Origin of the sequence: Hymenobacter sp. (assembly GCF_036388155.1) — a bacterium.
In the GTDB taxonomy this organism is placed as follows: domain Bacteria; phylum Bacteroidota; class Bacteroidia; order Cytophagales; family Hymenobacteraceae; genus Hymenobacter.
On sequence record NZ_DASVSI010000005.1, the window covers coordinates 1 to 42,774 of the forward strand.

Genomic DNA, 42,774 nt, shown 5'->3' on the forward strand with positions numbered 1-42,774 from the left:
ACATTTCGCGTGTGGTAGTAATTAGTTTTCCGAGGCGAGATGTCTCGGCTGCGCTCGACATGACCGGGTTTACCTTTTTCATAACCGTCCCACCGCCTTGCTTCAATCCAAACTTCCCGACGTTGGCGTCAGCATTTTCACCCAAATGACCCTGCTGGCCCAGGAAACGGGCGCCATCAACCTGGCCCAGGGCTTCCCGGACTACGACCCGCCGCAGGAGCTGCTGGAGGCGCTGGCCCGCCACGCCCGCACCCCGGGCCACCACCAATACGCGCCCATGCCGGGGCTGCCGCGCCTGCGCGAGGCCATTGCCGCCCAAGTGGCCCGCCTCCACGCCGACGCGCCGGCCCCGGACCCGGCCACGGAAATCACCGTCACGGCCGGGGCCACCGAGGCCTTGTATGCGGTGTTGGCCGCTGTGGTGCGCCCCGGCGACGAAGTGCTGGTGTTCGAGCCGGCCTATGATTTGTACGGCCCCGCCATTCGGCTGCAGGGCGGGGTGCCGCGCTACGTGCGCCTGCCCGCGCCGCACTTCCGGCCCGACTGGGACGCGGTGCGCCGGGTGGTGTCGCCCCGCACCCGCCTGGTGATGGTGAACACGCCCCACAACCCCAGCGGGGCGGTTTTCACGGCCGAAGACTGGCACGAGCTATCGAAGCTGCTGGCCGGCACCGATGCCCTCGTGCTCAGCGACGAAGTGTACGAGCACCTCGTGTTCGACGGCGCGCCGCGCATGAGCGCCCGCCAACACCCCGAGTTGCGCGAGCGCAGCTTCGTACTCTCTTCCTTCGGTAAAACTTACCACGCCACCGGCTGGAAAGTGGGGTATTGCATTGCGCCGCCCGCCCTGACCACCGAAGTGCGCCGCGTGCACCAGTTCCTCACCTTCGCCGTGAGCACGCCCACCCAGCACGCCCTGGCCGACGCCCTCGAAACCGACACCACTGATGCGCACGCCCGCGGCTTGGCCTCCTTTTACCAGGAGAAGCGCGACCAGTTCCGGGCCCTGCTCGACGGGGCCGGCTGGGAGCTGCTCCCCGTGCCCGGCGGCTATTTCCAGCTGGCCCGCTACGACGCTTTCTCCCCCGCCAGCGACCTGGCCTTTGCCCAGTACCTGGCCCGCGACAAAGGCGTGGCCGTGGTGCCCGTGTCGGCCTTCTACCACGACGGGTTCGACGACGGCCTGATTCGGTTTTGCTTTGCCAAGGAAGCCGCCACGCTGGAAGCTGCCGCGGCCAGATTGCGGTAGACGGAGCCTTACTTCTGAAGAAGAAAACCGTCATGCAGCGCATAAGAAAACCGTCATGCAGCGCGCAGCGAAGAATCTCGCGTGATTCAACTAATTAGTGGTGGCGGGCGAGATGCTTCGCTGCGCGCTGCATGACGTTCTTGCAACGAAGCTGTTGAGAAAGTCGGCTCTGCCCGGTCCGACGCCCTAGGCGTCGGACCGGTTGTTGCCTGGGCCGCCTCCCCGTCACCTTTCAACGACAACCGGTCGGACGCCTAGGGCGTCGGACCGGCAAACGACTCACTTCCTAAACGACTTCAATAATAGCCGGAGCATTTCTGCGATTCAATAGACCATTCTCACATGGCTGACCTTACTGTTTCCTTTGTTCAAACCGCCCTGCACTGGCACGATGCCGCGGCCAACCGCGGCTCGCTCGACATCGCCCTGGCTGGCCTCACCGCGCCTACCGACCTGATTGTGCTGCCCGAGATGTTCACCACTGGTTTCAGCATGGCGGCGCCGGAGCTGGCCGAACCCATGGACGGCCCCACCGTGGCCTGGCTGCGCGCCCACGCCGCCGCCCACAACGCCGTGGTCACGGGCAGCGTCATCATCGAGGAAAACGGCGCGTACTACAACCGCCTGCTCTGGGTGCGGCCCGACGGCTCGTTGAGTTACTACGACAAGCGCCACCTCTTCACCCTGGCCGGCGAGCAGCACACCTACACGCCCGGCACGGCCCATTTGGTGGAGGAATGGCGCGGCTGGCGCATTTGCCCGCTGGTGTGCTACGACTTGCGCTTTCCCGTGTGGAGCCGCAACCAGCCCGTGGCGCCCTACGACCTGCTGCTCTACGTGGCCAACTGGCCCGCCGTGCGCCGCACCGCCTGGAGCACCCTGCTGCGCGCCCGCGCCATCGAGAACGTGGCCTGCGCCTTGGGCGTGAATCGCATTGGCCAGGACGGCCTGGGCCACGACTATTCGGGCGATTCAGCGCTGATTGATGCCAAAGGCAACTATCTGGTAGAAGCCGAAAGCGAAAGCGGCGTTTTCACCCACACCCTATCGCGGACGGAGCTGGACGAGTTTCGAGCCAAGTTTACCGCGCTCAATGACGGCGACGCTTTTGAACTGCGTTAAGCCGCTGTAAAGTAGTGCGCTGAATTTATATAGCTGGCGCTTAGTACTCCGTTACACGCATGACAAACGGCGCGAACTTCGCTGAGAGTCAACAACGCAAGGAAATGCCCAATCAAACTACACACAGGTATTTTTCCGGCCAGCAGAACCGGAAAACCGTTGCTTCTGGCCTGTTGGTGGTTATAGTATTTGTGATGCTCTCACATTCTACCTGCTTCGCCCAGAACCACCGCTTTCCGTTGAGTATATCGCCTAGCGTGCGAGTAAGAAGCACAATAATGAATTTTTTTAATTTTAAACCGATACGTTACAACATATACATTCCTTACGATTACGAACGTAATTTTCAAACCATTTCGATAGGGCCTAAAGTGTCATTAGGCCGTGATTTGGCCGTTAGCTATACTCCGCTTGTCCGGTACGGATACGCTTATACCGTGCTAGAAAGGCAAACTGCTGGTGTTTATTTCGATATCATTGAAAAGAAAGGCTTTATTCTGGACCAACAGTTTTGGCTGACTAAGCAACTACACCATCGCACTCCGCGCTGGTATAAGCCCGTTGAGCTTGCCGCAGGATGGGGAATCGTCAACACCGGAGCGAGATTCTACATAAATAACGGACCAGTTAATCAGTTCGTCCGAGTGGAAACGAACACAGCCGACGTGGCCGTCTCGTTTGGGTCTGCTAATCAGAAGTGGAAGTACACCTTTGCTCCTAGTACTTATACGGGGGCATTGCCGATAATCGAATAGATAAGATGATTACTTATTCTTTCACGGTAGACTACAAATTATTTCCGTTGAAACATAAGGCGCAGAAATCCGACCCTAAGTAGCCGCAGTTGCTGACTTCCAAATCGGAGCCCTAACGGCTCAATCAAGTTGTCATTACAAGCGCTGCAAAGCGAGCAGAAGTCAACGGCGCTATTCCCTCGTCCTTAGTGGCCAGCTTTCTAGCTGTGAAAAAGCCCCGGCTCTGGCGTGAGTCGGGACTTTTTGTTGCGTTGGTCACGGCCTTAGGCTGGTCGCACGGAGAGGAAGGATTGCTTCGCGGTGCTCGCAATGACAGGCGGCGCAGCAACCTCTCTACTGCACCAGCAGGCGCTTCACGGCGGCGGAACCGTCGGTTCCCTCGGCTCGCACCACGTACACGCCGGCGGCCAGGCCGGCCAGGTTCAGGGCGTGGCGGCGCAGGGCTGGGGTGGCGGCCAGCACCACCCGGCCGGTGAGGTCCAGCAGGGTTACTCGGGTGAGAGCAGCGGTTTCAACCGTCGCGGTGGCAGTGGCGGGATTGGGGTACACGTTCAACGCCAATGCTTTGGCGGCTTCGGGGCGGATGGCCGTGACCGTGCGGTTGCGGGTGCCGTAGCTGAGCACGCCGCCGGCCTGGGTGCCCACCAGCAGCTCGGGAGCGCCGTCGCCGTTGAGGTCGGGCGCCGACAAGGCGTAGTGCGAGTACAGGTCCCGGCCCAGCCGCGTGGCCTCGTACTGGCTGGTCAGGGGGTTGTAGAGCAAGTCGGTGCGCTCGGAGAAGATGCTGCCAATTTGAGAGCGGTAGTTGGCGTAAAAGCGCAGTTGGCCAGTGGCTTCGGCCAGCAGCAAATCGGGGCGGCCGTCGCCGTCGAAGTCAGCCACCACGGGGCTCACGTTGTAGGGACGAATGCCCGTGGATTCGCGAATGCGCCCGAAATCGTTGTCTACCAGCACGAAGGCGCTGTCCAGCGGGCCGCGGGCGCGGTTGCGGAAATAGCGCAGGCTCATGCCGGGCTCGCGGGTTTCGTTGGTGCCGATGAGCAAGTCCACGTACCCGTCGTTGTCCACGTCGGTGAAGCAGGGCATGTCGCCGCGGGCGTAGGGCAGCACGCCCGAGGTGGGCGGGTACGACGCGGGCGGCGAGGTAGTAGTCGGCCCCTGCGCCTTGAAACTCACGGCCGCAGCCGCATTGAACGCCACGGGCTGCCCCGCCGTGGCGGTGTTCAGGATGTAGTACAGGATGTTGGCGCCCCGGTCCCAGGCGCTATAGGCCAGGTCGAGCGCGCCGTCGCGGTTCAGGTCGACCAGGACCGGCTTGAGGCCTTCGAGGCGCTGAGCGGCCAGGCCCAGGTAGTCGTCGGTGACGAAGCTGAAAATGGGCTGGCTGCTGGTGCCCACGTTGCGGAAATACGTCAGGCTGGCGCGGTACACGTTGTTCACGCGGTCGGCGTGGTTGCCCAGCAGCAGGTCGGGGCGGCCGTCGCCGTCGATGTCGCCGAACGTGGGGGCAGCGCCCTCGCTCACGTCCAGCATGTCGTTTTGCAAGAAGCCGCCCGGGCGGTAAACCAAGGCTGGCGCCCCCGTGGCGGCCGTGTTTTCCAGCAGCTGCACCGAGTTGCGCATGCTCACTTGGTCGGCGAGGTTGTTGAGCATGTTGGGCGCCACCACCACATCGGGCCGGCCGTCGAAGTTGGCGTCAAACGAATAAGCCGCCGGGAAAACCGGCACCCGCACCGGCGCGGCCGCCGATGGGAAACTGGCCGAAACGCCGGCCTGCGTCACCACCGGCGCGGTGGTGGTGCCTTGGTTGAGCAGGCGCGTGAGCTCGGGGCAGTTGTCGCGGCCATCAATCAGGTCCTGGTCGCCGTCGCCGTCCAGGTCGAGCAGCAGGAGGCTGTGGCCGCCCGTGTGCGTGGTTTTGGCCGTGAAGCACGGCTGGCCGTTGAACATGAACGAGGCACAGCTGCCACACGAAACTATGTTGGCCCAATTGTCGGTGGTACGAGTAAAATCGAGGCCGCCGCACGCGGCACTGGTGTTGATGTATTGCTCGATATAGGTAGCAGCGATGAAATCATAGGACATGATGTCAAGCTTGCCATCGCCGTTCACGTCCTGGATGGCGGGCAGGTTGTAGCCCCCAATGGTGAGGTTGGATGTACCCGAAAACGTCCCCCCAAACCGAATCTGATTGGTGGTGAGCTGAAAGCTGGGGCGGCCATTGGCCAGCACGTTGCGGAACACCCGGATTTCGCCGCTGTTGACGTAGGTGAAGAGGTCGGCGCGGCCGTCGCAGTCGTAGTCCCGCAGCAGGGCCCAGCTCTGCAGGTCGGCCGGAAAGAGGCTTTCGTACTCCGGCGTGTAGCTCCAGCGGCGGCCGGCGGCCGTGCCCGGCGCGGCCACGCTCAGGAAGGTGTAGCAGCGGCTGCTTTCGTGGTCGAAGGCGAACAGGTCCTGCTGGCCGTCATTATTCAGGTCGATGGAGCTGAACTGCGGTGTGTTGAACCCGCCGGCCCAGGCGTTGCGGAGGGTATCGGTGCCCTGCACCACTTTGCCGGCCGGGCGGTATTCAAATCCAAACCCAGCCCCCGACTGCGCGTTAGCCGTAACCGAAAACGCCAGCAGGGCCAGCAAGAGAGCGTAAGTACGAAGCATAAGCGCGAAGCAGGAAAAACGGTGGAAGCTGGACGATGAAAGTAGTAACAAAAATCACGCCCACCTTTGTAACAAATTACACCGCGTTTCCGCTTCCCGTTCAATTACATGCTGCTTTACTCCCACTATCTGGCGGCCAGCGGCCTCGTCAGTACCGATTCGCGCCAGCCCCAGCCCGGTACATTGTTCTTTGCCCTGAACGGTCCCAGCTTCCGGGGGGCTGCTTTTGCGTCGCAGGCTTTGGAAAAAGGCGCCCGCCACGCCGTGGTAGACGACGCCGACCTCGCGGCCACCGACCCCTCCCGCTACACCTTCGCGCCCGACCCGCTCCTGGCCCTACAGGAACTGGCCCAGCACCACCGCCAGCAATTCAGCATTCCGGTGCTGGCCGTGACGGGCTCGAACGGCAAAACCACCACCAAGGAGCTGCTCACGGCCGTGCTGGCCCAGCAGTTTCGGGTGCTGGCCACCATTGGCAACCTCAACAACCACATCGGAGTGCCGCTCACCCTGCTGCGCCTGCGGGCTGGCGAACATGATTTCGCGGTGATTGAAATGGGCGCCAACCACCAGGGCGAAATTGCGGCCTATTGCCAGTGGGCCCAACCCACGCACGGCCTCATCACCAACATTGGCAAAGCCCACCTCGAAGGGTTTGGCGGGCCCGAGGGCGTGGCCAAAGGCAAAGGCGAATTGTTTGATTACCTGGCCCGCACGGGCGGCACGGCTTTCGTCAATACCCTCGACGCGCGCCTGCCCGACCTGTCGGCCCCGGTGCCCACCCGCCTCACCTACCCCGGCCCAACCGACACCTACCCCGCCACGCTCCTCGCCGCCGACCCAGCGGTGGCCCTGCGACTGGCCGACAACACCGACGTGGCCGCCCAACTGACCGGCGACTACAACTTTCCAAACTTGGCCGCCGCCGCCGCCGTGGGCCTGCACTTCGGCATCCCACCCGAAAAAGTAGCCACGGCCCTAGCGCAATACAACCCGCAAAACAACCGCTCGCAACTGGTGCGCACCGCTGCCGGCAATGAGCTCGTTCTAGATGCGTACAACGCCAACCCTAGCAGCATGGCCGCGGCCTTGCGCAGCTTTGCTGCACGGCCCACGGCGCCCGGCCACTCCAAACTGGTATTACTCGGCGACATGTTTGAGCTAGGCGACGACAGCGCCGCCGAACACCGCCAGCTCGGCCAGCTGCTGGCCGAATTGCAGCTGCCCGAAGTGCTGCTGGTAGGACCGGAGATGGCCAAAGCAGCGGCAGCGGCTGGCCACGTTCAGCATTTCCCCACCAAAGCCGAAGCCGCCGACTGGCTACGTCAGCACCCTGTGCGCAACCGGCAGGTGCTGGTGAAGGGCAGCCGCGGCATGGCCCTGGAGACGCTGGTGGAGCTTTTGTAAAAGAGTAACCACGGAAAAGGCGAGAGTTAAAACCATTTTGGTCTTAGCTCTCGCCTTTTTCGTGGTTACTCTTTTTCTAAAATGGGCTGTCCAGATTGGCCAGCGTAGGCAGCACGGCGTCTTTAGGCGAAATGAGGGCGTCGGCAACGCCCCAATCGATGCCCAAGGCTGGGTCATTCCACAGAAGTCCGCCTTCGGAAGATGGGGCGTAGTAGTTCGAGCACTTGTACAGAAACAGGGTTTCCTCTTCAAGGGCCACAAAGCCGTGGGCAAAGCCACTGGGCACGAACAGAATATTGCCTTGGGCGGCGCTCAGCTCCACTTTGGCGTGCTGGCCGTAGGTGGGCGAGTCGCGGCGAATGTCGACCACCACATCGAGTACTCGGCCTTGGGCTACCCGCACCAGCTTGGCTTGAGCGTGCGGCGGGCGCTGGAAATGCAGGCCGCGCAATACACCCGGCTGGGATTTTGACTGGTTGTCCTGCACCCAATCGAGGTCGGCGGGCAGGCCCATTTCCTGCATGAGGCGGGCGCTGTAGGTTTCGTAGAACAAGCCCCGCGGGTCGCCAAACAGACGAGGAATGAATTCGAGAAGGCCCGGCAGGGCGTGTTGTTGTACTTGCATCGGAGGCAAAGGTAGGGTCAGGTGCCGCGTGGCGCTAGCTCAACAAGACAAAATTCAGGCTTAGAGGCGCACTTCGTTCACGGCCGTTATGTACTTATCCAGCACCAGCTTTTCGTCGAATTTGGTTTCGGCAAGCTGGCGGCTGGCCTGGGCCATGCGCTGCAGCTCGGCATCGGGCAGGCGCAGCACCTGGAGCATTTTGGCGGCCAAATCGGGGCCGCTGCGCACCTGACAGAGGTAGCCGTTGAGGCCGTCGACCACGGTTTCGCGGCAGCCGGGCACGTCGGTAGTCACCAGGGGCTTGCCCACGGCGGCAGCTTCGAGCAGGGTTTTGGGAGTACCTTCGCGGTAGCTGGGCAGCACCACGCAATCGGCGCGGTGCAGGTGGGCGGCCACGTCGTCGGAACGGCCCAGGTACTCGATGTCGCCGCTCTTCAGCCACTCTTCGAAGGTGGCACGGGGCACGCCCACGCCGCCGGCCTCGTCGAGGCCGCCCAGCAGTTGAATGCGGGTGCCGGGCACGGCCGCCCGAATGGCTTTGGCGGCTTCAAAGTATTCCACCACGCCCTTCTCGTAGAGCACGCGGGCCACCATCAGGAACACAAACGGGGTTTGGCGCGTGAACGCGGCAGCCGGCCGGAACTTGTCGGTGTCGACGCCGGAGCCGGGGAGCAAATCGGTGATTTCGCGGCGCAGCAGGCCGTTATCGAGGAAAAGTTGCCGGTCGTCGCTGTTCTGAAAAAACACCTTGTGCGGAAAGCGAAACGCAAAGCGGTACAGTCCCAGCGCCACTTTGCTCACGAAGTTTTTGATGATGAACACCGTGCCCAAACCGCTCACGTTGTTGATGCTCGGGATGCCGGCCAGCTTGGCCGCGATGCTGCCGTAGATGTTGGGCTTGATGGTGTAGTGCAGCACCACGTCGGGCCGTTCGCGCTTGTAAATCTGGTAGAAGCGGCGGGTGAGCGCGGCGTCTTTCACCGGGTTGGTGCCCTTGTTCTCCATCAGGATGGGCACAAAGCGGCAACCTAATTCGGTTTCAAGACGCGCGGAGTAATCATCGGGCGGGGCAATGGCCAGCACCTCGTGCCCGGCCGCCTGCAGGGCCCGCACCAGGCTGGCCCGAAAATTCCAAATATTCCAACTGGTATTGATGACGATAGCGACGCGCACTGTGTTAGGGTAAGGGGTAATGAGGGTATGGGGGTAAGAGGGCAAAGGTCGGGCCTACGGCGCGATAGCAGGCAAGTTGCGGCTTACGCCTCTCCAAGCTCCCGCCTACTCCCCATGTGTTTCAACTCCTGTCCCTATATCCTCCTCCCCTCATTACCCTATTGTTCCGGTACTTTGTGCTTCGTTTTGGTGTTATGCTACCTATGAATCTCCGACTTACGGCCTTCTTGTTTTTCCTGCCCCTGCTGGCTTTGGCCAAGCCGCCCGTGCCACCCGGCCAGCTGCTGTACCAAAAAAACTGCCTGCGCTGCCACGGCGCCAACGGCAAGTTGGGCCTCAACGGCGCCCACGACCTCACCAAAAGCAACCTCAACGCCTTCGGGCGTACCTATTTGGTGACGAAGGGCATGGGCAAAATGCCGGCTTTCGGCAAGACGCTCACGCCTGCGCAAGTGCAGCAGGTGGTGGCGTACTCGCTCACCTTGAAGTAGGTAACGCCAAGCTAAAATGCGGCGTCTGACGCCGCACGGACGTTCTTTTTAGTCGGAATTGCGTTTACTTCCTTCCGACTCTTCCATTTGATTCCGAACACCCTTCCCATGGCAAACAACCAATCCGGCGGGCGCAAGCCCGGCAACAGCACCCGCCACTTCGGGGCCACCGACAACGTGAAAGGCCGCGCCGGTCGCATTTTGGCGAAAGCGGCGGACAACGGCACCTACGAAACCGCCAAAGAGCAGGAAAGCGCCGTGCTGGTGGCCGTGCCGCCGCGCCGCCAAACCGAGGCTCAAACCACCGAATACCTCGACGAGCTGGCCTTTCTGATTGAAACGGCCGGCGCCACCGCCACCAAGCGCTTCGTGCAGCGCCTGGAGAAGCCCGACATCCGCACGTACGTGGGCGAGGGCAAGCTGGCCGAAATCAAAGCCTACGTGGAGCACGAAGGCAGCAGCATGGTCGTGTTCGACGACGACCTGTCGCCCTCGCAGCTGCGCAACCTCGAAGCCGAGCTGAAGGTGAAAATCATTGACCGCTCGCTGCTGATTCTGGACATTTTTGCCCTGCGCGCCAAGTCGGCCACGGCCCGCACGCAGGTCGAGCTGGCCCAGTACCAGTACCTGCTGCCCCGCCTCACCGGCCTCTGGACCCACTTGGACCGGCAGCGCGGCGGCGTGGGCACCAAGGGCCCGGGTGAAACGGAAATCGAGACCGACCGTCGGGTGGCGCGCGACCGCATTGCCTTCCTCAAGGAGAAGCTCGAAGACCTCGACAAGCAGGCCCACACCCAGCGCAAAACCCGCGGCGGCAGCATCCGCGTGGCCCTGGTGGGCTACACCAACGTGGGCAAAAGCACGCTGATGAACGTGCTGGGTAAGGCCGACGTGTTTGCCGAAAACAAGCTGTTCGCCACCGTGGACGCCACCACCCGCAAGGTGGTGCTCGACAACCACCCGTTTCTGTTGTCCGACACGGTGGGGTTCATTCGCAAGCTGCCCACGCGCCTCATCGAAAGCTTCAAAAGCACGCTCGATGAGATTCGCGAAGCCGACCTGCTGCTGCACGTCGTGGACATTTCGCACCCCGGCTTCGAGGAGCAGATTCAGGTGGTGAACGACACGCTGGCCGACATTGGCGCGGCCGACAAGCCGGTGCTGTTGGTGTTCAACAAGATTGACCAATACAAGCCCGACAACCACGAGCACGACCCGTTTGGCGAAGTACTGGACGCCGAGGACGACGGCACCGCCCCGCGCCCGCCGCTGGCGCAGCTGCAAGCCACCTACATGGCCAAGCTGCACGACCCGGTGGTGTTCGTGTCGGCCCAGGAGCGCACCAACCTGGACGAGCTGCGCGAGCTGCTGGCCAAGCGCGTGGCGGCCCTGCACCAGCAGCGCTACCCCTACCAAAACGCCGCGTTTAGCGGGGAATAAGTAGGCAGAATAGGCCAAAGGAAATGAGCCCGCCAAACCCACTGTGTTGCACTACGCGCTGCGTGACGGGTTTAGCGGGCTCATTTCCCATATTTCCTGTCTGATTAGGTGCCTGCCAATGGCCATTGTTGCGGTTTCCGCGTAAGGGCTGAACGCACCTTCTTTAACCGAGGCGCATTCTTATGGCTCCAATTTTTTTTCGTCGTCTCGGCCCGTACACGGCCGTTTTTCTGCTGCTGAGCCGCGCGGTGCTGGCCCAGGACCCCGCCCCCACCCCGCCGGTGTACCCGGCGGCGGCCGCCACGGCCGCCGACAGCGCCGCGGGCAACACCGACCGGCAACAGTTTGCCAACCCGTCGGTGCTGGGCATGGGCCCCAGCAAGGGCCTGATAGTGCGCTACGAGCGGATGCCGCGCTTCGGGGTGGCGTCATCGGCGAAGGTGGCGGGGCTGAACGATTTCAGCACCGACGCCACCAAAAACGCCCGCCTGTCCATCAAGGGCTATATTCCGGCCTGGAACCGCCCCCACCTGAAAGTCATCGTGGGCCTGAGCTACGAGCGGGAAGAATTTCAATTTGCGCAGCTGCCCACCAACTACGAGCTCTACGACAACATCGAAAACAAGGGCCTGAAAAGCACGGCGGCCCAAATTGCCATTATTCGGCCCATCGACGACGTGCACTGGTACCTGGCCCGCATCAAAGGCGAGCTGAGCGGCGACTACACGTCGAGCGAACTGCGCAAGTCGGACTATACCCGTCTTTCGGCAGAGGCCATTTACGGCTGGAAGCGCAGCGCGAATTTTTCGTGGGGCGTCGGGTTTCAGTACGGCTACACGTTTGGGCGACTCAGTCTGTACCCGGCCGTGATTTACAACCGCACCTTCAACAGCCGCTGGGGCGTGGAGGCGTTGTTCCCGGCCCGCGTCACGATGCGCTACAACGTGTCGCAGAACTCCATCCTCTACGCCGGCTACACCGTCGACGGCTATAATTACATCGTGCGCCTCCGCTCGCCCCTGACCCGCGACGGCCAGCCCGACAAGCGGGCCCTGACCACGCTGGAACTGCGCGAAACAGAAGTAAAATTCCGCCTGCGCTGGGAGCGGGAGCTGCTGAGCTTCCTGTGGATGGGCGCCGAGGCCGGCTACCGCTACAACTACGCGTTCGACGCCTTCGACCGCACCAACGCTGACCGCGAGAAAATCATCGATTCCAAATTCAACGGCGTGCCCTACGCCAGCCTGGAGCTGTTCATCACGCCGCCGCGCAAGCTGCTGGAAAAAGCCGGCGTGCGGCGGTAGAACGAGCACCGGAACGAGTACCCCGAAATTTCATTTCGGCCCGGTAGAACTTCCATCGTTCCCACGGGCCGAAATGAAATTTCGGGGTACTCGTGCTTACCGCCGCCGCTTCAGCTTCTTGAGGTGCTGGTAGGTGGCTTCCTGGGCGCGAATTAGCGGGGCGCCGTCGGTGGGGGCGATGAACTGGTTGTCGAAGTCGCGGGCCTTCACGTTGTCGTGGCGCTGCAAGTCGAGCAGGTGGCGCACTTCGGCCCGCAGCTCTTCGTCGAGGATGGGAAAGGCCACCTCCACGCGCCGGTCGAGGTTGCGCGTCATCCAGTCGGCCGACGACACGTACACTTTTTCCTCGCCGCCGTGGGCGAACACGTACACGCGGCTGTGTTCCAAATAGCGGTCGACGAGGCCGCGCTGGCTGATGTTTTCGCTGAAGCCCGGCTGGCCCGGCACCAGGCAGCCAATGCCCCGCACAATGAGCTCGACCCGCACGCCGGCCACGCTGGCTTCGTAGAGCTTTTCTATCATGCCGCGGTCTTCCACGGCGTTCACCTTGAGGATGACGTAGGCCTTCTTGCCTTTTTTGGCCTGCCTGATTTCGAAGTCGATGAGGGCGTTGAGGCCAGCGCGCAGCCCGAACGGGGCCACCAGCAGCTGCTTGAGCTCGGGCTGGGTGTGCTGGTCGCGCAGGTAGCCAAACACGGCGTCGGCCTCGCGCGTGAGGGCGGGGTTGGCCGTGAAGAGGCCGTGGTCGGTGTACAGCTCGCTGGTGCTTTCGTTGAAGTTGCCGGTGCTGAAGTACGCGTAGTTGCGCGTGGTGTCGTCGGCTTCGCGGCGGGAAATGAGCAGCAGCTTGCTGTGCACCTTCAGCTCGGGCGGCGTGAACAGGACGTTGGCGCCGGCGCGCTTCAGCTTGTCGGCCCAAAACAGGTTGGACTCTTCGTCAAACCGCGCTTTCAGCTCCATCACCACGGTGACCTGCTTGCCGTGCCGGGCGGCTTTGAGCAGGGCTTTCACCACGGCGCTTTTGCTGGCCACGCGGTAGAGCGTGATGCTCACGGCCGACACCCGCGGGTCGGTGGCGGCCTCGCGCAGCAGCCGCGTCACGTAGTCGAACGACTGGTACGGTGGGTGCAGCAGGTGGTCGCGCGCAGCAATGGCGGCCAGCAGGCTGCCCGTGCGTGGCAGCGTGGGGTGCGGCAGGGCCGGCCGCTCGGGGTAATGAAAGCTGGGGTCGTCGAAATGGGGAAAGCCGAAGAAGTCGCGGAAATTGTGGTAGCGGGAGCCTTCCACCAGCTCCTCGTCGGTGATGCCCGTTTTCTGCGTGAGGGCGCGCAGGGTCTCGGTGGGCATTTCGGGGTCGTAGAGCAGGCGGGCCGGAAAGCCGGTAGCGCGCTTGGCCAGGCTGCTGCGGATTTTCTCCATCAGGTCGCCCGACACTTCTTCCTCGATGTCCAGCTCGGCATCGCGGGAGAGCTTGATGGCGCTCACGGTCACGTGCTCGTAAGCAGGAAAGAGCTCGGCGGCGCCCACCCGAATGACGTCGTCGAGAAACAGCACGTACCGCTCCTCGCCCTCGTCGGGCAGGCGCACAAACCGGCTGCCGTGGCGCTTGGTGGGCAGTTCCATCACCAGCACGCGCTCGGCCGGGGCCTTGGCTTTGCCTTTGGCGGCAACGGGCTTGCTGAGGAAAAACGTGAGGTAGACGGTCTGGTCTTTCAGGAAGAGGTGGTGCAGGGTGTCGTCCAGGGCCACCGGCGAGAGCAGGTCGCGCACCTTGTCGCGGAAGTACTGCGCCACCCAGGCGCGCTGCCCCTCGGTCAGCTCGGCCTCGTTGATTAGGTGAATGTGCTGGGCGTTGAGCGCGGGCAGCAGCTGCTCCCGAAACGTGTCCCCAAACTCTTCCTGTTGCCGGGCCACTTCGGCCAGCACTTCGCGCAGCTGGCGCTTGGGCCGCTCGGTGAGCTTGGCGCGGGTCTTCTTTTTGAGCTTCACCAGGCGCCGCAGCGTGGCCACCCGCACCTTGAAAAACTCGTCGAGGTTGCTGCTGAAAATGGCCATGAACTTGAGGCGCTCCAGCAGCGGCACAGCGGGGCTCTGGGCTTCTTGCAGCACGCGGGCGTTGAAGCGCAGCCAGCTCAAGTCACGGGATAGGGTTTCCAAAGGGTGGTAAAAGTTTAAAGTGACGCGTTAAAACCGCTGGCTTCTTGCACAGAGCCAGGGCCCTAATCCATGTAGTCGACTTGTACGACGCGACAAGCAAATGGGCTACTCCCCAGGTTTTAACTCATCTCTTTCCCCTACTCCTCATCCGGCATTTTTTGGGTGGTCGTAGAAGTAGAACTCGGCGTTGGCCTTGCTCACTTGCTCCCACTGGTCGCAGGCAAAATGCAGGCACACCACCGCGGCCGTGGGCATCTCGTTGAAGCTGGTGGGCGACAAGGCATTGGCCGTTTCGGTGATGGTGGGGTTGTGCCCCACCAGCAGCGCCGACCCCGCCGACTCCGGCAGGCTGCGGATAACGGCCAACAGGTCGTCGACCTCAGCCCCGTAAATGCCGGGCTCGACCACAATTTTCTCGTGCGGGTAGCGCATCTCGCGGGCCACCAGCACGGCCGTGCTCATGGCGCGCACGGCGGGCGAGCTCACCACCACGTCGGGGCAAATGCGGCGCTTGGCCAGGGCCTGGCCCATCAGGGGCGCGTCGTCGCGGCCGCGGTCGTTGAGGGGGCGTTCCTGGTCGCTCAGCTCATCGAAGCTCCAGCTGGATTTGGCGTGGCGAAGAAGATAAAGGGTTTTCATAGGGCGAAACTAGGGGCGTTTGGCTTACCCCGAGCATTAGGAAAAGGTTATGGCGACGGCGAGACTAAACTTCCGGCGGCCTGGGCCAGTCCAACGGCTTCAGCGCCAAAAGGCCATGCGCTCACGGGCCAGCTGGCAGCCACTGCCAAACGCTGAAAAACAAGTAGCAAAGCCCGGTTCACGCCGCTTGGCGCACCGCACTGCCTCATGTTCACCTACATCGTGCCCGTATGAAAAACGCTCTCCTTTGCCACTTATTCGGTTTGCTGCTGGTCGGCGTGCTGCTGCCGGAACACGCCCAGGCCCAACGCGGGTACTCCGACGGCTCCGTGACCATGAACCGGGCCAATGGGGTGCTGCAACCCAGCCAGGTAGTGGTGGAAGAATACCTCAACTACCACACCCACCAGATTCCGCTGCCCACCGGGCCGGCCCAAGCCCGGCTTAGCCTGGCCTGGGGCAACCCCGAGGTCTCGGCCACTGATTCGTTGGCGGTGCTGCAGATAGGCATTGCCACCGGTCGGCTGGCCGATTTACGGCAGCGGCCGGCCGTCAACGTGAGCCTGGTGGTGGACTGCAGCGGCTCGATGCAGCAGGACGGGCGCCTGGAGAAAGTGAAGGCCGCCTTGCTGCGGTTTGGCCGCGGCCTGGGCCCGCAAGACCACGTGGCCCTGGTGGCCTACGACTCCGAAGCCCGCGTGGTGCTACCGGCGCAGCTGGCCAACCGGGAAGTATTCGAGCAAGCCGTGAACGGGCTGGCCCTCGGTGGCAGCACCAACCTGCACGGCGGCATGATGCTGGGCTACCAGGAAGCCATGCGCTACCACCAGCCGCTGGGCAGCAGCCGCGTCATTCTGCTCACCGACGGCCTGGCCAACGTGGGCGTCGTCGACCCCGAACAAATCGTGGCCGCTTCGGCCGGCTACACCAAGCAAGGCGTGGAAATATCAACCATTGGCGTGGGCGCCGACGTCAACTTCGCCCTGCTGCAACAGCTGGCCCGCAGCAGCCGTGGCCAGAACCACTTTATCGGGGCCGACCCCGAGGACCTGCGCAAAACCTTCGAGCAGGAGCTGGAAAGCCTGCTCGGCTCGGTGGGCCGGGCCCCGGTGCTGACCCTCACCTACCCGCCCGGCCTGGAGCTGACCGGCCTGCTGGGCTACGCCCCGCAATTGTCGCCGGGCCGCCTGGAGCTGCCCCTCAACAACCTAACGCAGGGCCTGACGCAAGTGGTGCTGGTGAAATTCCGGGTGCGCGGTGCAGCCAAAGCTGCCCTACCCGTAGAGGCCGCGCTGCGGTACACTGCCGCTCAAGGCGAGGCCGTCCTGCTGAAGGAGCAAGCCGAGCTGCGACTGCAACGGCGGGCGCGGGCGTTCGACCAAGCCTTGAGCAACCATGAAGTGCGCAAGAACTACCTCATCGGCTACCTGGCCACCCAACTCAAAGAGCTGGCCCGCCTCAGCGAAGCGCAGCAATTGCCCCAAGCCGTGGCCGTGGGCCAAACCGCCCTGCAAGTAGCCGACCGGCTCTACCCCCGCGGCGCCGACAAAGACGTGCAGCGCGTGCGCGACATTGTGGCCAGCAACGTGCTACGCGCCCAACAAGCCGCACTTTAAGGGCAAACGCGACGGCCGTTGCACCCGCCAGTAAGCGAGAGCTCCTGCTAAGAGCGCAGCGCGGTCAACTAAACGCTATATTGGCTTCATGACCCCGACTCCTCCCGATTACCAGCACCTGCTCACGGCTGTAAAGCAGCGCGTGCGCGAGGCCCAGTACCGCGCCCTGCAACAAGTCAATCAGCAGCAAATTCAACTTTATTGGGACCTGGGCCAGCTCATTGCCGAGCGTCAGCAAGAACACGGCTGGGGCAAAGGCGTGGTCGAGAACCTGGCCAGCGACCTGCAAAAGGAGTTTGCAGGCATGAGCGGATTTTCGGTGCAGAACCTCTGGTACATGCGCCAATTCTATTTGGAATACAGCACCAATGAAATTCTCCAACCAGTGGTTGGAGAAATCAGCTGGGCCAAGCATCTACTCATCATGGGCAAGTGCAAAGACCCACAAGAACGGCTGTTCTACATTCTGCAAACCCGGAATAATAATTGGACCAAGGCCGTGGTGGCCCAGCAATTGAAAGCCCAGGCCTACCAAAAAACGCTCAACGCCCAGCACAACTTCGCCGATACTCTGGCCTCGGCCCAGCTTCCCGCCGCTACGCTGGCCCTGAAAGACGAGTATACCTTCGGCTTACTGGCCCTCACGCCGGAGCACTCCGAATACGAGTTGGAGCAGGCCCTGCTGGGCAACGTCCGCCGCTTCCTCATCGAGATGGGCGGCGATTTTACCTTCATCGGCAACCAGTACCGACTGGAGTTGGAGGGCCAAGAGTATTTCATCGATTTGCTGCTCTTCTACCGCGAGCTGCAATGCCTCGTGGCCGTGGAGCTGAAGATTACCGAGTTCCAGCCGGAATACGCCGGCAAGATGAACTTCTACCTTTCCCTGCTCAACGAGCGGGTGAAAAAGCCCCACGAGCAGCCCAGCATCGGCATCATCATCTGCCAAAGCAAGCAGCGCACCGTGGTCGAATTTGCCCTGCGCGACGTTAACAAGCCCATCGGCGTGGCCACCTACACCCTCACCGACACGCTGCCGGCCGAGCTGCGCCCCTTCTTCCCCAGCAACGACGAGCTGGTCCGGCGGCTCGACGCCCGTGGCCGCCGCCCTGCAAACCCCGGCGGGCGCAACGCACTGAAATTACTTAATTGTAAATGTGGGGCGGTTGGCTAAGTAGAGCCGTTCTGCTGCTACGGTGCAGTAGCGCGACCGTGGTATTGCGGGAAGCCCGTGCCCGGCAACGCTACGCCGGGTTGTCGGCGTCGCCCATCTTGCCGCCGTCGTTCGCGGCACTGGAGGCAGCGCCTCCAGTGGCGTAGTCTGACTTGTCGGCGGTGGTGTTCTTCGTTTGGTTTTTGCGCTCGTTGTCGGGGCCACCGCCCGTATTGTTGGACTCGGCATTGGGCTCGTCGCCGCGGTGGCTGCTGCCGCGGGAGTTGTTGGCGTTGGGCGCTTGGTTGTTGGCATCGCCGGCGTCGTTGCCGTGGTTGCCGCCGTGGTGGTCGGCGCTGGCGCCCACGGTGGGCGCGGTCATGTCGCGGTGGCCCTGCTGCTGGCCGGCCAGGCCGTGGGCGTTTTCGGGCGGGCGGCGTCGGTGCCGTCGTTGGCGACATCGGCTTGGGTGCGGCGGTGTTCGTTCTGGCTCATGAGTAGAAGCTGAAATGGGTGGAAAGGAACAAACGTATACGGCCGGCCTGAGCCCTGGTTCAGGCACAATAGCTAGGTTAATGTCAGCTAACCCATTGGCTAGTTGCGCTTGAGCTTATCAGAGCGACTAGTGAAGCAATCCATAGCCACCGCTTCCCCAGCGGCCGGAGTGGTGGCCAAAGTCGGAGAATCTGACGCAGGCTGGCGCGCGTCTGCGCGTTCATCCCTCCCCTCCAAAAGACAACCGGTTTTTGGAGGGGAGGGAGTTCACGAAACCCATCCTCAGTGGGTGTTTCGTAAACTCTGATTCGTAGACGGGTTTCTTAAACTCGCCATGTTCTGCAGTAGCTTGCAGGCACTTGGTAGCGGGTCATTGCTGGTGGTTTGCCGAAACGAGGGTATGTTTGCGCCATGCTACCTAGGACGTGGGACCCCGAGTTCGTGAGCCAATGGGTCACGCCGCATCACTTGCTCGTGATGGGCGCCAATTACTTGCGGGCGCCTGCTGGGGAACAGGCGGGGTTCAACCGCTGGGTGGCCGCCGCGTTGGCCGCGTTGGACGAGGGCGTCGTCCAGCGCCTGCTCCACGGGTACTGGCGGGAGCAATTGGTGGGCAGCTTGGCTGTGTGGTCTGAAAGGCTGGCACCAGTTTGGCCCGGCCATTGGCGAGCGCTTGGTGGCCAGCAAGACGTGTTTTGCTGGGGAAGGCCACAGTTTTGCGCTCGCGTGCTTTGCCTCGGATGCCGCGGCGGCCCACCTGACCCATTACCTGGAAAAATACCTGCCCCGCCCGGACCTGCAGTACGACCAGGAGTGGGCAATGCCGGCATTGCTCTGGATTGATGAGCAGCGAAACACGACCCACGCGCGCCCCTTCATGGCCGCGGGCGGCTTGTGGGAGCGCTACGGTTCCACCCGCGAGCAGCACGCCGCCAAACATGGGTATACGTCCCCGACGAGCAAGTGCATCCCACGTTTCCGGGCCGCCATGGCCTATTGCCACACGCACTTCCAGGCGAAGTGAGCCCGTTCAGCGAAACGGTCGTGGCTGTTGCAGAAGTCGGGTTAGGTGAATGTGCTTCTGCGTATTCTCGTCACGATTGCCCAAGTTGGCGTTTCGGTGCGCCTATTTCGTCGGCAAGCGCGAGTATTGACCGCCAGCAGGGGCCGAGGCAGGGCCACGGCCAGGCTCAGTTGCCGCTGGGGCCGGTACTTGAGCAGCTTTTTAAGGTTGTAAGCCACGGCCGTGAGCAGCATCGTTTTGTGGGCGCCAGCCAAGCCGCGCACGTTGAGCCGGCGCAGGCCGTAGTGCGGCAGCAAGTGGCCGAAGACGGGCTCGACCGTGCCCTGGCGGACCCGGCGCAGGCGCTGGCCGCGCCGGGTCTGCTGGCGCTGCCAGGCGCGGCGGTAGGCCGCGTCGTAAATCGTGCGGGTAAGTTGTTTGCGCTTGGCCCCGGGCACGCAGGTGGACTTGAGGGGGCACTGCTGGCAGTCCGAGCAGGTGGCCCAGTAGATTTTTTGCCAGGTGCCGTCGGCCCGGGCATCGTACTTGCGAAACGAGAGCACCTTGCCCGCCCGGCAGTGGTAGACGTCCCGCGGGGCATCGTAGGTGAAACCGTCGATTTCGGCCTTGTATTGGCCAAAAACGGGTATCCAGGCCGTTATCTGCGCGGCTTCGAGCAAGGCGTAATTCGAGCCGTTCGCGTAGCCGGCATCGGCCAGCAACTCGCGTAAGGGCAGTTCGTTGGCGCGCAGCCGCTGCTGCAAGCCCGTGAGCAACTGGGGCAGGTGCAGGCTGTCACGCCCATCGGCCAAGTCGGCCTGTACGTGGCTGATGACGCCGTGGGCCGTGTCCACGGCCAGACTGCAGAGGAAGTTCAGGGCCCGGACCTTGCCGGGCTTGACGGAGATGCGCGCGTCGGGGTCGGTGGGCGAGTAGTGGGTCTTGTTGCTGAGCAGCCGCGCCTGCTCGTGCCGCGCGCCCAGCGCGCCGGTCTGCGCGCCCTGCCGCCGGCGCTGCCCCGTGGCCAGCTGGCGCAACTGGTGGGCCGGGGCCGTCACCACCGAGCCCACGGCGGGCGTTTCCTCACGGCCGCTCAGGTGGGGCCCGGCAGGCCCGGCGGCCTGTTTTTCGCGCACGGCTTCCAGCGACGCGTTGGCCTTGACCGGCGCGGAGTCGACAGCCTGCGTGTCGCCGGCCACCAGCCCCCGGGCCACGCACTGGGCAAAGACGTGGTCGAAGAGGCGCTCAAACACCACCGCCGGCAAGCGCTGGCGGGTGCGGCTCACGGTCGAGTGCCAAGGCAATTCCTCGTCCACCTCGTAGCCCAGGAAATACAGAATGTCGAGCCGCAGGGCGCAGTGCTCGACCAGGCGCCGGTCGCTGACCAGGTTTTCCAGCCGGCCTACGAGCACGAGCTTGAAGAACACGACCGGGTCGAGCGAGGGCTGGCCCGTGTGGCTATAAAGGGCCTGCGTTTCCGCGTAGAGAAACGACCAGTCCACCACCCCGGCCAGGCGCCGGTACAGATTGTGGGGCGGGACCCGTTCGGAAAGCCGAAAGCGGACCACCTCTTTGTCGAGAAATAGCTTCTTGCCTTGCATCTTCCTGCTACGAACCCGGGTTCTGCAACAGCCACGACCCTTTCAGTAAACTTTGGAGATGCATACGCCCCAATACGTCATGGTCCTGACCACCATCCGCTGGATGGCCTCTCCGGCCGCGCTCCAACTGGCGCGGTTCGCGGGTGCCCCCGTCGAGAACGCGGACGAACTGGCCCTGGATTGGGACGATGCCTGGCGCATGGCCGAGGGCTTGCTGGCGGGCCGGGAAATCACGGCTTCCGCCTACGCCGCCCTGACCCGCGTCCACGACGAGCTGGGACGCATCCCCCCGACCTCGGACCTGTGGTCGGACGAAGCACTGGCGCACGACCCGCGCTGGGAACGGTTCCGCGCGGCCGCCCGGGCCGTGCTGGGGCAACTCGGGGAACCCTACCAAGACCCCAACATCGACGAGGCCCAAGAGGGCGGCTTTCACAGCGTCGTGGTGTTTTAACGCTCGTGGCTGTTGCAGAAGTCCTAACTGGGTTCAGAAACACGGAAGGTGCGTGATGAAGGACGTGTAAAAACGTCGTTTGGGAATGTTTTTAGCGGTGGTCGGCTCGTCGAGCTTCCCTGAACTGTGCCGCTCGGAGTTCTGCAACAGCCACGGTCGTTTGAGCAAAATTCTGGTTTATTTGCTTTTTCTCCTCCCCCGCGCTTTATGTCATTTCTCCACCCCGCTACCTGGGCCTTGCTGGGTGCCCTCCTGCTCCTGGCCCTGCGGGGGCAGGGCCAATCGGCACCGGATTCGCTCGCGCAGCTGTTGCGGGCGGAGCCCCCGGACACGGCGGCAGGGCCGAACTGGCGGCGGGTGGCCCTGGGCCCGCGCCATGCCGTGCGCTTGCCGCCAGGCGGAACCAACACCCGAACCGGCACCATTGACTCCGACATGGGCGAGTTGCGCACCCCCAACCTGGTGGTGCGCTACGACGCGGGGGGCATGGCGGGCACCCGCCTCCTGTCCCGGACCCGGCTGCGGGCCCAAAACCAGGCGCTGCTCGACGCCCACGTGGTGGATTACTGGGCCACCGTGCCCGCCTACGGCTACTTGATGAGCGCCGCCTCCATGTGGGACTATTTAGGCCACAAGCGGCCGCCTCCACTGCAGGACCCGCAAGTGAGCGAACCGTACCGGTCCAACCTGGCCTCCTTCATGGCGTACCGCGAGTGCGCCCGCACCGACGGCCTCGTGACCCTGGGCTTGCGGCAGGGGGCCGACGGCCCCGAAGCCGTCGCGACCGTCTACGTCGAGGGGGGAAGGGGCCCTTTTCCCGAAACGGCCAACTTCTCGGCCGCCGTGAAGACGCGGGCCCACCTGCGCGAATTTCTCCAAGTGGTCTGCAGCTACACCCGTGCGCGCACGCCCTAGCGTAGGGCAGTCCGGGAAGGGGCCCCCGCAAGGGCCATCCATTTGCTGCGCCGCCGAACTGCTTTGACAGCGCCGCCCCACATAAAACCGTGTTCAAGAAAAGGGTCCAAATAGAATAACGAGCGTTAAGTTTGCTCGGAGGTCGTTTTCACGGTTGCATATGGAAGCCAGCAGATTCTATCGGGTGGAATTGAATGGGGAACAGGTCGCCGTGGGAGACGTCGAACTGGCGGCCCTGCGCAAAGACATCTTGCTCTACTTCGACACCAACCTGGACGAGCCGGTCTGCACCTACATGCCGGCCGACCAGTTCACCCTGCCGTACTGGCGGTATCTCTCGCTGGGGTTTTCCCAAGAATGGGCGGAATCGGTGCACTACCAGCGGCTGGTTGAAGAAAGCTGCGTGGCCCTGCTCAACGGCATTGCCCTCGAACTGCTCGACGAACCCCTGGGCCTCATCCGCAAGCATTGGCGGCAAGAGTCCCTCGAAACCCTGCTGCAGTACGTGGAGCACTACCGGCCCTCGTCGGCCAAACTGGCCCCGGCCCGGGGCCACTTGGTGCGGACCTTGACCTTTATCCTAAACTTGACCGAAAGCGACCTCGACCCCCAGGACCGCTGCTTGCGCAACCGAGACCATCTACCGGGCGCCAATTGGATAGCGGAAGAGATTGTCCGGGCCTACTACAGCTGGCGGCTAACCATAAACAAAGGCGCATAAACACTGCTTTAGTGTTCAGCGAAAGGGTCGAAACGGCGAAGGAAACTTCTCCTGCTTTATCCTGCCCAACATGAACGAAGCTAACTATCGGCCCATTATAGAGGCTTATCTTGGTCAGCAGTTGTCGGTTGATGCGTATATCACAGCCTTTATGCGTCAGTGGAAGAACGACCGTGATGCCCAACAGCCGACCTCGCAGCAGACTACTTCAGACACCCTCTTTGCTCGGATGATGGACCGGCTTTTCACTAGCTGCGATTGTTACGACGAAAACCCGGAAGGCCCCGTTGGAATATCGGAGTCAACGCTTCGGGATGAGGTTGCCCTTTTTCATCCCATTTTGTGGGATTAAGGCACCCATTTCCTTTTCAGGCTACGTCCAAGAAAACGGTGTTTTATTTACTTTCTCTCTCTTTTTTAAGCGATTAAGCCAAATTCATGTTCGAACCACTGCTCTATAAGGCAATTGCTTGAGAAACGCCGCAAGCGGCCCGATTCGGCACGTTCGCCAACGGCCCTGACGAATGGCCGCTTAACGCCAACGCTTGCCCAGGTGCCGTACGAAACGAAAAACACCCGAGAGCACACCGGTTAGAAAGGGAAACAAAAAAATAAGCAGCTGATATTCCTTGGTGATATCCAGCACGCGCTCGGTTGCGGCCCAAACGCCGATTAAAATTAATCCCACTGCCAGACACATGCCCCACCCGTAGTTCTGGAGGCTTTTCCCTAACAATAACCGAAGCGAGACAACATAGTAAGGGACCAAAACGAGGAAGGCGACGATGTTGAAAAGAAAAGAAATGGGAGCCATTTCATCCAGCAGAAGAAGGGACATTAGCGCGCGGTAGGAGAAAAGGGTAATTCAAATGAACGAGCCATTCGTGCACGCAGCTACTGTTCAACCTAGATTTCTTTTTTGAACACCTCATGGCATCCAAGCAACGGCCTCGAAAACGGCGTTTTCAAGGGCTTTTCGGAGAGAGTGATGGACACCACTACCGGTAAGAAAACGCTTAACGTGCCACATTTTCTGTTTTCTGAGATGCCCCTTACCTAGAGCCAATCTATTGGTAACAATATGAAGAAGCCCCCAGCCACTCACGCAGCCGGGGCTTCTTGCATCTACCCAACGCTACCGCTCCCGCTTTTGGTCGAGTAAGGCTTTGCCACCACGTCCCGCGTCCACAACCGCGCGGGCCTGCTGATACTCGGCCACCAGCTCGGGCAGGGCGCTTTGCAGGTTGGGCACCGCACGGCGAGGCGGTTCAGGGCGGCGCGGGCTTCGGCCAGGTGCTGTACTGCGGCTTCGCAGAGCACGCTGCCGTTGGCCATCTGCCGGCAGGCCGCCCCGATGAATTCCGCGCTGCTACTGCATCGAAGCGGTGCCTCCAAGCTTATCAGCCCACAAAAAAGCCCCGACCAACCGGCCGGGGCTTTTCTCATGTCACCGAAGCGAAGCCGCTCTATTGCAGCACCACTTTCCGGGTCAGCACTTCGCCGCCGGCCTGCACGCGCAACGTGTAGAGGCCGGCAGCCAAGCCGCGGGTCGAAACGGTGGTTTCGCCACCGCGCGCCAAGGGCTGGCGGGCAGCTACCTGGCCCAGCGCGTTCAACAGCTCCACCGAACCGGTGGCGTTTAAGTGGCTCAGGCGCAGGGTGAGCTGGCCGGTGTTGCTGGGGTTGGGGTACGCCACCAGGGCGTTGGTTTCGGCTTTGGCTTTGGTGCCCAGCACCGCTGAGGCGCTGATGGTGAAAGCGCCCTGCGTATCGGAGCTGTTAAAGCCGCTCACCGCCACGTAGTAGCGCGTGCCAGCCGTGAGGCCGGGCACCACCACCGGGGCAGCAAAGGCGGTGTTGCTTGCCCCCGAGCCCTGGCAGAATACCTCGTTGAAGGGGCCCGCTGCGCAGTCGGCGGCGCTGAACACGCGCACCGTACCGGCCGCACTGCCCGTGAGCGTGAGGGTCGTGCTCGTGCCGCTGGGCGTGAACGAGAACCATACGTCCTTGGGCAGGTTGCCGCCCGAGCAGGCCGGCGTGCTGATGCCGTTCTGAATGCTGGTGCCGGCGCCGCTGTTTGAGCCGTTCACGGGCGTGGCGCCCAAAGCCACGGCGGCGCAGGGCTCGTCGTTGGCGGGGGTGGGCTGCACGAAGGTCACGGTCTGGGTGTTGTTGCTGGCGTTGCCGTCGGGGTTGCCGTTGGGCAGGCTGCCGGTCACGGTCAGGGTGTTGTTGCCGCTGGGGGCCACCACGCCCTGCGTGAAGGCGAGCTGCTGGGTGGCCGCCACGGCCAGCGTCAGACCCGTGAAGTTCTGCACCACGGGCGTGCCGCCGTTCAGGGCGTAGCTCAGCGTGACGGACGTGAGCACCGAAGTGCCGCCGTTGCGAATGGTGACGCGCACGGTGTTGGCGGTGGGCAAGGCGGGAGTCACGGGCGCGTCGATGCTCACCACGGCCACGTCGTCGGAAGTCGGCGAGAATTCAATGGCGCCAATGTCAGGCGGGCTGGTGCGCAACACGTTGGCAAAGTCACGCGGCACGCGGGCCAGGGCCACGCCGGCGCCGTTCAGCACCACCGAGCTGGGTTGTAGGTTGCCGGTGGCTGCGCCTGCAAACTGCGGGTTGGCTTGCACGCTGTTCTGGTCGTAAGTGGGGTTGGCGGCGCGCCAGTTGGCCAGCGTGGCGTAATCCTGGGTGGTGGTAGCGGCCGGGCCCACGTGGCCGGTGTAATAGTTGGTGCCCGTGCCCACGTACAAGTCGTTGTAGTTCGTGACGATGGTCGAGGTAGGAGTCAGGAAAAACAGGGCGAAGCGTTTGCCGGTGCCGGTACGCGTCACGCTGAAGACGTTATTGCGGATGTCGATGCCCGTAGCCAGCGTGGTCTGGTAGAAGCCGTACGCCAGCGTAGTGCCCAGAAACACCTGGTCGTCCAGCGCAATGGTGTTCTGGTAATAGCGGGCAAAGTCCGACCCGCTGTTGTAGATGCCGTACTGCGTGCCCGCGCCGGTGAAGTTGTACACCAGGTTGTTCACGAAGTCGTTCTCCGTGCCCGCCGTCGCGTCGCTGGTCGTGATGTACAGCCCGTAGCCCGCCCCCGTGTCGCCGGGGTTGCCGGTAAACGGGTCATGGATGCGGTTGCGCTCCACGGCCGCACCCACGTTGCCGGCCAGGTACACGCCGTAGAAGGTGCTCACGTTGGTGCGGGTGCTGCGGTGCACGTTGTTGTCCAGCACGCGAGCACCGCTGGCGCTCTCCACGTCGATGCCGTAGGTGTAGAAGTCGCGCACCTCGTTGCCCGTCACGCGGTTGCCCACGCTGCGCGCCGTCGCGCTGGTGCCGGTCATGATGATGCCGTAGTAGCCACCGCTGATGACGTTGTTCTCAATGCGCAGGTTGTTAGCGTTGCCCGCCGAGGAGGCCGAAGTCAGCGTACCGCTGGCCGCGATGCCCGCATTGGCCGTGCTCGAGGTAGCCACGGCCGAAGCGCGAATCACGCAGTTGGCCACACGGTTGTTGTCGGCCTGGGCCACCAGATGCACGCCGATGCCATACGTGGCGGCCGTCGACTGGTCAATGGTCAGGTTGCTTACCGTCACGTAGTCCGTGCCGTTCAGCAGAATGGCCGCGGACTGCGCCGAAGTGCCCGTGTACGTCAGGGTCTGCTTGCTGGCCCCCCCGTCGATGACAATGGTGTCAGTGGCGCTCACGCCCGTTACGGCGCCCAACGCGAACTGCTCGTTGTAGGGGCCATTCAGCACGTTGATGCGCACTGGGTCGGCAATGCCGGCCGAATTAAGAGCCGTCGCCGCGTCGGCGAAGCTGGCGAAGTTGGTGCCGCCCGTGGGCGCGTTTTTGTTGATGGTAAACGTGCCGGCCAAGGCCGTGTACACCGTGGCGCACTGCGCGTTGTTGGCGGCATTCACGTCCACGTTGCCATTGGGCAAGCTGGCGGTCACGCACACACTATTCGGCCCCACGGCCAGTACGGGCGACGTGGTGAAGGTGAGGGCCTGGGCGGCGCCGGCAGCCAGCCCGCCGGTCAGCGTGAAGTTTTGCACCACCGGCGTGCCGCCGTTTAGTGCGTATTCCAACCGCACGGTGTTGAGCGCACTAGAGCCGTTGTTGCGCACGGTCACGGTCAGGGTTTTCGCCCCGGTTGTGTTTGGCGAAGTCGGCGAGTCGATGCTCACCAAGGCAACGTCGTCGGCCGCCGGCGCAAACTCGTAGGCGCCCAGGTCGGGCGCCGTCGTGCTGCGGGCCGCGCCAGTAAAGTCGTTGGGCACGCGGGCCAGCGGGGTAGCCGCGCCGTTGAGGGGGCTGGCCGTGGGCCGGAGGTCGCCGGTGGCCGGGCTCACAAACTGCGGGCTGGCCTGCACGCTGTTCTGGTCGTAGACGCCGCTGTTGGCGGTGCGCCAGTTGGCCAGCGTCCCAAAATCGGCGGTGCCGTAGCGGCCGGTGAAATACGTGGCGCCGGTGCCGGTGTAGAGGTCGTTGTAGTTGGAGGCGATGGTCGACCCGGCGGTGTTGAAGCCCATGGCGGTTTTGTCGCCGGTGCCCCCGGTGCGCGTCACGCTGAAGATGTTGTTGCGGACGTCAATGCCCGTGGCAATGGTGGTTTGGTAGAAGCCGTAGGTGGTTTGGGTGGTGCCAGCGCCGGTTTGGTTGTCCAACGACACCGTGTTGTGGTAATAGCGGGCAAAGTCCGACCCCACGTTGTAAATGCCGTACTGCGTGCCCGCGCCGGTGAAGTTGTACACTAGGTTGTTCACAAAGTCGTTCTCCGTGCCCGCCGTCGCGTCGCTGGTCGTGATGTACAGCCCGTAACCGGTGCCCGTATCGGCGGGGTTGCCGGTAAACGGGTCATGGATGCGGTTGCGCTCCACGGCCGCACCCACGTTGCCGGCCAGGTACACGCCGTAGAAAGTGCTCACGTTGGTGCGGCCAAGGCGATGCACGTTGTTGTTCAGGATGCGGGCGCCGCTGGCGCTCTCCACGTCGATGCCGTAGAAATAAAAGTCGCGCACCTCGTTGCCCGTCACGCGCACGCCGGTGCTGCGGTTGGTGGTGCTGGCCCCGGTGAGTATCACCCCGTAGTAGCCACCGCTGATGACGTTGTTCTCGATGCGCAGGTTGTTGGCGTCGCCGGCCGAGGTGGCCGAAGTCACCCCGCCGCTGGCCGCGATGCCCGCATTGGCCGTGCTGGACGTGGCCGTCGCCGGCGCCTGAATCACGCAATTGGCCACGCGGTTGTTGTTGGCCTGGGCCACCAAATGCACCCCAATGCCATACGTAGCGCCCGCCGACACATCAATGGTCAGGTTTTGCAGCGTCACGTAGTCCGTGCCGTTGAGCACCACAGCCGCCGGCTGGGCCACCACGCCGGTGTAGGTCAGGGTTTGCTTGGCGGCGCCGCCGTCCACCACAATGGTGTCGGTGGCGCTCACGCCCGTCACCGCGCTCAGCGAGAACTGCTCGGCATACGGCCCGTTCAGCACGTTGAACCGCACCGGCGCCGAAATACCCGACGTATTCAGGGCCGTGGCCGCCGCCGTGAAGCTGACAAAGTTGGTGGCGCTGGCCGGCGCGTTTTTGTTGATGGTGTAGGTGCCCGCCAGCTGCGCGTAAGCGCCTGGCCCGGCCATTAACAGGAGGGCAGTGGCCAGCCAACGGCCGCGCCCCGGCTTTGAGCGGTGGGCTGCCCGGGCCATGGTTTCTTCAGGAGTATTTGTTTGCATGTGGGATGAGAAAGAGAAAGGGGAAAAATATATAGTAGTAAATTTGAATATACTGCTTTGCGAATTTTGTAAAACAGTCCACCATAGTTACCGCTATTTTATTAAAACAGCAATAAACCAAGGTTTAATCTGTTTTTAACAGAATGCCTATGAATTGCTGAGTTTAAAACTTTTTCAACAAATGCCCGGCCTGTTTCAAAGGATTTTGCAACGAGCTAGTCTTTTTTGACAAAAGCTTAACAACAGGCCCAGTCGATGCCATCAAAAAAAGCCCCGACTGTAGAGCCGGGGCTTTTCGAAAGCAACAGGATGCGGATGACAGGCGCTATTCTTTCACGAAACGCTGGTGCGTGGTGGTGCGGCCGTCGCTCACGGTGAGCAGGTAAATGCCGGCGCGCAAGGCGGCTACGTTCAACTGGCCGTCGGCAAACGTCAGGCCGCGTACTTCGCCCCCGCGCAGGTCAAACACACGCACGCTGATGGGCTGCTCCAGGTCCGCGTCCACGGGGCGGGCTATGCGCAACACATCGGTGGCCGGGTTCGGGAACAAGGTGTACTGCCCGGTAGGGCGGCCGCTCTGGCGGGCCGCCACGCTGCCCTCGGTGCGGGCCACGCCGCCGCCCACGTTCAGGGTGTAGTCTTCGGTTTCGCCGTAGCCGTAGCTGCCGCAGCTGGTGGTGCCGCTGGCGTCGCTCAGCACCACGCGCAGGCGCACGGCACCGTTCTTGGCACCACTAGGCACCGTGAAGCTGGCCGAGCGGGTGGCGGCGGAAGTGCTGCCCGCCGCCGACACGATGAGCTCGCCGGCATCGGTGAACACGCCGTTCTGGTTCCAGTCGGCGTAGGCTTTCACGTACTCCGTGTAGGCGCTGCCGGCGTAGCCCGTCGAGAAGCTCAGGGTGTAGGTGGAGCCGGCCGCCACGCTGGTGCTCAGGGCCGTGCCGTTGTAGTAGCCGCCATCAGCGCCCGAAGCGCGGTTGATGCTGCCCACTTGCACCAGGTCCAGCCATTCGTAGGCCACGCTGCTGCCTTTGCTGGCGCAGTAGGTGGGCGTGGTGGGGGGCGGCGTGGTGGTGCCCGGAGCCGTGCCGCCGAGCGAGGTTTTGAGCGAGGCGCGGGCGCCGCCGCTGGCAAACAAGGCGTTCATGCGGCTGCTCTGGCCGTTCGAGAACATGTACATGCCGCGGTCGTCGGTGTAGTCCATGTAGTTCATGAACATGTCGCTGGTGTTCGAGCACGAAGGGTTGGGGTAGGTCGGCACGCCGTAGTTTTCATCGGCTTGATTGGGCGTATCCGATACTTGGTCCGAGCCGGTGCAGGCCGTTCCGTCATCGCCCCAAATGTGGAACAGGTTCAGCCAGTGGCCCACTTCGTGCGTGCCCGTCCGGCCCAGGTTGAAGGGCGCAGCCGCCGAACCGCCCTTGCCAAAGGCCGAAGTCCGAATTACGACGCCGTCGAGGGCCGCCGGGCCGCCCGGAAACTGCGCGTAGCCCAGCGTGCCGCCCGCCAGGTTGCACACCCACAGGTTGAGGTACTGGCTGGTGTTCCACGGGTCGGAGCCGCCGTCGCTGCTGCGCTTCATGTACTCGTAGAACTGCCCCGTGTTGGGGTTGTCCACCGGCCAGCTGGTGCGGGTGGTCGACTTGCGGACGATGCCCGTGGTGGCGGCGCCCGCCGGCGTGCGCTTGGCCAGGGTAAAGGCAATGTTCACGTTGGCCGCGGCCGCGGCAAAAGCCGACGGCACGTTGGCCGCGTCCGCGTTTAGCTTCTGGAAATCCTCGTTGAGCACCGCAATCTGTGAGGCGACTTGGGCGTCGGAAATATTCTGGGCCGCGGTGTTGTACAACACGTGCACCACCACCGGAATGGTGAGGGTAACGGCCGAGGTCCGCTGCGCCGACGTGGCGGGCTGAGCCGCGTACTTCTGGGCCTGCGCGTTGATGGCGGACATGCGCTGGGCCAGGGTGGGGTCAGCGGCCAGCTGAGCCGCCAGTACTTCCATGCTGGCGCAGGTGCGCTTCAGCGGAATGGCACTTGTGCTGCCGGCGGGCGCGGCGCGGTTGGCATCCTGTGCCAAGGTGGGAGTGGTGCTGCAAGCCAAGCTCAACAGGCCCAGCGTGACGGCGTAAATGTTTATTCTCATACAGTGGAAAAAGAAATGAATGGGGGTTAGTAGAAAAGTGAAAAAGAAAAATGAATTCGTTCAGGAAGGCAGTAGAAGTAAAAAGAGCTGCCCGTGGTGGGCAGCTCTTTTGCTAACAGGAGGGGCAGTACTGCAGCTCCAGGGCTTGGGTTACTCCTTTTCGAAGCGCTGGTTCACCACCTGGCCGCCGCTGGCGATGCGGACGTGGTAGAGGCCCTTGGGCAGCGAGCCCACTTCTACCTGGCCATTGCCGTTGTAGCGGGCCTGGGTCATTTCGCGGCCCTGCATGTCGAACACGCGCACCGAGGAGGCTCCGCGCGCAACAGTGGCCGTTAGGTCCACGTTCAGCACGTTGGCGGCGGGGTTGGGGTAGAGGGTGGCGGGCGCGGCGGCCACATTGCGCAGGGCTACGCCGCCCTGCGAGCTGAGCAGCGACGCGCGGGCGCCGCCCGTGCCGAAAAGAGCTTCCATGCGGCTGGCCTGGCCGGCGGTGAACATGTACATGCACCGGTCATAGGTGTAGTCCATGTAATTCATGCTCATGTCGCCCTGGTTGTTGCAGGTAACTTTCGGAAACACGGGGCAGCCGCCGTTGCTGGTTTGCTGGGTGGGGGTGTCGGCCACCAGGTCGTTGCCGCACGTAGCATCGCCCCAGATGTGGCGCAGGTTCAGCCAGTGGCCCACTTCGTGCGTGGCCGTCCGGCCGCCATCGTAGTTGGCCGCCGCGCCGCCGGGCGTCGAGGAGTACAGACACACCACGCCGTCGGTGGCAGCCGGGCCACCGGGAAACTGCGCGTAGCCGAGCAGGCCGCGGCCCAGGTTGCAAAGCCAGAGGTTGAGGTACTGGTCGCGGGGCCAGGCGTTGCTGCCGCCCCTGCTGCTGGACTTCACGGCATCGTTGCTGCTAAACGAGCGGGTTTTGGTGGCCACGCGCAGCACGCCGGTGGTGGCGCGGCCGCTGGGGTCGCGCTTGGCCAGCACAAATTGCACGTTGGTAGCCGAAGCCACGCCGGTAAAAGCACCCGGTATCTTGCTGGCGTCGGCGTTGGTTTTGGCAAAGTCCTCGTTCAGCACCCGAATCTGGGCGTCAATCTCGGCCTGCGACACGTTTTGGGCGGCGGTGTTGTACACCACGTGCACCACCACCGGAATCACCACGGGCGTACCGGCCGTGACGCGCTGCAGCATGGCGGGCTGCGACATGTAGCGCTTGGTTTGGGCTTCGATGGCCGCCATGCGCTGCGACATGGCCGGGTCGGTCGCCATTTGGGTTTCGAACACCTCCATGGTGGCGCAGTTGCGCCCCCCGCCCGGGTTGTCGTTGCTCACCACCGGAGCGACGCGGTTTTCAAGGATTTCGGCGCGGCCGGGCTGCGACTGCGCACGGCCAGCCTGAGCATGGGAAAACAGCGGAGTGGCGCAGCCCAACAGGGCCAGCGCCGAAGCGTAAAGTTTGTTCATAAATGAAATGTGGTGGGAAAAAGTGTGGAATATTCAGACTGACAATGTAGGAGAATTTTTTCTAAGAAGCCACAACGCTAAAGCTGCCGAAATCGCAACAAATCGGAAGTGGAAGGCGAATTTGGTTGCAATATGCACAATCAAAAACCCTATTTTCCGCATGAATTCGCAATGCATCGCGTCTACGCAGACCCTCTCCGGGACGTTGTGGTCGGCGGGGGCTTTACTGGAAAGTTTATGATTCTCCCTGGAATTTCATAATTCAATGGTTCACCGCAAACTGAAGAGCTTAACTGCTTTCTTGCTGCGCAAAAAAAGCCTCTGAACGTAGTCCAAAGGCTTTATCGGAATGAAAAAAGCAACTTACAGCGGCCTAAGAATCGGCGGGTGCCTGCCGGTCCGACGCCTTGAGCATCCGACCGATTGTTTGCTGCGCCTTTCCTCTCGAAAGCGCTACCGATAACCGGTCGGACGCCTAAGCTGTGTAGACAACAAACCAAGAGCCCGTCATGCAGAGCGCAGCGAAGCATCTCGCCCGCCACCAGTAATTACTTACTGCACGCGAGATGCTTCGCTGCGCTCTGCATGACGGGCTTTTTTCAAGACTCTTTATGTCCACACACCCTAGGGCGTCGGACCGGGCCAGGGGCGGGAAACCAGTGGCGAAACGGGTCTAGAACAGGAAGTCGAACCCGACGAAAACAAGCTTCTCCTCCCCCACCGAGTAGGTGGCGTTGATGACGGCTTGCTTGAGAATGTCGAAGTACACGCCGCCGCCAAAGCCGCTGTGAAAAGCCGAGATGCCGGTGCGCACGTCGTTGCCGGAATACACGCGGCCAAAGTCAGCCAAACCGAGGATACCGGCTTTGCCGGGGAACAGGTAGGCGTTGAAGGAGAACAGCTGCAGGCGGGCTTCGGTGTTGGCGTAGAGGCTGCGGCGGCCCGCGAAACGGGTGCGGCGGTAGCCGCGCAGGTTGGTGGTGCCGCCCAAGGTATTGGCCTGGTAAAAACGGTAGTCGCCGATGTTGTGGGCCACGCCAATGCGCCCGGCGTAGGTAATCTGGAACGGCAGATTGGGCGTGAGGTAGGCCCGGATTTCCGAGGTGAGGCGGCCGAACTGCAGCTTCTCGCCGTTGAGCTGGAAGTTGTACTGCGCCTCGTTGTACCAGCGAATGCCGATGCGCGGGTTCTTGGGCGACGAGCTGGCGTCGAGGTTGAAATACACCAAGCCGCCGGCGTAGCGGTTCAGCTGGAAGTCGGACGCGCGCACGCCGAAGCGCAGGTCCTCGTAGTCTTCGCCAATGGTTTCGCGGATGACGTCGCCGATGGGGTTACGCGACACCCGGAACTGGTCGTACTGCGGGCCAAAGCCCATTTTGAGGAAGCTGAACAGGTTGCGCTCCAGGGTGGGCGCCACGTAGAGGCGGTCGAAGCGCACGCGGTAGGCGCTGTTCACGGTGCGCACCGTCACGCGGCCGCGGTTTTCGTCGGGCAAGGCCAGGTTGCCGGTGTTGTTGCCAATACCGAAGAAGTTGTAGAGCAGCTGCGGGCCGTAGTACTGGGCCACCACGCGCAGGTCGTACTTGCCAAACACGCGGGTAAACTGCCCGGTGTAGCGCAGGTTGTAGGCATCGCGGGCCGGGGCGAAGTTGGCCACCAGGCTTTGCTCGGAAGCAAAAGGCTCGCGCCGGAAGCCGTAGCGGCGGTGCGTGACGCCGCCGCCCACCAGCACGCCGTCGTCGACGTTGTAGCCAAAAAACAGGGCCGGGCCGGTGTAGTTCAGGCGGTAATCTTTCAGGTCGAAGCGCTTGGGGTGGTCGTAGCGGCTCACGTCCACGCCGGGCTCGAGGCGCAGGCGGGCTTCCTTGCCGGCGTTGATGACGTTGCCGGTGTCGGCGTCGTACACGTACGTCTTGTGGCTGGAGCCCGACACGTGGCTCACGTCGGTGATGGTGTCGCGGCCGGTGCCGGCAATCAGGCGCATCTGAATGCCTTTCTTGGCGTCGCCCTTCACGTCGTACACGTCGTTGCCGCTGATGCCGTAGAGGCGAATTTCGTTGGTTACGCCGCGCTCAATCACGCGGTCGTAAAGCACTTTGCTCAAGGCGCCCTCCTTCGTGATTTTGCGCACCGTGACGTGGGTGTTGCCGTCGGGCAGGCGCTCCACCACAAACTTCTCGTTCTTCTCGCTGCCGCGCACTTCCACGATATCGGCCACCACGTCGGCGTATTTGGCGGCCACTTCGGGCAGCAGTTCGCGTCGGCTCTTGAGCTTGGCGATGATTTCCTTGCCGTGCAGGTCGTAAATCTCCTTGGGCCACCGGTCGCGGAAGGCCTTTTCGATGATGTCATCGGTGAGGTGCTCCTTCATGTACTGGGCCTGGGCCACCCACTGCTCGCGCGTGACGCGGCTCAGGAAGGTGCGGTCGTTGGCCAGGGCGGTTTGGTTCAGGCCCTTGTAGTCGGCGTAGTCGTAGCCAAAGTTCTGGAAGTTGCGCACCGCAAACCGCCGGCTGATGATGAACGGCAGCACGCCGTCGCCCTTGAAGAAGGCAATGTCGCGGTCTTCGGGCACGGCCGTGAAGGTGCGGTCGCCGTCTTTGCTCTTTTTCTCGGCCCAGCGCCACTGGTCTTCGTGCCGGTCCCAGTCGCCAATCCACATGTCAAACAAGCGCGAGCGGGCAAAGGCCACCTCGTCCACCTTGTTGTCGTTGTCTTCGAGCACGCGTTCGAGCACCTTGTCGGTGCCCACCAGGTTGGTGGCGTTGCCCAGGCTGGCCACGTTGCTCTGGTCGTCTTTGGCGTCTTCTTCCAGGGCTGCGGCCTTGTTCGAAAACGCGCTGTAGTACTGCCCCAGCAAGGGGTCCTGCGGGATGTACACCGGCTCGGGGTTGGTGTGCAGAATGCCAGCGGCCGACGCCAGCGGGGGCAGCGCAAACGAGGCAAACGGGTGCTGGGCCGAAATCTGGTCCTGCAGCACGTCTTTGGCGAAGCCGGTGCGCAGGGCTTCGGGCAGCACGGCGGCGGGGTCCTTGTCGATGCCGCGCAGCGAGAAGTTGTGCCCGGCTTCGTTGCGCACTTTCAGGGAGGCGGTTTGCTTGCCGCCGCCGGTTTTGTAGGGCACCAGGCCGCCTTTGGCGGTGGCCAGGTCCAGCAGCGGGAACTTCACGGGCGTGGCCCACTCCTTGCGGTAGTGCTTGCCCAGCAGCCAGTTGTGAAGCTTGCCGTGGTCGTTGTAGGCGGGGTTCACGGCCACCACCACGCTGCTGTCGCGGAAGTTGCGGCGCGAAACCAGCGCCCCCGCCCCTTGCGAGGCCGCGGCTTCCACGGCGTCTTCTTTGGCTTGTTGCTTTTCCACGGGCGTTACGGGGGCGGCGGGGTCGCTGCTGGCCACGGCCGGGCTGGTGCTCTTGGCGTAGAGCGGGGTGCGGAACACCAGGCGGGCTTTTTCGCCGCTGCCTTCGGGCACGAAGTACTCGGTCCACACCTGGCCGTCGTCGTAATAATTCACGCGGGCAAAGCCTTTCTCCTTGTCCGAAAACAACGCCCCGCCGCCGTCGCCGGGCTTCACGTGCTGGGTTTTGCAGCCCGAGCCGCTCACGATGCAGTGCGTGGTGCCCTCCTTAAAATACTGCAAGTTGTGCTCGTGCCCCGCCGCGTAAATGATGTTGGGGTACTTGTTGAAAATATCCATCAGGCCCTTTTTGTAGGCCTGGTACGAAGGGTGGGCAATGTCCTGGCTTACGCCGCCATACTTGCGGGCAAACGGGTAGATGGACCCGATGATGGGCAGCGGAATAAACGCGTACTTGTAAACGATGCTGAGCGGGAAGAAATGGTCGCCCAGCGTGAAGTAGCCGCCGTGCACGCCGTCGGAAAACAGCGGGTGGTGGCCCACCACCATGATGTTCTTGTCCTTGTTGCGGGCAATGATGTCCTCCAGCTGGGCCATGAAGTCGGTTTCGTCCTCCACGCCGCAGCCGCCGTCGGAGCCGTAGGGGCGCTCGCTCTGGCGGGTCAGGAACCACTGCGAGTTGATGGTAATCAGCACGAGGTCGTCTTGCAGGCGCACTTCGTAGGGGCCGGGGCAGCCGTTGCTGGGCGTGATGAAGTCGCCGGTGTAGGAGAAAGCCGTCGAGTCGCTGGCCATGTAGGTTTCGGCGTAGCGCTGCTCGCGCAGCACCTGCTCGAGGCCGCCGGGCAGGCCCTGCTTCCAGTCGTGGTTGCCCGGAATCATGTACTTCTCGCCCTTGTAGCCTTTCAGCACGTCAATCTGGTCGCGCAGGCGGCGCTCGGACTCTTTGCGGTCGTAGGCGCCTTCTTCGGGCATGCCGTACTCGTAAATGTTGTCGCCGAGGTAAATGGTGGTGCTTTTGCTGCCGGCCACCATGATTTGCTTGCGCAAAAAATTCAGCGAGGGCTCGCCGCCGTTTTCCTGGGCAATGGGCTTGCCCACGTCGCCAATCAAGAACACCGAATACCGAATGCGGGAGCTGTCGGGCGGCAGCTTGGACTCCCACCCCACGCCGGCCCGCCGGTAGTTGGGGCGCGAGTTGTGGGGATTTTGGTCAGACTCGCCGCTCTGGGCTAACGTAGAAAAAGGAAACGCCAAAACCGCGCAGAGCAAAGACAGCGCGGGACGAAAGCGAAAAAATAAGGACATATAACAGAAAATGGGGGGCGCAGGAACCCCGTCGCGGGGGATTGGTTTAAATTTACGACCGCCGCGGGACAAGACGAATAGCCCCGTTACGCAAAGCGCGGCCATGCGGTTAGGCCGTGGTTTTTAACTTACGGTCGGTGCTTCGCGTTGAAAGCCGGCGAGCCCGCCGGATGGACTGGCCGTAGCTACGCTTCTCATGAAAGAAATCACCCCCGAACCCGTCGAAACCACTGGCCTGCCCACGCCGCTAGTTTCGTCGGAAACCGTTGGCAAAGAACCGGCCCCGCCCCTGGCTACGGCCGAGCTTGGCGCCGCCGAAAAGCCGCCCAAAGCCAAGCCCTCGCCCCTGGTAAAAGAAGCGCAAGCACACGTCACGGAGCTGTTTGAAAAGGAGTTGCAGCCGCGGCTCACCTACCACACCCTACGCCACACCGAAGCCGTGGTGAAGGAGAGCCGCGCCCTGGCCGCCGCTGCCAACCTGGGCCCCGAAGACACGGAAGCCCTGCTGCTGGCCGCCTGGTTTCACGACACGGGCTACCTCGACGTGTACGACGGCCACGAATTCCGCAGCATGGAGCGCGCCGTGACGTGGCTGGGCGAGCACGGCGCCCCCGCCACCCAAGTGGAGCTGGTAAAGGAGCTCATCCGGGTGACGCACCGCGACGAGGAGCCCCAAACCGAGCTGCAAAAGCTGCTGGCCGACGCCGACATGAGCAACCTGGCCCGCGACGACTTCCGCTCCAGCGCCGAGCTGCTGCGCACCGAATGGGAGCTGGTGTTCGGCAAAAGCTACTCCAACACCGAGTGGGCCGAGCTGCAGCTCAACTTCATGATGGAGCACAAATACCTCTCGGAAGCGGGCAAGGACCGGTACCGCGAGGCCTTCAAAGCCAACCTGGCCGCGCAGCGCGACCAGCTCAAAAAGAGCGAAAAGAAGCAGAAAAAGAAGAAGGAGGAACTCACCGAAACCTTCGCCGACCCCAAGCGCGGCGTGGAAACGATGTTCCGGACGATGTACAACAACCACATCAAGCTCTCGGACATGGCCGATAAGAAGGCCGGCATGATGATTCAGCTCAACGCCGTGTTGCTGTCGGTCATCATCACCTACCTGGGGGCCAAGTCGTCGGCGCTGGGGCCGGCCTTCACCCGCAACCCGGTGCTGGCCGTGCCCATGGGCATTTTGCTGCTCACCTCGCTGGGCTCGGTGGTCACGGCCATTCTTTCAGCCCAGCCCGACGTAACGAGCTTTAAGTGGCTGAAGAAAAGCCCCGAAATTGCCACCAACCGCCGGGTAAACCTGCTGTTCTTCGGCAATTTCACCAAGCTCAGCCTCGACAATTTCCAGAGCGGCATCCGGGAGCTGATGCGCGAGAAAGAAGGCCTCTACACCAACATGGTGACCGACGTGTACTACCTCGGCGAGGTGCTGGCCCGCAAGTACAACCTGCTGCGCACCAGCTACTCTGTGTTCATGGTCGGGCTCATTCTGACGGTGCTTTCCTTCATGATTGTGCTGCTGTATAAGTCTTAATTTTCAGTTGTTAGTTGCTCGTTGTCAGTTGTTAGGAGCCTTGCTGACAACTAACAACGAGCAACTACTCTACCTAGCGCGGCCTTCTTCTTCGGCGCTGCCGGTGGTGCTGCTTTTGCGGCTGAAGGTGGACTGGCCGAAGCGGTAGGTGAAGCGGGCCGACAGGCGTTGGGTGTCGCGGAGTTGCAGCGTGCTCACGTCGATGCCGTTATAGCGCCCGTAAAACGACTCCCGGTAGGTATTGAACACGTCGCTGGCCGTCAGCAGCACGGTAGCTTTGCCCTTTAGCACTGGCTTTTGCAGGCTCAGGCCCACCGTGCCGGAGCTGCGCGTGCGGTAAATCTGGCTGGCGCCGGGCCCGGAATATTCATAATTGACTTCCAGCGTCGCTTTGTGCGGCAACGAAAACACTTGCTGCCCGTCGAACTGCACCGTCCACGCGCGGTTGTCGAAGCGGCTGCCCGCAAAGGCCGACGCGGTCCGGAAATGGTAGGCGGTGAGGGTGTTTTGCATTTTCCACCACGCCGTGACTTTGACGGGCGCGGTGGCCTCGAAGGACAGAAGTTCGGTCAGGTCCTGGTTGGCCCAGGTATAGCGAATCACGCCGCTGCGCTCGTCCTGAATGGGCAGCTGCGCGGGCACGTCGCGGCCGCGCTGGTACGTTGCCGTGAGGGCAAGGTCTTTCACCACCACCCGCACTTCGGTGTTTAGGCGAATGGCGGGCAGCAGAAACGGGTTGCCTTCGTTGTACTGGTAAGGCCCCACGTACAGCCGGAACGGGTTAAGCGCCGAGAAAGACGGCCGCTGCAGCTTGCGACTGAACGTGAGCGCCACGCTGTGCCGCTCGTCGAACTTGTGCTGCAGCTGCAGGCTGGGCAGCCAGCGGTAGTAGGCGCGGGTGGTTTGGCTGTCCAGCGTGAGCGAGTTGCCCACCGAGCGGGTGTATTCCAGCCGTAGAGCGGCGTCGACGGTGTTTTTGCCCCAGGTACCGGTCAGGCCGCCGTAGCCCGCGCCAATCCGCTCGTCGTATTGGAATTGGTTGCTGCGCGAGAAGTCTCGCACCCGCAGGCCCGCGCCGGCCAAGGTGTCGTATAGCAGAGCGTTGTCGGTGGAGGTGCGCACGAATTTGGCGCCGACGCTCAGCTTCACCTCGCCGAGAGCGTGGCTGTAATCGGTGCGGAGCGAGCGAATGCGGGTGGACGAGGACAAGTCCCCGAGCAGCAGCGCCGGAAAACGCAGCGGGTTTTGGTTGGGCGAAGCAAACGTGGTGCGCACGTCCTGGGCTTCCTCGTTGCGATAAGTCGCGTAGTCGAGGTAAGCCAGGAGCTCGTCGCCTTGCGGGCCCAACTTGGCGCGGTAGCTCACGTCGACCACCACGTTGCCGGGCCGGGCTCGGGCGAGGGTGCTGCCCGGCAATTGGTAGTCCTCAACGAGCCGGCCGCTGGCATCGGTAGTTGCCAGGAAAGTGGTGCCCGCGGTGGAAGTCCGCTGGCGGCTGTCGAGCCCGCGCACCAACACGCCCACGGTTTGCTTGGCACTGAGCACGTAATCGGCCGCGAACTGATACGACAACGGCCACCGCCGAAACCGCTGAAACAGCGTGTTATCGAACGTACGCTGCCTGGCCGCATCCCGAACAATGCGCCGCCCGCTCCCCTCCAGGTACTGGTTGCGCTCGAAGTAGCCCAGCTGCCCGTACAGCACCCAGTGGCGCGTTTTGAAGGTGCCGCTGCTGCCCATTTCGTAACCGCCGTAGCGGCGGTTGAGCGTGCCGCCGGCATAGGCGCTGCCCTGCAGGCCGAGGGTTTTGTCCTGCTTCAGCCGGATGTTGATGACGGCGCGGGTGTCGCCGTCGTACCGCGCCGAGGCGTTGCTGATGATTTCTACTTGCTCGATGTCTTCGGTGGCCAGGTTCTGCAGCTCGTCGGCGGTGAGGGGCAGCTGCCGGCCTTCCACGTACACCACCGGCGCCACGTTGCCCGAGAGCAGAATGGCGCCCAGCGGGTCTACGCGCACGCCAGGAGCCCGGCGGAGCACATCGAGGGCACTGGGGGCGGTTTTGAAGAATGAGTTGGTCACGTTCAGGGTCACTTTGCCCAGGCTGCGCTCCACCACGGGTTTTTCGCCCTGCACCACCACTTCGCTGAGCAGCTTGCTTTCGGTGGCGGCGGTGAGGACGCCCACGGCCAGCGGTTCGGTGCCGACCGTCAGCGTAGGGCTGATGACGGGGCGGTAGCCGAGGGCCTGCACGCGCACGCGGTACGGCCCTGGCTTTACGCCCTCCAACGCAAACTGGCCCTGCACATCGGTGGCCACGGCCTGTATCACGGTGGCGGTGTCGGGGCTGCCCACTAGGAGAACGGGCGCAAACTCCACGGGGCGCTGCTGCTCGTCAAGCACTTGGCCGCTGAGGCGGACGCCGGCCTGAGCGTGGGCATGGTTAACAAGGGCTAATAGATAAAACGCCAGCAGGTAAAGGTGTTGCATCAGACGCTTTGCAGAAAAGAAGGTGAGGCATTTCTACTTTCGCTGGCCGAAGGGGGCTGCGAGCAGATTGGCAGGGGTACCGGCCTTCGAGCAAATCGTTACAAGGGCATCCGATGATTTTTGCGAATGCTTGAATGCGGGCGCATCTAGAAACCAGTTTTGTACCCCGGCGGCCTAGCTGTTCTCCAAACGAAGGCGCTTGCCTCCCCTACCAGATGCCTTACCTTTGTGGCAATTATCACTGGCTGCGTAGTTCAAGGGATAGAATAGGCGTTTCCTAAACGCTTGATAGCAGTTCGAATCTGCTCGTGGCTACTTGGTTATCAATGCGTTAAAAAGGCTGCTTTCGAATCGAAAGCAGCCTTTTTACTCAATTACGCGGGCAGTGAGGCCAGACGCGGCTACCCCCACTGCCGCGGCCGACAACCGCCCGTGGTCGAACTCCCAATGATGATTGGGGCACAGCGCCACCAGATTAGCGAGTTCGTTCACGTCCGCCACAGAGTCGGTGGCCCGAAACCCGCTGATGGGCTTGATGTGGCACACTTCGTAATGTACAGCGTATCCACAAATTGCGCATTGCTTGGGCCGGCTTGATTTGCGGTAGGCCATACGGGCCAAGCTGCGAATTTGCGCGGCATACTGTTGCAGCGCTTTGGCTCGAAGCTGGTGCAGCGACACCGTTCGCCAATCAACGAAACTGGGGTTGCAACTGTCGCAGGTGGTGCGCCTGGTCGAAAGAGCAATGTCGCAATGCTTGCATTTGCGCGCATTGCGCCGGCGACTGGGAAATGCCTTCCCATTTACGCGGTTGGAACAGGAGCGGAAGCAATACTTCGCGTTGGCTGTAGCAGCGCCGCAATGCAGGCAATTATTCAGGGCTCAAATTACTGGATATTGCCAGTCAATTCGACCTGCCGCAATGAAGAAACTCTTGCCCCTGCTACTCCTCGCCGCAGCTTCAGCCTTCGCCCAGAAGCGCCCCACCTCCACCCCCGAAAACCTCGTCCAGTACGCGCACCCCATGGTGGGCACGCAGAAGATGGGCCACACCTACCCCGGCGCCACCGTGCCCTTTGGCATGGTCCAGCTCTCGCCCGATACCGACACGCTGAGCTACGAGCTGAACGGCAAGTACAACCCCGACATCTACAAGTACTGCGCGGGCTACAAGTACGAGGACAAAACCATCGTCGGCTTCAGCCACACGCACTTCAGCGGCACGGGGCACTCCGATTTAGGCGACTTCCTCATCATGCCCACCACCGGCCCGCTGCAGCTCAATCCCGGCACCGCCGACCGGCCCCAGAGCGGCTACCGCTCCGCTTTTTCTCATAAGAATGAGGTAGCAGAGCCTGCCTATTACAAGGTGAAGCTCGATGACCACAACATCACCGCCGAGCTCACGGCCACCGCCCGCGTGGGCTTCCACCAATATACGTTTCCGGCATCTGAGCAGGCGCACGTCATCCTGGACCTAATGGCCGGCATCTACAACTACCCGGACAAGAACGTGTGGAGCTACGTGCGCATCGAAAACGACTCGCTCGTGACCGGCTACCGCCAAACCACCGGCTGGGGCCGCACCCGCACCGAGTACTTCGCCATGCAGTTCTCGAAGCCCTTCAACACCTCCGGCGCCCGCAAATACGACCCCAAGGAAGTGTACCGCGGCTTTTGGGGCCGCTTCGACCAGACCAAGAACTTCCCCGAGCAGGCCGGCCGCCAGTTGCGCCTCTACTTCGATTTCGGCACCGTGGCCGGCGAGAAAATCAA

The 42,774-nt window shown here is 62.6% G+C and carries 29 protein-coding genes, 1 tRNA gene and 1 pseudogene; 17 read left to right on the forward strand and 14 right to left on the reverse strand.

Translation table 11 applies throughout. The annotated features are described in order from the left end of the window. Positions 1–97 precede the first annotated feature (97 nt). The 3 genes from VF629_RS00645 (at position 98) to VF629_RS00655 (ending at position 3,126) form a co-directional block, all read left to right on the forward strand. On the forward strand, positions 98–1,249 hold the full coding sequence (locus VF629_RS00645) for a methionine aminotransferase (RefSeq protein ID WP_331056507.1): 1,152 nt from the start codon (positions 98–100) through the stop codon (positions 1,247–1,249). Between the two features lie 342 nt (positions 1,250–1,591). Beyond that, positions 1,592–2,371 (forward strand): amidohydrolase, encoded by a 780-nt coding sequence (locus tag VF629_RS00650; protein WP_331056508.1) that lies wholly within the window; start codon positions 1,592–1,594, stop codon positions 2,369–2,371. A 59-nt stretch (positions 2,372–2,430) separates the two neighbouring features. Further along, a complete protein-coding gene (locus tag VF629_RS00655; RefSeq protein WP_331056509.1) occupies positions 2,431–3,126 on the forward strand; it encodes a hypothetical protein in 696 nt (231 codons plus the stop codon). 333 nt (positions 3,127–3,459) lie between these two features. On the opposite strand, the gene VF629_RS00660 is transcribed toward VF629_RS00655, so the two are convergent. Beyond that, on the reverse strand, positions 3,460–5,781 hold the full coding sequence (locus VF629_RS00660; RefSeq protein WP_331056510.1) for a T9SS type A sorting domain-containing protein: 2,322 nt from the start codon (positions 5,779–5,781) through the stop codon (positions 3,460–3,462). Between the two features lie 108 nt (positions 5,782–5,889). Here VF629_RS00660 and VF629_RS00665 point away from each other — a divergent pair, with 108 nt between their 5' ends. Continuing rightward, a complete protein-coding gene (locus tag VF629_RS00665; protein WP_331056511.1) occupies positions 5,890–7,188 on the forward strand; it encodes a UDP-N-acetylmuramoyl-tripeptide--D-alanyl-D-alanine ligase in 1,299 nt (432 codons plus the stop codon). A gap of 76 nt (positions 7,189–7,264) precedes the next feature. Here the strand turns inward: VF629_RS00665 and rfbC are convergent, their stop codons facing one another. Beyond that, positions 7,265–7,813, reverse strand: coding sequence for a dTDP-4-dehydrorhamnose 3,5-epimerase (gene rfbC, locus VF629_RS00670; protein ID WP_331056512.1), 549 nt, complete (start codon positions 7,811–7,813; stop codon positions 7,265–7,267). Between the two features lie 60 nt (positions 7,814–7,873). Beyond that, positions 7,874–8,986 carry a glycosyltransferase family 4 protein gene (locus VF629_RS00675; protein ID WP_331056513.1) on the reverse strand — a complete coding sequence of 371 codons (1,113 nt, stop codon included), beginning with the start codon at positions 8,984–8,986 and terminating at the stop codon, positions 7,874–7,876. A gap of 203 nt (positions 8,987–9,189) precedes the next feature. Here VF629_RS00675 and VF629_RS00680 point away from each other — a divergent pair, with 203 nt between their 5' ends. From VF629_RS00680 to VF629_RS00690, 3 genes are all read left to right on the forward strand, one after another. Beyond that, complete coding sequence (locus VF629_RS00680; RefSeq protein ID WP_331056514.1) at positions 9,190–9,477, forward strand: cytochrome c; 288 nt, start codon at positions 9,190–9,192, stop codon at positions 9,475–9,477. A 108-nt stretch (positions 9,478–9,585) separates the two neighbouring features. Next, entirely contained in the window at positions 9,586–10,917 is a 1,332-nt protein-coding gene (hflX, locus tag VF629_RS00685; protein WP_331056515.1) for a GTPase HflX, read from the forward strand. A 182-nt stretch (positions 10,918–11,099) separates the two neighbouring features. Further along, the gene (locus tag VF629_RS00690) at positions 11,100–12,221 is read left to right on the forward strand and encodes a DUF6268 family outer membrane beta-barrel protein (protein ID WP_331056516.1); all 1,122 of its coding nucleotides are present in this window, start codon (positions 11,100–11,102) and stop codon (positions 12,219–12,221) included. Positions 12,222–12,317: 96 nt separating this feature from the next. Here VF629_RS00690 and ppk1 read toward each other — a convergent pair whose 3' ends face one another. Continuing rightward, on the reverse strand, positions 12,318–14,378 hold the full coding sequence (ppk1, locus tag VF629_RS00695; RefSeq protein ID WP_331056517.1) for a polyphosphate kinase 1: 2,061 nt from the start codon (positions 14,376–14,378) through the stop codon (positions 12,318–12,320). A 144-nt stretch (positions 14,379–14,522) separates the two neighbouring features. Next, the gene (locus VF629_RS00700; protein ID WP_331056518.1) at positions 14,523–15,017 is read right to left on the reverse strand and encodes a histidine phosphatase family protein; all 495 of its coding nucleotides are present in this window, start codon (positions 15,015–15,017) and stop codon (positions 14,523–14,525) included. A 230-nt stretch (positions 15,018–15,247) separates the two neighbouring features. Between VF629_RS00700 and VF629_RS00705 the strand changes: the two genes are divergently transcribed. Both VF629_RS00705 and VF629_RS00710 read left to right on the forward strand, forming a co-directional pair. Beyond that, positions 15,248–16,633 carry a vWA domain-containing protein gene (locus VF629_RS00705; protein ID WP_331056519.1) on the forward strand — a complete coding sequence of 462 codons (1,386 nt, stop codon included), beginning with the start codon at positions 15,248–15,250 and terminating at the stop codon, positions 16,631–16,633. Between the two features lie 88 nt (positions 16,634–16,721). Next, entirely contained in the window at positions 16,722–17,807 is a 1,086-nt protein-coding gene (locus VF629_RS00710) for a PDDEXK nuclease domain-containing protein (protein ID WP_331056520.1), read from the forward strand. 70 nt (positions 17,808–17,877) lie between these two features. On the opposite strand, the gene VF629_RS00715 is transcribed toward VF629_RS00710, so the two are convergent. Next, positions 17,878–18,168 (reverse strand): hypothetical protein, encoded by a 291-nt coding sequence (locus VF629_RS00715; protein ID WP_331056521.1) that lies wholly within the window; start codon positions 18,166–18,168, stop codon positions 17,878–17,880. Between the two features lie 735 nt (positions 18,169–18,903). Between VF629_RS00715 and VF629_RS00720 the strand changes: the two genes are divergently transcribed. Next, positions 18,904–19,305: a DUF6000 family protein gene (locus VF629_RS00720; protein WP_331056535.1), complete on the forward strand. Its 402-nt coding sequence runs from the start codon at positions 18,904–18,906 to the stop codon at positions 19,303–19,305. 41 nt (positions 19,306–19,346) lie between these two features. Here VF629_RS00720 and VF629_RS00725 read toward each other — a convergent pair whose 3' ends face one another. Next, complete coding sequence (locus tag VF629_RS00725) at positions 19,347–20,885, reverse strand: IS1182 family transposase (RefSeq protein WP_331056522.1); 1,539 nt, start codon at positions 20,883–20,885, stop codon at positions 19,347–19,349. 58 nt (positions 20,886–20,943) lie between these two features. Between VF629_RS00725 and VF629_RS00730 the strand changes: the two genes are divergently transcribed. The 4 genes from VF629_RS00730 to VF629_RS00745 all read left to right on the forward strand — a co-directional run bounded on the left by VF629_RS00730 (position 20,944) and on the right by VF629_RS00745 (position 23,327). Then, entirely contained in the window at positions 20,944–21,339 is a 396-nt protein-coding gene (locus VF629_RS00730) for a hypothetical protein (protein ID WP_331056523.1), read from the forward strand. 207 nt (positions 21,340–21,546) lie between these two features. After that, positions 21,547–22,254, forward strand: coding sequence for a hypothetical protein (locus VF629_RS00735; protein ID WP_331056524.1), 708 nt, complete (start codon positions 21,547–21,549; stop codon positions 22,252–22,254). A gap of 160 nt (positions 22,255–22,414) precedes the next feature. After that, on the forward strand, positions 22,415–22,975 hold the full coding sequence (locus VF629_RS00740; protein WP_331056525.1) for a hypothetical protein: 561 nt from the start codon (positions 22,415–22,417) through the stop codon (positions 22,973–22,975). A 70-nt stretch (positions 22,976–23,045) separates the two neighbouring features. Next, entirely contained in the window at positions 23,046–23,327 is a 282-nt protein-coding gene (locus VF629_RS00745) for a colicin immunity domain-containing protein (RefSeq protein ID WP_331056526.1), read from the forward strand. A 180-nt stretch (positions 23,328–23,507) separates the two neighbouring features. Here VF629_RS00745 and VF629_RS00750 read toward each other — a convergent pair whose 3' ends face one another. The 5 genes from VF629_RS00750 to VF629_RS00770 all read right to left on the reverse strand — a co-directional run bounded on the left by VF629_RS00750 (position 23,508) and on the right by VF629_RS00770 (position 36,977). Beyond that, the gene (locus VF629_RS00750) at positions 23,508–23,813 is read right to left on the reverse strand and encodes a hypothetical protein (RefSeq protein WP_331056527.1); all 306 of its coding nucleotides are present in this window, start codon (positions 23,811–23,813) and stop codon (positions 23,508–23,510) included. Between the two features lie 628 nt (positions 23,814–24,441). Continuing rightward, entirely contained in the window at positions 24,442–28,710 is a 4,269-nt protein-coding gene (locus VF629_RS00755; RefSeq protein WP_331056528.1) for a beta strand repeat-containing protein, read from the reverse strand. A gap of 325 nt (positions 28,711–29,035) precedes the next feature. Further along, on the reverse strand, positions 29,036–30,853 hold the full coding sequence (locus VF629_RS00760; RefSeq protein ID WP_331056529.1) for a GEVED domain-containing protein: 1,818 nt from the start codon (positions 30,851–30,853) through the stop codon (positions 29,036–29,038). Between the two features lie 150 nt (positions 30,854–31,003). Then, entirely contained in the window at positions 31,004–32,314 is a 1,311-nt protein-coding gene (locus VF629_RS00765) for a M43 family zinc metalloprotease (protein WP_331056530.1), read from the reverse strand. A 673-nt stretch (positions 32,315–32,987) separates the two neighbouring features. After that, on the reverse strand, positions 32,988–36,977 hold the full coding sequence (locus tag VF629_RS00770; protein ID WP_331056531.1) for a metallophosphoesterase: 3,990 nt from the start codon (positions 36,975–36,977) through the stop codon (positions 32,988–32,990). Positions 36,978–37,173: 196 nt separating this feature from the next. Here VF629_RS00770 and VF629_RS00775 point away from each other — a divergent pair, with 196 nt between their 5' ends. Beyond that, positions 37,174–38,511 carry a Pycsar system effector family protein gene (locus VF629_RS00775; protein ID WP_331056532.1) on the forward strand — a complete coding sequence of 446 codons (1,338 nt, stop codon included), beginning with the start codon at positions 37,174–37,176 and terminating at the stop codon, positions 38,509–38,511. A 69-nt stretch (positions 38,512–38,580) separates the two neighbouring features. Here VF629_RS00775 and VF629_RS00780 read toward each other — a convergent pair whose 3' ends face one another. Next, complete coding sequence (locus VF629_RS00780; RefSeq protein ID WP_331056533.1) at positions 38,581–40,998, reverse strand: outer membrane beta-barrel protein; 2,418 nt, start codon at positions 40,996–40,998, stop codon at positions 38,581–38,583. 243 nt (positions 40,999–41,241) lie between these two features. Here VF629_RS00780 and VF629_RS00785 point away from each other — a divergent pair. Further along, positions 41,242–41,313 (forward strand) — tRNA-Arg (locus tag VF629_RS00785). A gap of 51 nt (positions 41,314–41,364) precedes the next feature. Here the strand turns inward: VF629_RS00785 and VF629_RS00790 are convergent. Continuing rightward, complete coding sequence (locus tag VF629_RS00790) at positions 41,365–41,610, reverse strand: HNH endonuclease signature motif containing protein (protein WP_331056534.1); 246 nt, start codon at positions 41,608–41,610, stop codon at positions 41,365–41,367. Between the two features lie 310 nt (positions 41,611–41,920). Here VF629_RS00790 and VF629_RS00795 point away from each other — a divergent pair. Beyond that, positions 41,921–42,774: pseudogene (locus VF629_RS00795) on the forward strand (glycoside hydrolase family 92 protein); the annotation flags it as partial.

What these genes read in the sequence shown, in the direction of transcription:
- VF629_RS00650 (WP_331056508.1), top strand. Translation starts at nt 1,592, where the DNA reads ATGGCTGACCTTACTGTTTCCTTTGTTCAAACCGCCCTGCACTGGCAC.
- VF629_RS00655 (WP_331056509.1), top strand. Translation starts at nt 2,431, where the DNA reads ATGACAAACGGCGCGAACTTCGCTGAGAGTCAACAACGCAAGGAAATG.
- VF629_RS00660 (WP_331056510.1), bottom strand. Translation starts at nt 5,781, where the DNA reads ATGCTTCGTACTTACGCTCTCTTGCTGGCCCTGCTGGCGTTTTCGGTT.
- VF629_RS00665 (WP_331056511.1), top strand. Translation starts at nt 5,890, where the DNA reads ATGCTGCTTTACTCCCACTATCTGGCGGCCAGCGGCCTCGTCAGTACC.
- rfbC (WP_331056512.1), bottom strand. Translation starts at nt 7,813, where the DNA reads ATGCAAGTACAACAACACGCCCTGCCGGGCCTTCTCGAATTCATTCCT.
- VF629_RS00680 (WP_331056514.1), top strand. Translation starts at nt 9,190, where the DNA reads ATGAATCTCCGACTTACGGCCTTCTTGTTTTTCCTGCCCCTGCTGGCT.
- hflX (WP_331056515.1), top strand. Translation starts at nt 9,586, where the DNA reads ATGGCAAACAACCAATCCGGCGGGCGCAAGCCCGGCAACAGCACCCGC.
- VF629_RS00690 (WP_331056516.1), top strand. Translation starts at nt 11,100, where the DNA reads ATGGCTCCAATTTTTTTTCGTCGTCTCGGCCCGTACACGGCCGTTTTT.
- VF629_RS00700 (WP_331056518.1), bottom strand. Translation starts at nt 15,017, where the DNA reads ATGAAAACCCTTTATCTTCTTCGCCACGCCAAATCCAGCTGGAGCTTC.
- VF629_RS00705 (WP_331056519.1), top strand. Translation starts at nt 15,248, where the DNA reads ATGAAAAACGCTCTCCTTTGCCACTTATTCGGTTTGCTGCTGGTCGGC.
- VF629_RS00710 (WP_331056520.1), top strand. Translation starts at nt 16,722, where the DNA reads ATGACCCCGACTCCTCCCGATTACCAGCACCTGCTCACGGCTGTAAAG.
- VF629_RS00715 (WP_331056521.1), bottom strand. Translation starts at nt 18,168, where the DNA reads ATGACCGCGCCCACCGTGGGCGCCAGCGCCGACCACCACGGCGGCAAC.
- VF629_RS00725 (WP_331056522.1), bottom strand. Translation starts at nt 20,885, where the DNA reads ATGCAAGGCAAGAAGCTATTTCTCGACAAAGAGGTGGTCCGCTTTCGG.
- VF629_RS00730 (WP_331056523.1), top strand. Translation starts at nt 20,944, where the DNA reads ATGCATACGCCCCAATACGTCATGGTCCTGACCACCATCCGCTGGATG.
- VF629_RS00735 (WP_331056524.1), top strand. Translation starts at nt 21,547, where the DNA reads ATGTCATTTCTCCACCCCGCTACCTGGGCCTTGCTGGGTGCCCTCCTG.
- VF629_RS00740 (WP_331056525.1), top strand. Translation starts at nt 22,415, where the DNA reads ATGGAAGCCAGCAGATTCTATCGGGTGGAATTGAATGGGGAACAGGTC.
- VF629_RS00745 (WP_331056526.1), top strand. Translation starts at nt 23,046, where the DNA reads ATGAACGAAGCTAACTATCGGCCCATTATAGAGGCTTATCTTGGTCAG.
- VF629_RS00750 (WP_331056527.1), bottom strand. Translation starts at nt 23,813, where the DNA reads ATGTCCCTTCTTCTGCTGGATGAAATGGCTCCCATTTCTTTTCTTTTC.
- VF629_RS00755 (WP_331056528.1), bottom strand. Translation starts at nt 28,710, where the DNA reads ATGCAAACAAATACTCCTGAAGAAACCATGGCCCGGGCAGCCCACCGC.
- VF629_RS00760 (WP_331056529.1), bottom strand. Translation starts at nt 30,853, where the DNA reads ATGAGAATAAACATTTACGCCGTCACGCTGGGCCTGTTGAGCTTGGCT.
- VF629_RS00765 (WP_331056530.1), bottom strand. Translation starts at nt 32,314, where the DNA reads ATGAACAAACTTTACGCTTCGGCGCTGGCCCTGTTGGGCTGCGCCACT.
- VF629_RS00770 (WP_331056531.1), bottom strand. Translation starts at nt 36,977, where the DNA reads ATGTCCTTATTTTTTCGCTTTCGTCCCGCGCTGTCTTTGCTCTGCGCG.
- VF629_RS00775 (WP_331056532.1), top strand. Translation starts at nt 37,174, where the DNA reads ATGAAAGAAATCACCCCCGAACCCGTCGAAACCACTGGCCTGCCCACG.
- VF629_RS00780 (WP_331056533.1), bottom strand. Translation starts at nt 40,998, where the DNA reads ATGCAACACCTTTACCTGCTGGCGTTTTATCTATTAGCCCTTGTTAAC.
- VF629_RS00790 (WP_331056534.1), bottom strand. Translation starts at nt 41,610, where the DNA reads ATGGCCTACCGCAAATCAAGCCGGCCCAAGCAATGCGCAATTTGTGGA.